This window comes from Lentzea sp. NPDC003310 (assembly GCF_040610935.1).
GTDB lineage: Bacteria > Actinomycetota > Actinomycetes > Mycobacteriales > Pseudonocardiaceae > Lentzea.
The window spans coordinates 1-55,938 of the sequence record NZ_JBEXNC010000018.1; the positions used below are offsets into that span (position 1 = coordinate 1).

Annotated in this window: 56 protein-coding genes, 2 pseudogenes and 1 riboswitch (1 of these 59 only partly in view); of the genes and pseudogenes, 25 read left to right on the forward strand and 33 right to left on the reverse strand. The window is 69.3% G+C overall.

What is annotated here, in order from left to right:
* Positions 1–328: 328 nt before the first annotated feature.
* The gene (locus ABZX02_RS32645; protein WP_355303982.1) at positions 329–1,225 is read right to left on the reverse strand and encodes a hypothetical protein; all 897 of its coding nucleotides are present in this window, start codon (positions 1,223–1,225) and stop codon (positions 329–331) included.
* A 10-nt stretch (positions 1,226–1,235) separates the two neighbouring features.
* Between ABZX02_RS32645 and ABZX02_RS32650 the strand changes: the two genes are divergently transcribed.
* Positions 1,236–1,472 carry a hypothetical protein gene (locus tag ABZX02_RS32650; protein WP_355303984.1) on the forward strand — a complete coding sequence of 79 codons (237 nt, stop codon included), beginning with the start codon at positions 1,236–1,238 and terminating at the stop codon, positions 1,470–1,472.
* 227 nt (positions 1,473–1,699) lie between these two features.
* Here the strand turns inward: ABZX02_RS32650 and ABZX02_RS32655 are convergent, their stop codons facing one another.
* Positions 1,700–2,467, reverse strand: a complete 768-nt coding sequence (locus ABZX02_RS32655) for an enoyl-CoA hydratase/isomerase family protein (protein ID WP_355303986.1) — start codon at positions 2,465–2,467, stop codon at positions 1,700–1,702.
* Positions 2,468–2,474: 7 nt separating this feature from the next.
* Positions 2,475–3,431: a magnesium transporter CorA family protein gene (locus tag ABZX02_RS32660; protein ID WP_355303988.1), complete on the reverse strand. Its 957-nt coding sequence runs from the start codon at positions 3,429–3,431 to the stop codon at positions 2,475–2,477.
* Between the two features lie 69 nt (positions 3,432–3,500).
* On the opposite strand from ABZX02_RS32660, the gene ABZX02_RS32665 reads away from it, so the two are divergent.
* Positions 3,501–4,826, forward strand: coding sequence for a serine/threonine-protein kinase (locus tag ABZX02_RS32665; protein ID WP_355303990.1), 1,326 nt, complete (start codon positions 3,501–3,503; stop codon positions 4,824–4,826).
* Here the strand turns inward: ABZX02_RS32665 and ABZX02_RS32670 are convergent.
* Both ABZX02_RS32670 and ABZX02_RS32675 read right to left on the reverse strand, forming a co-directional pair.
* Positions 4,811–5,674, reverse strand: coding sequence for a hypothetical protein (locus tag ABZX02_RS32670; RefSeq protein ID WP_355303992.1), 864 nt, complete (start codon positions 5,672–5,674; stop codon positions 4,811–4,813). The two genes, ABZX02_RS32665 and ABZX02_RS32670, sit on opposite strands and share 16 nt — an antisense overlap.
* On the reverse strand, positions 5,667–6,158 hold the full coding sequence (locus tag ABZX02_RS32675) for a sigma-70 family RNA polymerase sigma factor (protein ID WP_355304384.1): 492 nt from the start codon (positions 6,156–6,158) through the stop codon (positions 5,667–5,669). Before ABZX02_RS32675 ends, ABZX02_RS32670 begins: the two co-directional genes overlap by 8 nt.
* Positions 6,159–6,237: 79 nt before the next feature.
* Between ABZX02_RS32675 and ABZX02_RS32680 the strand changes: the two genes are divergently transcribed.
* Both ABZX02_RS32680 and ABZX02_RS32685 read left to right on the forward strand, forming a co-directional pair.
* Positions 6,238–6,723 (forward strand): GNAT family N-acetyltransferase, encoded by a 486-nt coding sequence (locus ABZX02_RS32680; protein ID WP_355303994.1) that lies wholly within the window; start codon positions 6,238–6,240, stop codon positions 6,721–6,723.
* A 39-nt stretch (positions 6,724–6,762) separates the two neighbouring features.
* Entirely contained in the window at positions 6,763–8,058 is a 1,296-nt protein-coding gene (locus ABZX02_RS32685; protein ID WP_355303996.1) for a beta-propeller fold lactonase family protein, read from the forward strand.
* Between the two features lie 5 nt (positions 8,059–8,063).
* Here ABZX02_RS32685 and ABZX02_RS32690 read toward each other — a convergent pair whose 3' ends face one another.
* Positions 8,064–8,252, reverse strand: a complete 189-nt coding sequence (locus ABZX02_RS32690) for an MbtH family protein (RefSeq protein WP_355303998.1) — start codon at positions 8,250–8,252, stop codon at positions 8,064–8,066.
* A 114-nt stretch (positions 8,253–8,366) separates the two neighbouring features.
* Between ABZX02_RS32690 and idi the strand changes: the two genes are divergently transcribed.
* On the forward strand, positions 8,367–8,954 hold the full coding sequence (idi, locus tag ABZX02_RS32695) for an isopentenyl-diphosphate Delta-isomerase (protein ID WP_355304386.1): 588 nt from the start codon (positions 8,367–8,369) through the stop codon (positions 8,952–8,954).
* Here idi and ABZX02_RS32700 read toward each other — a convergent pair.
* From ABZX02_RS32700 to ABZX02_RS32710, 3 genes are all read right to left on the reverse strand, one after another.
* A complete protein-coding gene (locus tag ABZX02_RS32700) occupies positions 8,940–9,977 on the reverse strand; it encodes a ribonucleotide-diphosphate reductase subunit beta (protein ID WP_355304000.1) in 1,038 nt (345 codons plus the stop codon). The genes idi and ABZX02_RS32700 overlap by 15 nt on opposite strands.
* Positions 9,977–12,331, reverse strand: a complete 2,355-nt coding sequence (locus ABZX02_RS32705; protein WP_355304001.1) for a ribonucleoside-diphosphate reductase subunit alpha — start codon at positions 12,329–12,331, stop codon at positions 9,977–9,979. The genes ABZX02_RS32700 and ABZX02_RS32705 overlap by 1 nt, the downstream gene beginning before the upstream one ends.
* A 107-nt stretch (positions 12,332–12,438) precedes the next feature.
* A riboswitch (cobalamin riboswitch) is annotated at positions 12,439–12,641 on the reverse strand.
* A gap of 197 nt (positions 12,642–12,838) precedes the next feature.
* Positions 12,839–13,387: a LysE family transporter gene (locus ABZX02_RS32710; protein ID WP_355304388.1), complete on the reverse strand. Its 549-nt coding sequence runs from the start codon at positions 13,385–13,387 to the stop codon at positions 12,839–12,841.
* Positions 13,388–13,486: 99 nt separating this feature from the next.
* On the opposite strand from ABZX02_RS32710, the gene ABZX02_RS32715 reads away from it, so the two are divergent.
* The 6 genes from ABZX02_RS32715 to ABZX02_RS32740 all read left to right on the forward strand — a co-directional run bounded on the left by ABZX02_RS32715 (position 13,487) and on the right by ABZX02_RS32740 (position 17,141).
* Positions 13,487–14,344 (forward strand): LysR family transcriptional regulator ArgP, encoded by an 858-nt coding sequence (locus ABZX02_RS32715; RefSeq protein ID WP_355304390.1) that lies wholly within the window; start codon positions 13,487–13,489, stop codon positions 14,342–14,344.
* Between the two features lie 17 nt (positions 14,345–14,361).
* Positions 14,362–15,102, forward strand: coding sequence for an SDR family oxidoreductase (locus tag ABZX02_RS32720; RefSeq protein ID WP_355304003.1), 741 nt, complete (start codon positions 14,362–14,364; stop codon positions 15,100–15,102).
* Positions 15,103–15,182: 80 nt separating this feature from the next.
* Complete coding sequence (locus tag ABZX02_RS32725; protein ID WP_355304005.1) at positions 15,183–15,890, forward strand: DUF998 domain-containing protein; 708 nt, start codon at positions 15,183–15,185, stop codon at positions 15,888–15,890.
* Positions 15,815–16,225 (forward strand): hypothetical protein, encoded by a 411-nt coding sequence (locus ABZX02_RS32730; protein WP_355304006.1) that lies wholly within the window; start codon positions 15,815–15,817, stop codon positions 16,223–16,225. The genes ABZX02_RS32725 and ABZX02_RS32730 overlap by 76 nt, the downstream gene beginning before the upstream one ends.
* Positions 16,225–16,791 carry a TIGR03086 family metal-binding protein gene (locus tag ABZX02_RS32735; protein ID WP_355304008.1) on the forward strand — a complete coding sequence of 189 codons (567 nt, stop codon included), beginning with the start codon at positions 16,225–16,227 and terminating at the stop codon, positions 16,789–16,791. Before ABZX02_RS32730 ends, ABZX02_RS32735 begins: the two co-directional genes overlap by 1 nt.
* An 11-nt stretch (positions 16,792–16,802) precedes the next feature.
* Entirely contained in the window at positions 16,803–17,141 is a 339-nt protein-coding gene (locus tag ABZX02_RS32740; protein ID WP_355304010.1) for a hypothetical protein, read from the forward strand.
* Here ABZX02_RS32740 and ABZX02_RS32745 read toward each other — a convergent pair.
* From ABZX02_RS32745 to ABZX02_RS32760, 4 genes are read right to left on the reverse strand one after another with little or no spacing between them, the layout of a single operon-like run.
* Positions 17,134–17,832: a class I SAM-dependent methyltransferase gene (locus ABZX02_RS32745; RefSeq protein ID WP_355304012.1), complete on the reverse strand. Its 699-nt coding sequence runs from the start codon at positions 17,830–17,832 to the stop codon at positions 17,134–17,136. The two genes, ABZX02_RS32740 and ABZX02_RS32745, sit on opposite strands and share 8 nt — an antisense overlap.
* On the reverse strand, positions 17,825–18,493 hold the full coding sequence (locus ABZX02_RS32750) for an NAD-dependent protein deacetylase of SIR2 family (protein ID WP_355304013.1): 669 nt from the start codon (positions 18,491–18,493) through the stop codon (positions 17,825–17,827). The genes ABZX02_RS32745 and ABZX02_RS32750 overlap by 8 nt, the downstream gene beginning before the upstream one ends.
* The gene (locus ABZX02_RS32755; protein ID WP_355304015.1) at positions 18,493–20,106 is read right to left on the reverse strand and encodes a hypothetical protein; all 1,614 of its coding nucleotides are present in this window, start codon (positions 20,104–20,106) and stop codon (positions 18,493–18,495) included. Before ABZX02_RS32755 ends, ABZX02_RS32750 begins: the two co-directional genes overlap by 1 nt.
* A complete protein-coding gene (locus tag ABZX02_RS32760) occupies positions 20,103–21,164 on the reverse strand; it encodes a MoxR family ATPase (RefSeq protein WP_355304017.1) in 1,062 nt (353 codons plus the stop codon). Before ABZX02_RS32760 ends, ABZX02_RS32755 begins: the two co-directional genes overlap by 4 nt.
* A gap of 150 nt (positions 21,165–21,314) precedes the next feature.
* Between ABZX02_RS32760 and ABZX02_RS32765 the strand changes: the two genes are divergently transcribed.
* Positions 21,315–23,012 (forward strand): cellulase family glycosylhydrolase, encoded by a 1,698-nt coding sequence (locus ABZX02_RS32765; RefSeq protein ID WP_355304019.1) that lies wholly within the window; start codon positions 21,315–21,317, stop codon positions 23,010–23,012.
* A gap of 43 nt (positions 23,013–23,055) precedes the next feature.
* Here ABZX02_RS32765 and ABZX02_RS32770 read toward each other — a convergent pair whose 3' ends face one another.
* The 3 genes from ABZX02_RS32770 to ABZX02_RS32780 form a co-directional block, all read right to left on the reverse strand.
* Positions 23,056–24,534, reverse strand: coding sequence for a glutamate--cysteine ligase (locus ABZX02_RS32770; RefSeq protein WP_355304021.1), 1,479 nt, complete (start codon positions 24,532–24,534; stop codon positions 23,056–23,058).
* An 83-nt stretch (positions 24,535–24,617) separates the two neighbouring features.
* Positions 24,618–25,271, reverse strand: a complete 654-nt coding sequence (locus ABZX02_RS32775) for a 4'-phosphopantetheinyl transferase superfamily protein (protein WP_355304023.1) — start codon at positions 25,269–25,271, stop codon at positions 24,618–24,620.
* 2 nt (positions 25,272–25,273) lie between these two features.
* Positions 25,274–26,092 carry a metallophosphoesterase gene (locus ABZX02_RS32780; protein WP_355304025.1) on the reverse strand — a complete coding sequence of 273 codons (819 nt, stop codon included), beginning with the start codon at positions 26,090–26,092 and terminating at the stop codon, positions 25,274–25,276.
* A gap of 680 nt (positions 26,093–26,772) precedes the next feature.
* Between ABZX02_RS32780 and ABZX02_RS32785 the strand changes: the two are divergent.
* A pseudogene (locus ABZX02_RS32785) lies at positions 26,773–27,120 on the forward strand (transposase); the annotation flags it as partial.
* Between the two features lie 447 nt (positions 27,121–27,567).
* Here the strand turns inward: ABZX02_RS32785 and ABZX02_RS32790 are convergent.
* From ABZX02_RS32790 to ABZX02_RS32820, 7 genes are all read right to left on the reverse strand, one after another.
* Positions 27,568–28,743 (reverse strand): histidine kinase, encoded by a 1,176-nt coding sequence (locus tag ABZX02_RS32790; RefSeq protein ID WP_355304027.1) that lies wholly within the window; start codon positions 28,741–28,743, stop codon positions 27,568–27,570.
* Positions 28,744–28,757: 14 nt separating this feature from the next.
* Positions 28,758–30,500, reverse strand: a complete 1,743-nt coding sequence (locus ABZX02_RS32795) for a cation acetate symporter (RefSeq protein WP_355304029.1) — start codon at positions 30,498–30,500, stop codon at positions 28,758–28,760.
* Complete coding sequence (locus tag ABZX02_RS32800) at positions 30,497–30,898, reverse strand: hypothetical protein (RefSeq protein ID WP_355304031.1); 402 nt, start codon at positions 30,896–30,898, stop codon at positions 30,497–30,499. Before ABZX02_RS32800 ends, ABZX02_RS32795 begins: the two co-directional genes overlap by 4 nt.
* Complete coding sequence (locus ABZX02_RS32805) at positions 30,895–31,788, reverse strand: LytTR family DNA-binding domain-containing protein (protein WP_355304033.1); 894 nt, start codon at positions 31,786–31,788, stop codon at positions 30,895–30,897. The genes ABZX02_RS32800 and ABZX02_RS32805 overlap by 4 nt, the downstream gene beginning before the upstream one ends.
* A gap of 365 nt (positions 31,789–32,153) precedes the next feature.
* A complete protein-coding gene (locus tag ABZX02_RS32810; protein WP_355304035.1) occupies positions 32,154–32,441 on the reverse strand; it encodes a hypothetical protein in 288 nt (95 codons plus the stop codon).
* 406 nt (positions 32,442–32,847) lie between these two features.
* A complete protein-coding gene (locus tag ABZX02_RS32815; RefSeq protein ID WP_355304037.1) occupies positions 32,848–35,334 on the reverse strand; it encodes a DUF3516 domain-containing protein in 2,487 nt (828 codons plus the stop codon).
* A gap of 10 nt (positions 35,335–35,344) precedes the next feature.
* Positions 35,345–36,679 (reverse strand): glutamine synthetase family protein, encoded by a 1,335-nt coding sequence (locus tag ABZX02_RS32820; protein ID WP_355304039.1) that lies wholly within the window; start codon positions 36,677–36,679, stop codon positions 35,345–35,347.
* 377 nt (positions 36,680–37,056) lie between these two features.
* Here ABZX02_RS32820 and ABZX02_RS32825 point away from each other — a divergent pair, with 377 nt between their 5' ends.
* Positions 37,057–37,572: a MarR family transcriptional regulator gene (locus ABZX02_RS32825; RefSeq protein ID WP_236219911.1), complete on the forward strand. Its 516-nt coding sequence runs from the start codon at positions 37,057–37,059 to the stop codon at positions 37,570–37,572.
* Between the two features lie 446 nt (positions 37,573–38,018).
* On the opposite strand, the gene ABZX02_RS32830 is transcribed toward ABZX02_RS32825, so the two are convergent.
* Positions 38,019–39,368, reverse strand: coding sequence for an aminotransferase class V-fold PLP-dependent enzyme (locus ABZX02_RS32830; protein WP_355304042.1), 1,350 nt, complete (start codon positions 39,366–39,368; stop codon positions 38,019–38,021).
* 39 nt (positions 39,369–39,407) lie between these two features.
* Positions 39,408–41,438, reverse strand: coding sequence for a glycoside hydrolase family 95-like protein (locus ABZX02_RS32835; RefSeq protein WP_355304043.1), 2,031 nt, complete (start codon positions 41,436–41,438; stop codon positions 39,408–39,410).
* Positions 41,439–41,811: 373 nt separating this feature from the next.
* Here ABZX02_RS32835 and ABZX02_RS32840 point away from each other — a divergent pair, with 373 nt between their 5' ends.
* The 4 genes and pseudogenes from ABZX02_RS32840 (at position 41,812) to ABZX02_RS32855 (ending at position 44,188) form a co-directional block, all read left to right on the forward strand.
* Positions 41,812–42,498, forward strand: coding sequence for an energy-coupling factor ABC transporter permease (locus ABZX02_RS32840; protein ID WP_355304045.1), 687 nt, complete (start codon positions 41,812–41,814; stop codon positions 42,496–42,498).
* Positions 42,495–42,779, forward strand: a complete 285-nt coding sequence (locus ABZX02_RS32845; protein WP_355304047.1) for a PDGLE domain-containing protein — start codon at positions 42,495–42,497, stop codon at positions 42,777–42,779. Before ABZX02_RS32840 ends, ABZX02_RS32845 begins: the two co-directional genes overlap by 4 nt.
* Before the next feature lie 89 nt (positions 42,780–42,868).
* Positions 42,869–43,366, forward strand: a pseudogene (locus ABZX02_RS32850) (energy-coupling factor transporter transmembrane component T); the annotation flags it as partial.
* Positions 43,367–43,402: 36 nt separating this feature from the next.
* Positions 43,403–44,188 carry an ATP-binding cassette domain-containing protein gene (locus ABZX02_RS32855; RefSeq protein ID WP_355304392.1) on the forward strand — a complete coding sequence of 262 codons (786 nt, stop codon included), beginning with the start codon at positions 43,403–43,405 and terminating at the stop codon, positions 44,186–44,188.
* On the opposite strand, the gene ABZX02_RS32860 is transcribed toward ABZX02_RS32855, so the two are convergent.
* Positions 44,170–44,679 (reverse strand): helix-turn-helix domain-containing protein, encoded by a 510-nt coding sequence (locus ABZX02_RS32860; RefSeq protein ID WP_355304049.1) that lies wholly within the window; start codon positions 44,677–44,679, stop codon positions 44,170–44,172. The two genes, ABZX02_RS32855 and ABZX02_RS32860, sit on opposite strands and share 19 nt — an antisense overlap.
* Before the next feature lie 73 nt (positions 44,680–44,752).
* Between ABZX02_RS32860 and ABZX02_RS32865 the strand changes: the two genes are divergently transcribed.
* The 6 genes from ABZX02_RS32865 (at position 44,753) to ABZX02_RS32890 (ending at position 49,115) form a co-directional block, all read left to right on the forward strand.
* A complete protein-coding gene (locus ABZX02_RS32865; RefSeq protein ID WP_355304051.1) occupies positions 44,753–45,169 on the forward strand; it encodes a nuclear transport factor 2 family protein in 417 nt (138 codons plus the stop codon).
* Positions 45,166–45,384, forward strand: a complete 219-nt coding sequence (locus ABZX02_RS32870; protein WP_355304053.1) for a hypothetical protein — start codon at positions 45,166–45,168, stop codon at positions 45,382–45,384. The genes ABZX02_RS32865 and ABZX02_RS32870 overlap by 4 nt, the downstream gene beginning before the upstream one ends.
* 8 nt (positions 45,385–45,392) lie before the next feature.
* Complete coding sequence (locus ABZX02_RS32875) at positions 45,393–46,070, forward strand: hypothetical protein (RefSeq protein WP_355304054.1); 678 nt, start codon at positions 45,393–45,395, stop codon at positions 46,068–46,070.
* Positions 46,071–46,364: 294 nt separating this feature from the next.
* Positions 46,365–47,837 (forward strand): hypothetical protein, encoded by a 1,473-nt coding sequence (locus tag ABZX02_RS32880; protein WP_355304056.1) that lies wholly within the window; start codon positions 46,365–46,367, stop codon positions 47,835–47,837.
* 556 nt (positions 47,838–48,393) lie between these two features.
* Complete coding sequence (locus ABZX02_RS32885; RefSeq protein WP_355304058.1) at positions 48,394–48,609, forward strand: hypothetical protein; 216 nt, start codon at positions 48,394–48,396, stop codon at positions 48,607–48,609.
* Between the two features lie 74 nt (positions 48,610–48,683).
* A complete protein-coding gene (locus ABZX02_RS32890) occupies positions 48,684–49,115 on the forward strand; it encodes a helix-turn-helix transcriptional regulator (protein ID WP_355304060.1) in 432 nt (143 codons plus the stop codon).
* A gap of 58 nt (positions 49,116–49,173) precedes the next feature.
* Here ABZX02_RS32890 and ABZX02_RS32895 read toward each other — a convergent pair whose 3' ends face one another.
* Complete coding sequence (locus ABZX02_RS32895) at positions 49,174–49,905, reverse strand: RDD family protein (RefSeq protein WP_355304062.1); 732 nt, start codon at positions 49,903–49,905, stop codon at positions 49,174–49,176.
* A 19-nt stretch (positions 49,906–49,924) separates the two neighbouring features.
* On the opposite strand from ABZX02_RS32895, the gene ABZX02_RS32900 reads away from it, so the two are divergent.
* Positions 49,925–50,932: a stage II sporulation protein M gene (locus ABZX02_RS32900; protein WP_355304064.1), complete on the forward strand. Its 1,008-nt coding sequence runs from the start codon at positions 49,925–49,927 to the stop codon at positions 50,930–50,932.
* Here the strand turns inward: ABZX02_RS32900 and ABZX02_RS32905 are convergent.
* The 6 genes from ABZX02_RS32905 to ABZX02_RS32930 all read right to left on the reverse strand — a co-directional run.
* Positions 50,929–52,218, reverse strand: coding sequence for a DUF58 domain-containing protein (locus tag ABZX02_RS32905; RefSeq protein WP_355304066.1), 1,290 nt, complete (start codon positions 52,216–52,218; stop codon positions 50,929–50,931). The two genes, ABZX02_RS32900 and ABZX02_RS32905, sit on opposite strands and share 4 nt — an antisense overlap.
* A 1-nt stretch (position 52,219) precedes the next feature.
* Positions 52,220–53,182 carry a MoxR family ATPase gene (locus ABZX02_RS32910; RefSeq protein ID WP_355304067.1) on the reverse strand — a complete coding sequence of 321 codons (963 nt, stop codon included), beginning with the start codon at positions 53,180–53,182 and terminating at the stop codon, positions 52,220–52,222.
* Positions 53,179–54,210, reverse strand: a complete 1,032-nt coding sequence (locus ABZX02_RS32915) for a DUF4350 domain-containing protein (RefSeq protein ID WP_355304069.1) — start codon at positions 54,208–54,210, stop codon at positions 53,179–53,181. The genes ABZX02_RS32910 and ABZX02_RS32915 overlap by 4 nt, the downstream gene beginning before the upstream one ends.
* A complete protein-coding gene (locus ABZX02_RS32920) occupies positions 54,207–54,806 on the reverse strand; it encodes a DUF4129 domain-containing protein (protein WP_355304070.1) in 600 nt (199 codons plus the stop codon). The genes ABZX02_RS32915 and ABZX02_RS32920 overlap by 4 nt, the downstream gene beginning before the upstream one ends.
* A complete protein-coding gene (locus ABZX02_RS32925) occupies positions 54,793–55,842 on the reverse strand; it encodes a hypothetical protein (protein ID WP_355304072.1) in 1,050 nt (349 codons plus the stop codon). The genes ABZX02_RS32920 and ABZX02_RS32925 overlap by 14 nt, the downstream gene beginning before the upstream one ends.
* Positions 55,843–55,912: 70 nt before the next feature.
* Positions 55,913–55,938: the 3' end of a uridine kinase gene (locus ABZX02_RS32930; protein ID WP_355304074.1), read on the reverse strand. It continues 553 nt past the right edge of the window; the window shows 26 of its 579 coding nt (coding positions 554–579); its start codon lies beyond the right edge, outside the window — the gene reads right to left on this strand; it ends in the stop codon at positions 55,913–55,915.

Here is a 55,938-nt window from a genome sequence, read left to right on the forward strand (position 1 = left end):
AAGCCCGGCCGAGTGGTCAAGTTTAAGGCCTCGCACCCAAAGTCAAGCCCCAATCGCCGTCGTGGTTGCGTCACCACCACTTGACCGACATCCAGTGCTCACACGCCTCGGCTTCGCCATTGCGCCATGCCCGGTTGACCGACGTCGAGTGCTCACACACCTCGGCTTCGCCATCGCGTGATGCCCAACGCCCACCAACCTCGGGCCGTTGCCCCCACGTCACCTCTCGCCCCACTCCACCCCCGAAATGCCGAACCGCCCCCGTCGCCGGCGGGGGCTCGGCAGCGGGGGCGGTCTGGGCTGAAGCGTGGGTCAGGCGGTCAGGCGGTCAGGGGGTTCCCGCCGGCTTGCCCTTGGCGTCGGGGGCGGAGGAGTCCAGCAGGTAGTTGTCCTGCCACACCGCCCACTTGTAGGTCGCGCCCTTCTGGCTCACGTAGGCCGCGCCCCACCCGGTGCCGGTGAAGCGGTTGTTGATGGACTTCATGTTGCGGCCGTACACGTTGCCGAAGCCCGATTCCAGGCCCAGCTGGTAGCCGCCGCCCTCCAGCAAGTTGCCCTCCACGGTGACGTTGTCGATGTCGCCGCCGTAGGTCTGGATGAACAGCGCGCCGGTGTCGTTGCCGGTCGAGCAGTCGATTCGGTTGTTGCGGAAGGTGAGGGTGCGGCCCGCGTTGCGGTCCAGCGGGAAGTCGCGGACGGTGGCGCCGTCGTTGTGCGACTCGCCCTCGGAGCGGAGGCCTCGGACGTAGTTGCCCTCGGCCAGGCCGCTGAGTGAGCTGCCGGTGTTGTAGAAGCAGATGCCGGAGCCCATGCCGCTGATGTAGTTGCGCTGCAGGGTGCCGACTCCGAGGAACGCGCAGGAACCCGCGATCGTCTTGGCCGGGAGGGCCGAGCCGTCGATGTTCGAGTCGCGGATGGTGACCGGGGCGCCGGTCACCTGGCAGGAGTCGCTGCCGCACGGGCCGTTGGTGGTGATGAGCGGCTGCGTCTCGCCGAGGCGGGTGGGGCGGACGCAGGACTTCTCGATCGTGATATTGCCGGCGAAGAGGGTCAGGGCCTGCTCGATGCGCTTGCCGGAGATCACGGTGCCGGCGGCGGGGGCGTCGGGGCCCGTGTAGCGCGGCAGGGAGTCGCAGTTCAGGCCGTGCGCGGCGAGGCCGGTGTTGGCCTGGGTGAGCTTCCAGCCCGGGGAGCCCGCGGGGGCCGGGGCGACCGGCGGCTTCACGGGGCCGTTCGTGGCGGACTTCGTGGTGGAGCTGCTCGGGGCCGCGGAGCTGCTGCTCGGGGCGGCCGAGCTACTGCTGGGGGTGCTGGTCGAGGTGGCGCTGGTGCTGTCGGCGATCGGTGTCGGCTGGGCCGCCTTGGTCGGGGAGCAGGCGGCCAACGCGATGACACCACCGGTCAGCAGTACGGCCAATCTCAGTCTCACGGCTGGTTCTACCTCCACGCGCGTTCACGACGGGGGACCGTGAACTCGCTAATTGTGTCGTCGGCCGTTGCGGAATGTGCACAGAACTCGTGCGACGGAGTTCGTACGGGGCCGTTGAACGGACTGCACACTGCACGGCGGGACGAGTGGAGTCAAGCCGATGTTGTTGTGCCGCAACATCATCTTCCGCTCGGTGAGGAATGCTCCATCCGTGTGAGCAGGTAGATCACGGTTTTATCACCGAGCCATATGATTCTTTGATGTGTGAGATCAGCGACCCGTGAAAGTGGCGCGGCCGGGACCGTCCGTGAGGAAGCTGTGCACAGCGCGTGGCAGGTCCTCGGACTCGAACAACGCGGACGCGATCGTCGTGACGTGGGCGTCGGCCTCCGGGACGCCGCCGTTCTCGAAATGCGCGAGGACCTGTTTGGTCGCAAAGTGTGCCTGCGTCGGACCGGTCGCCAAACCGAGCGCGAACTGTTCGGCCGCCAATGCGAAGCCCTCGTCGGGAAACACCCGGTTGACGACATTCCAGCGTTCGAGCGTCGCCGCGTCGTAAAGGTCGCCGGTCATCACGAACTCCTTCGCGCGACCCACGCCCGCCCGCGCCGCCAGCCGCTGCGTGCCGCCCATCGTCGGCGTCAGGCCGACCACCTTCTCGACCAGCCCGAAGCGCGCCGACGGCGTCGCCACGATCAGGTCGCACGCCACCGCCAGCTCGAACGCCCAGGTCAGGCACAGCGCGTGTGCGGCGAAGACGGTCGGGATCGGCAGTGCGGCGAGGCGCTGCGGCAGCACGAGCATGCGGTCGAACAGCTGCTGCGCCTCGTGGCGGTACTCCTGCGCGGCGAACAGCGCCACGTCCACGCCACCCGACACGACCTTGCCCGTCGCGTTGACCAGCAACGCCCGCGCGTCGCCCAGGTCGTCCAGGGCCTCGTGGAACTCCGCGTCGAGGTCCAGGGAGTAGAGGTTGAGCGGCGGTGCGTCGATCGTGATGATCGCGAGCTCGTCCCGGCGGGTCAGGTGGATCTTCAAAGCAGGCTCACAACCAATCGCGGCGCTTGAACATCACGTACAGGAAGTACGAGAGCCCGAAGATACCCAGCGTGGAGACCCAGAAGCCCCACTTCTGCTCGAAACCGGGGTACGGCACGTTCATGCCGTAGTACCCCGAGATCGCCGTCGGCACGGCGATGATCGCCGCCCAGCTGGTGACCTTCTTCATGATCGAGTTGAGCCGGTTGCCCTGCACGGCCACCTCCGCCTCGCGCAGGTTCGTGATCAGCTCCCGCATCGACTCGGTCAGCTCGGCCGTGAACAGCGCGTGGTCCTTCACGTCCAGGTAGTACGGCATCATCGCGTCGTCCACGAGCTCGTGCTCGCGGTGCAGCAACGACCCCAGCACCTCGCGCATCGGCAGCGCGACCCGCCGCAGCTGCACCAGCGCCCGGCGCAGCTGCAACGCCTTCCGCCCGACGTGCGGCTTCTCCTCGTAGATGCGGTCCTCGAGGGCCTCGATGTCGTCGTCGAGCGCCTGGGCCGCGGCGTAGTGGCCGTCCACGACGTCGTCGAGCAGGCCGTGCAGCAGGAACCCGACACCGGACGAGGCCAGCGTCGGCGCGCTGTCCCAGCGCCGCTGCACCCCGTCCAGCGCGTAGTCCTCGCTCTCGCGCACGGTCACGAGCACGTTCCGCGTCACGAACACGTCGACCTCGCACGTCTTGACCTCGTGCTGGTCGTAGCGGACCGCGTACACGCTGAGGAACAGGTGGGTCGGGTAGCGGTCCACCTTCGGGCGCTGCCGCTCGGAGAACGCGTCCTCGATCGCGAGCTCGTGCAGACCCAGTTCGTCGCGCAGCAGGCCGATCTCGTCCCCGGACGGCGCGCACAGGTCGAACCACACCACCGCGGAGTGATCTTGGAGACGCTCCGGCACCTCGGCGAGCGGGAAGTCCCTGTCCACGAGTTCGCCGTTGCGGTACAAGCGTGTCCGACCCATGGGTGACAAGCGTACGTAGATCTACTCAGATGTGAGGTTTGAGCCCGAGTTCCCGCTACCCTCGATCCGGTGAAGGTGGACCAGCCCCAACGCATAGGCGACTACCTGCTGCTCGGCAGGCTCGGTCGTGGTGCCATGGGAACGGTCTACCTGGGACAAGGCAGCGACGGACGCCAGGTCGCGGTCAAGGTCGCCCGTGCCGAGCTGGCCGACGACCCGCGCTTCCGGGAGCGGTTCCGCCGCGAGGTGCAGATGGCCCGGGCGGTCGGCAGCGCCGGCACCGCGGCGGTCGTCGACGCCGACACGCGGGCGCCCCGGCCCTGGATGGCCACCGAGTACGTGCCCGGCCCGACGCTGCAGGAGGCGATCGAGCGGCACGGCCCGTTGCCCGAGCACCATTTGAGACGACTCGCCGAGGGACTGGCCGAGGCGCTCACCGCGATCCACCGCGCCGGCCTCGTCCACCGCGACCTCAAGCCGTCGAACGTGCTCCTGGGCGCCGACGGCCCGCGTGTCATCGACTTCGGCATCTCGCGCGCGATGGAGCACACGGCGCTCACGGAGACCGGCATGGTCTTCGGCACCCCCGGCTTCCTCTCGCCCGAACAGATCACCGGCCAGGAGGTCGCGTCCCCGAGCGACGTCTTCGCGCTCGGCGCCGTGCTGGTCTACGCGGCCACGGGCAAGGGCCCGTTCGGCGAGGGGCCCACCGCCACGTTGCTCTACAAGGCTGCCCACGGCGAGCCGGACATCGACGGCGTGCCCAAGGCGCTGCGCCCGCTGGTGCAGAAGTGCATGCACCGCGATCCCGCCAAGCGCCCGGAGCCGGCCGAGGTGACGCGCCTGCTCTCGCAGGTCGTCACACCGAAGGCGCCGACGAACAAGCTGCCCGCCCCGATGACGCCCGCCGCCGCGACGTTCTCCACGTCGCGGTTCGTGCCGATGGCGTGGGGCGGGCTGAACCTCGCCGTGGCCCTGCTCGCCGCCGCGATCGCCGACCCGGCCGCGCAGGCCAACGGTGCCACGCAGCTCCTCGCGCTCGCCGCGTTCTGCGTGCTCCTGGTGCGCGCGGTGCGGTACTTCAGCGCCGCCGCGCGCCGCAGGGTCGTCATCGAGATCAGTCGCGAGGGCATCGCCACGACGCGCAACGGCAAGTTCCACCAGTACTGGTGGTACGAGCTCGCACGGGTGCGGGTCGTGCCGCACAAGAAACGGCCGTGGGTCGTCGTCTGGCTGAAGGACCCGGCGCCGCGCCGCTTCTTCGGCGCGCACCACGGCGGGGTGCGGGTGTTCCCGATCGCCCACGAGCGCACCAGGAGGCGGCGCGAGCGCGACGTCGCCGAGCTGCGCGCCGCCCTGGCCTGGTACCTGCCCCGCAGCTACGACGGCCGCTGATCGGACCACTCCCAGCTGACGGACACCGACAGCTGGGGGACACCGCCCAGGCTGTTCCTGTTCGCCTGCTGCTGGACGAACTCGACCACCTGTCCGGTCGTCGGGTCGATCCGGAACGAGAACACCCCGCCCGCGTCGGTCACCGTCCCGTTGTCCCAGTGGACGCCGGGGGAGTCGGCGAGCTCTCGGTACGTGGCCGCTTTCTGCTCGTTGGTCGTGTACGGCGACAACACACGCGCCGAGGCGCCTTCGAGCTTGCGCGCGGGATCCACCGGTAGCGGCAAGGAGAGCGACGACTCCGTGCACGGCGTGACCGCGCACCACGTGCTCCACAGCTTCGGCATCTCCGAGTCGGCGAACTCGACCTCCGGTTCGAGCGGCGGATATCCCGCGAGGGGCTGCCGCTGGCCGGTGGCCCGGCGGAAGATGTTGATCAGCTCGCCCCCGGCGGTCGGCACCCAGGCGTCGATCTCGAACTCGACCACCGAGCCCCGGTCCGCCCTGTCGTCGTGGTCGTGCACGATCGTCTGCCAGATCGTGTACTTCACGTGCCGGTACTTCGCGGCCGGCTTCTCCGCCGTCTCGAGCAGCGTCGCGGCCTCGGCCAGCGACTCGGCGGGCTTCACCGGCAACGTCGCCGGCGCGTCCCGGGACTCCGGCCGCAGCAGCACCACGAGCCCGGTGATCATCACCACCGCCAGCGCGGCCGCCGCCGCGCCCACCCAGCGGCGGGAGCGGCGCACGGGCGCCTCGGCGAACAGCTGCTCGCGCAACCGGGCCAGCCGCACGTCGTCGGCACCGCGCACCGCGTACAGCTCGGCGAGGTCGTCGTCCAGCGCGTCACGCATGTTCCACTTCCTTCAGCTTCGCGCGCAGGCGGTGCAGGCGCGACCGTGCGGTGCCGGGGTTGAGGTCGAGGGCTTCCGCGGCCTCCTGGACGGACAGGCCGGCCAGGGACACGAGCAGCACCAGGTCGCGGTCGGCGTCCGCCATCCGCGCCAGCTCGCGAGCGATCCGGCGCAGGTGCGACCGGGAGTCGACGCGGGCGATCACCGTGTGCTCCAACGACTCGGCCACGCCTAGGTCGACGCCGTACCGCTCGGCGGTGCGCAGCAGCCGGGCCTCGCGCTTCGCGTGACCGCGCAACAGGTTCGTCGCGATCCCGTACAGCCAGCCGACGACGCTGCCCCGTTCGGGGTCGTAGCTCCGCTCACCGCGCATCGCCGCGAGGAAGGTCTCGCTGACCAGGTCGTCGGCCACGTCGACGCCCACCCGCCGGGCCAGGTACCGGTGCAGCGGGTGGGCGTGCTCGTCGAACAGCTCCGCGAACATCACGCCCCCAGTTGGCTTCTCGCGGCACCGGTGTTGCAGTGACCTGAATCACAGTTGATGGGCTTTCGATGATGATCCCATGACGAACTGGACCGTCGCGGTCGCCGACGCCGCGCGTTCGCCCCTCAACCGCGAGTACAACGCGGAGATGATCAGCCGCTACTGGGGCCGGCCGGCGAACGACGCCGAGATCGACGCCTACGAGCGCGACGAGCAGGACCACGACGTCCCGGTGTTCCTCGTCGCCTCCCGTGATGGCAACGATGTCGGCTGTCTGGGCATGCGCTTCCTCGACAACGGTGTCGGTGAGCTGACGCGGATGTTCGTCCGCGTCCCGCATCGGGGACAGGGCGCCGCCTCGGCGTTGCTCGCGGCGATGGAGGAAGAGGCGAAAGCCCGCGGCATCACGACGTTGCGGCTCGACACCAGGAAAGATCTCGTGGAGGCGCGGAGTCTGTACGCCAAGCACGGCTACGTCGAGATTGCTCCGTACAACGCAGCCGAGTACTCCGACCACTGGTTCGAGAAGAGGCTAACGGTCGCACGCCCCGCCGCGATGTCCTGAAAAGGTCGGGATGACGCGCGCCAGGAGGCTTGAACAATCATGCGGTTGCGTCCTTTGGTGATGGCGGTCGCCGTCACCTCGGCACTGGTGGTGACCCCGGCCCAGGCGGCAGCACCTGCCGGCCGGGTCCTCGGTTACGTCGCCAACAACGGCGGCGGGGTGTCGGTCATCGACACGGCCACGAACGCGGTGTCCACGACGATCTCCGACAGCGGCAGCAACTCGCCGTACATGGCGGCGGTCGCGTTCGACGGGACCCGCGGCTACGTGACCAACTCCCAGCAGAACACGCTCACGGTCATCGACACGCCGACCAACACGGTCGACAGGTCCATTCCCGTCGGGACCCACCCGGCGGGCGTGGCGGTGGCACCCGGTGGCGGCTTCGCCTACGTCACCAACTACCTCGACGGCACGGTGTCCGTGGTCGACACGGCCACGCTGACGGTCACCGCCACCGTCTCCGTCGGCTCCAACGCCGACGGCGTCGTCGTGACCAGGGACGGTTCCGCCGTCTACGTCACGCACGACGTCCCCGGACCGGGCAAGGTCTCGGTCATCGACACGACGGCCAACGCCGTCGTCGCCACCATCCCGGTCGGCAACGCGGCGACGGCCATCGCCGCCTCCGCCGACGGCACGCGGATGTACGTGGTGAACAAGGGTTCGGACAGCGTCTCCGCCATCGACGTGGCCTCGCGCACCGTCGTCGGCACCGCGGCCGTCGGCTTCACACCGCACGGCATCGCGTTGACGCCCAACGGAACCCGCGCGTATGTGACCAACAGCGAGTTCGACTCGGTGTCGGTCGTGGACCTCACGACCATGACCGAGCTGCAGAAGATCGTCGTCGGCGACCGCCCGATCAGCGTGGCCCTCACGCCGGACGGCGCCTCCGCCTACGTCACGAACTTCAACAGCAACACGGTGTCGATCATCGACACGGCGTCCAACACGGTCACCGGCTCCATCGCCGTCGGCCAGCGCCCGGTGGGCATCGCGATCAACTTCGTGCCGCCCGCCGCGTCGAAGCTCGTGTCCGGCACGGCGCTGCTGCAGCTGCGGCTCCTCGGCTTCACGGTCCGCGGCCTCAACGCCACGCTGACCGACAAGCACACCGGGGTGCCGGTCGCCGGTCAGAAGGTCGTCTTCCGCACGGTGAAGGGCAACCCGCTCTGCACCGCGACGACCAACTCGTCCGGCAAGGCGACCTGTGACTCGAACGTGTCACTGCTGGTCGGCCTGTCCACTCTGCTGCAGGGCTTCACGGCCTCGTACGCGGGCAACAACGAGCACGGCGGCGCGTCGTCGCACGGGTACATCACCCTGCTGTAGTCGTTCTAGGCGGCGAGCGGCAGGTCGTCGCGGAGCGCTTGCACGTAGTCCAGGCAGGACTGGCGGCAGGCGACTCCGTGGACGACCTGCCAGCCGGCGGGCACCTGCAGCACCGCCGGCCAGATCGAGTACTGGCCCGTTGGGCTGACCAGCACCAGGAACATGGTGTGAGCCTGAGCGAACGGGGATGTCATGTCCCCAGGGTGACCTGCGCCACCTATGGTCCGGCTATCCCCGCGCTCAAGCTCCCTCACCCGACCGCGTGGTTCCCGATCATGCCCGCGTGTGATTACGTGGTGCCCGTGACTGTGGAACAGGTGGTCCTCCTGGCGGAGGACGGTTCGGCCATCGGCGTCGAGGACAAGGCGGTGGTGCACCACGCGGACACCCCGCTGCACCTCGCGTTCTCCAGCTACGTCTTCGACTCCGCCGGGAACACCGTGCTCACCCGGCGCGCGTTGCACAAGAAGACGTTCCCCGGCCTGTGGACCAACACCTGCTGCGGCCACCCGGCACCCGGCGAGGACATGGAACAGGCCGTCCTGCGCCGGCTGCGCGACGAGCTCGGCATGAAGGTCTCCTCCGCCGAGCTCCTGCTGCCCGCCTTCCGCTACCGCGCGGTCATGGACGGCGTCGTCGAGAACGAGATGTGCCCGGTGTTCCGCGTGCTCACCGACGACGAGCCGGTGCCGAACCCCGACGAGGTCGACTCGACCGAACGCGTCCCGTGGGCAGAGTTCGCCGCGTCCGCGCTCGACGGCACGCGGGAGATCTCGCCGTGGTCGAGGTTGCAGATCGCCGAGCTCGTGGAGCTCGGGCCCGATCCGCTGGCGTGGCCTGTCGCGGACCGGGCCGGGCTCCCTAAAGCCGTGGTGCTCGGGTCACCACTCCAGTGAGCCACCGTTCTGGTACTCGATGACGCGGGTCTCGAAGAAGTTCTTCTCCTTCTTGAGATCCATCATCTCCGACATCCACGGGAACGGGTTCTCCGTCTGCTCCCACACCGGCTCCAGGCCGAGCTGTGCGCACCGGCGGTTCGTGATGAACCGCATGTACTGCTCGCACAGCTCGGCGTTGATCCCCAGGATGCCGTTCGGCATCGTGTCGCGGCCGTAGGCGATCTCCAGCTCGCAGCCCTCCGCGAGCATGGTCCGCACCTCCTTCTGGAACACGTCGTTCCACAGGTGCGGGTTCTCGATCTTGATCTGGTTGATCGCGTCGATGCCGAAGTTCAGGTGGATCGACTCGTCGCGCAGGATGTACTGGTACTGCTCGGCGATGCCCACCATCTTGTTGCGGCGGCCCAGCGACAGGATCTGCGCGAACCCCGTGTAGAACCACATGCCCTCGAACACCACGTAGAACGCGACGAGGTCCTTGAGGAACGCCTGGTCCCGGTCCGGCGTGCCCGTCCGGAACTCCGGGTCCTCCAGGTGCTGCGTGAACTGCAGCGCCCACGCCGCCTTGTCCGTGATGGACGGGATCTCCCGGTACATGTTGAACAGCTCGCCGTCGTCGAGACCGAGCGACTCGCAGATGTACTGGAACGTGTGCGTGTGCACGGCCTCCTCGAACGCCTGCCGCAGCAGGTACTGGCGGCACTCCGGGTTCGTCAGGTGCCGGTACACCGCGAGCACGATGTTGTTGGCCACCAACGACTCGCTCGTCGCGAAGAACCCGAGGTTGCGCTTGATCATCAGGCGCTCGTCGTCGGTCAGGCCGTCCTTCGACTTCCACAGCCCGATGTCGGCCTGCATGGACACCTCGGTCGGCATCCACGCGTTGTTGCAGCCGGCCAGGTACTTCTCCCACGCCCAGTGGTACTTGAGCGGCAGCAGCTGGTTGACGTCGGCACGACAGTTGATCATCGCCTTGTCGTCGACGCTCACGCGCGCGGCGCCTGCTTCGATGTTACTCATTACTGGCACGCCTCGCAGTCGGGGTCGGTGATGGAGCAGTTGGGGTCCACGGCGACGGGGGAGACGGCGTTGAGCTTGCCGTCCGTCCCTTGCAGCGTGGACTTCTCCACGTGCGTCGCGCTCTGCGTGCGCAGGTAGTACGTGGTCTTCAGCCCGCGCAACCACGCCAGCTGGTACAGCTCGTCGAGCTTGCGGCCACTGGGCTGGGAGAGGTACAGGTTCAGCGACTGAGCCTGGTCGATCCACTTCTGCCGGCGGCTGCCCGCCTCGATCAGCCACGAGCTGTCGACCTCGAACGCCGTGGCGTACAACGCCTTCAGGTAAGGCGGCACCCGGTCGATCGCGCCGAGGCTGCCGTCGTGCAGCTTGAGGTCCGAGATCATCCGCTCGTCCCACAGCTTGCGCTGCTTGAGCGCCCGCACCAGGTCGGGGTTGATGACCGTGAAGTCACCGGACATGTTCGACTTCACGTACAGGTTGCGGTACAGCGGCTCGATCGACTGGGTGACGCCGGTGATGTTCGCGATGGTCGCGGTCGGCGCGATCGCCATGACGTTCGAGTTCCGCATGCCGCGCCGGGCCTTCTCCCGGACCGGCGCCCAGTCCAGCGTGGACTCGCGGTTCTGCTCCAGCTCGCCCTCGCCGCGCGTCCGCGCGAGGATCTCGACCGAGTCGATCGGCAGGATTCCCTGGCTCCACAACGACCCGTCGAAGGACTGGTAGGCACCGCGCTCCTGCGCGAGGTCCGCGGACGCCTCGATGGCGTAGTAGCTGATCTCCTCCATGGACCGGTCCGCGAACTCGACGGCCTCCTGGGACGCCATCGGCGTACCGAGCGTGAACAGCGCGTCCTGGAAACCCATCAGCCCCAAGCCGACCGGCCGGTGCTTGAGGTTGGAGTTCTTCGCTTCCGGGATCGTGTAGTAGTTCACGTCGATCACGTTGTCGAGCATCCGCACCGCCGTGCGAACGGTCTTCGCGAGCCGCGCGTGGTCGATGCCCTGGTCCGTGACGTGCTGCGCGAGGTTGACGCTGCCGAGGTTGCAGACCGCGACCTCGTCGACCGCGGTGTTCAGGGTGATCTCGGTGCACAGGTTCGAGGAGTGCACGACACCGCTGTGCTGCTGTGGCGACCGCAGGTTGCACGGGTCCTTGAACGTGATCCACGGGTGACCGGTCTCGAACAGCATGGTCAGCATGCGCCGCCACAGGTCGACGGCCGGCAACCGGCGGAAGACCTTGATCTCGCCGTTGTCCGCCTTCTGCTCGTAGGCGCGGTACTTGTCGGCGAACTCGGTGCCGAACGCGTCATGCAGGTCCGGGACCTCGTCGGGGGAGAAGAGCGTCCACTGGCCGTTGGCGCGGACGCGGCGGAGGAACTCGTCCGGGACCCAGTTCGCGGTGTTCATGTCGTGGGTGCGGCGGCGTTCGTCGCCGGTGTTCTTGCGCAGGTCGAGGAACTCCTCGACGTCGATGTGCCAGGTCTCGAGGTACGCGCAGACCGCGCCCTTGCGTTTTCCTCCCTGGTTCACGGCCACCGCCGTGTCGTTCGCGATCTTCAAGAACGGCACCACGCCCTGCGACTTGCCGTTCGTCCCCTTGATGTGCGCGCCGATCCCGCGCACGGGTGTCCAGTCGTTGCCGAGCCCACCCGCGAACTTCGACAGCAGCGCGTTGTTGCTGATGCCGTGGAAGATCCCCGCGAGGTCGTCATCGACGGTGGTCAGGAAGCACGACGAGAGCTGCGGGCGCGTGGTGCCCGAGTTGAACAACGTCGGGGTCGAGCACATGAAGTCGAACGACGACAGCAGCTCGTAGAACTCGATGGCGCGGGCGTCGCGGTCGTCCTCCTCCAGCGCGAGGCCAATGGCGACGCGCATGAAGAACGCCTGCGGCAGCTCGTAGCGGCGGCCGTCGTGGTGCAGGAAGTAGCGGTCGTACAGGGTCTGCATGCCCAGGAACTGGAAGTTCAGGTCCCGTGACGCGTTCAGGGCGTCGCCCAGGCGGGCCAGGTCGAACGACTCCAGGCGCGGGTCGAGCTGGCCGAACTCGATGCCGGAACGCACGAACGACGCGAAGTACGCCGGGTAGCGCTCGGTCATCTCGGCGTGCGACAGGGGTTCTCCGCAGGCCTCGGCACGCAGCTTGTCCAGCAGCAACCGGGCGCTGACGTAGGAGTAGGCCGGGTCGTGCTCGACCATCGTGCGGGCGGCCATGATCGGCGCGAGCGCGAGCTCGTCGTCGGTGATGCCGTGGTAGAGGTTGCGCTTGGTCTCGGCCAGAACCGCCTCGGCCGACGCGGTGGGCAGGTCGGCGCAGGCTTCGTCGATGACCACTGAAAGGCGGTCGGGCACGCTCTCTCCTCGCGAGCAGGCCGAGGGTGAACGCGTGCGCGCGCCGGCGGCCGACGCCACCGGTGCACACAGCCGCCCTCCCTCGGGGCACCGTGTCGTGCGCGCAGGCTTGCGCGCACACCAGTGGCAGGTCTTCGGACTCGTGGGCGCACTTCCAACGCCTACCGGCCGTCGCTTCCCAGGTCGGCTGACCCAGTGCTTGGTTGACGGCTTTCGTTCCCACTCACCGCTGCGGGGCAGTCCCGGGTTCGCACCGGGTTCCCTCTTGCCTCACCGAACGGGTCGGTGAACCACCAGCGCGGCAGATACTACATGTGGTGGTGGGGTCTGGATCACCACCCAACATGCGCGTGTCGTGGGTTAGGGTCGGAAACGTGGGTGATCTTCGGCCTCGGGTCGTCTTCGGTGCACTGGTCAGCGCGGGGCTCGCTTCGGCGTCCCTTTTCGTCGGGACGGCGGCGCCCGTGACGTGTGGCGCCCTGGCCGTCGCGGCGGTGCTCGTGATGATCACCAGCCGGCGATCAGGGTCACCCCGAGAGTGATCATCACGGCGGCGATCAGGCCGTCGAGGACGCGCCACGAGCGTGGCTTCGCGAACAGCGGGCTGAGCAGCCGCGCGCCGAAGCCGAGGGCGACGAACCAGGTGATGCTCGCCGTCACCGCGCCGATCCCGAAGAGCCAGCGACCGGCCGCGATCGACCCGAGCAGCAGCACCGTGTCGAGGTAGACGTGCGGGTTGAGCCACGTGAGCGCGAGCGCGGTCAGCACGGGCCGGCCGCTGGGCTCGGAGCCGGTGTGCAGCGCGGACGGCCGCAGCGCGCGGCGCGCGGCCAGGAACCCGTACCCCAGCAGGAAGATCCCGCCCACGACGGCGGCGATCGTGATCGCCTGCGGGACCGCGCGGACGAGTGCTCCGAACCCGGCGATGCCGACGGCGACCAGGATCGCGTCCGACAGCGCGCACACGGCGACGACCTTGGCGACCGCCTGGCGTCGAAGTCCTTGGCGCAGCACGAAAGCGTTCTGCGCGCCGATCGCGACTATCAGGGTCATCATGGTGCCGAAGCCGAGCAGCAGGTCAGTCACCCGGCCCACGGTATTGACGCCGTCTTGATGAGACCAGCTAAAGATTCTTACGTAGCATTAGCGCTCGTGATGGACCTGGACCTGGTGCGGACGCTGCTCGCGGTCGTCGACGCGGGCACGTTCGATGCCGCCGCGACGGCGCTGCACGTCACCCCTTCCGCTGTCTCGCAACGCATCAAGGCGCTCGAACAGCGAACCGGGCGCGTGCTGCTGGTGCGCGCCCGGCCGGTTCGGCTTACGCCGTCCGGCGAGGTGCTGGTCCGCTATGGTCGGCAACTGCTCGCGCTGGACCAGGACCTCGACGCGGCCCTGGGCGAGGACGCCGTGGTGCGGGTCCCGATCGCGGTCAACGCCGACTCGCTCGCCACGTGGTTCCTGCCCGCCCTGCAACGGGTCTCGCCGGAGCTGCGGATCTCGTTCGACCTGCACCGCGAGGACCAGGACCACACGACGGCGTTGCTGCGGCAGGGCCTGGTGATGGCCGCGGTGACGTCCTCGCGCGAGCCGGTGGCGGGCTGCTCGGTGAGCAAGCTCGGCGAGATCCGTTACGCCGCAATGGCTCCCGCGTCCTTTGTGGAGCGACATGCGCGAGGCCCGCTCAAGTCGTGGCTGCCGGACGCGCCCGTCGTCGTGTTCGACCGCAACGACGACCTGCAGGACCGGTTCGTGCGCACGCTGACGCGCGGGCGGGGCGCGTCGGAGCACCGCCACTACGTGCCGTCGTCGGAGGTGTACGTGCGGGCGATCGTGGCGGGCCTCGGGTGGGGAATGGTGCCGCCGCAACAGCTCCAGGAGGGCCTGGTCGACCTCGCGCCGGGCCGCACCATCTCCGTGCCGCTGTACTGGCAGCAGTGGAAGCTCGACTCGCCGGCGCTGACGGCCGTCGCGGAGGCGGTGGCGGCGGAAGCGAGCGAGGCGTTGCGCTAGCGGTTAGCCTGCCTGGCATGACCGGCGAACCGATGAACCTCGACGGGAAGATCGCAGTCATCTACGGCGCGGGCACGATCGGCGGTGCCATCGCGAAGGCGTTCAGCGCGGCGGGCGCCGAGGTCCACCTGGCCGCGCGCACCGAGGCGCCGCTCAAGGCCAAGGCCGAGGAGCTGGGCGTCCGCTACGCCGTGGTCGACGCCCTGGACGAACGCGGCGTGGACGAGCACGCGGCCACGCTCGACCGCATCGACATCTCGGTCAACGTCATCTCCGACAACGACGTCCAGGGCACGGCGCTGCACGAGATGAGCGTCGACGACTACCTGAGCCCGGTCGTCACGAACGTCCGCTCGAAGTTCCTCACCGCCCGCGCCGCCGCCCGGCACATGATCCGGCAGAAGGACGGCGTGATCCTGTTCTTCGGCGGCACGAGCGACGGCCAGGTGCACCGGCGCTGGCAGCTCGGCGGCCTGGTCACGGCGTTCGACGCGGTCGAGGCGATGCGCCGGCAGCTCGCCGCCGAGCTCGGGCCGCACGGCGTCCGCGCGGTGACGCTGCAGACCGGCGGCATCCCCGAGTCGATCCCGGGGGAGTTCCGCGACCAGGTCGAACCCGACATCGTCGGGCAGACCGCGCTCGGCAGGGCGGCGACCCTCGACGACGTGGGCCGGGCCGCCGTGTTCGCGGCCTCGGACTGGGGCCGCACCCTGACGGGAACCCAGGTGAACATCACGTGCGGCGCGATCCTGAGCTGAGGCTGTCGACTTCCTGGGCCGAACCTGTCGGGTTCCTGAATCGCGGAACCCCTGCCGCCGACCAGGGCGTTGTCCGTTATGTGCTGATACCTCGCCTCGCCGCCGCCGGCGGTTCGCTCGCCGTCGTCGTCACGATCGCCCTGGTCGGGACGTTGGACCTGACCGTCGGGCCGTTGCGCCGCACGATCAGCGAGTACGCGCTGGGGGACTACCGGCCGGTCTTCGACGTGGCCGTCGTGCTGCTCGCGGCCGGGTCGCTCGCGATCCTCGGCGTGCTGGTCCACAAGGGCGTGGCGCGGTGGCGGTCGGTCGGCGCGGTGGCGCTGGCCCTGTGGTCGTTCGGCCTGGTCCTCGTGGTGATCTTCCCCAAGACGAACTGGGCGATGGGCACCAACGAGCTCAGCGGCAGCATCCACCGGTTCGGCAGCATGGTCGCGTTCGTGAGCCTGCCGATCGCGATCATCGCGCTCGCCCGGCCGTGGCTGAGGCACCACGTGTGGGGGCGACACGCGCGGTGGACGATGGTGTCCGGTTTGTTGAGCGTTGTCGCATTCATGCCGCTGCTCTACGCCATTGCGCTAAGCATGGTCTCGGACGTTCGGTGGTGGCGCGTGTTCCCGTTGGGGTACATCGAGAGGATCTTGCTCGCGGCCGAGGTGCTCGCCGTGCTCGTCGTCGGGCTGTGGGCCATCGCGGCCAGTAGGGTTGCGCCATGGCGAGTTGGGGAGACCTCGCGGATTACGTCCGCGCCGAGTACGACGTCATCCACGACGAGGACGAGGAGCTGAGGATCCTCTTCACGTTCGGGGACGTCGAAGAGGACGAGGACGACCGCACGCAGGTCGTGATCATCGTCCGGGAAGTGCTCGACAAGATGCACGAGTGGGTGCAGATCGCCTCCCCGTGCGGGCTGGCGTCGCAGGTGAACCTGCACGACGTCCTGGCGGAGGTGGGCAACTCCACCGTCGCCTGCGGCCTCGCGATCATGGGGGACCACGTCGTGGTGCGGCACTCGCTGCCGCTCAAGGACCTCGACATCCACGAGTTCACCGACCCCCTCCAGCTGCTCGCCGGCACCGCGGACACGTTGGAAGAGCAGTTCTGGGGAGGAGACGGCTACTGATGTTCGACCTGACCCCCGCGGCCGACAGGCTGGCGGGCTTGGTGCGCACCGTGACGGACGGCGACCTGAAGGCGCCGACCCCGTGCCCCGACTACACCGTGGGCGACCTGCTGGACCACGTGAACGGCCTGTCGGTCGCGTTCACCATGGCGGCGCGCAAGACGCCGCTGGAGGGCACGGCGTCCGGCGACGCGGCCCGGCTGCCGCTCGACTTCCGCGAGTCGGTGCCGGCCCGGCTGGCCGAGCTGGCGCAGGCCTGGCAGGTACCGGCGGCGTGGGAGGGCATGACCCGCGCGGGCGGTGTCGACCTGCCCGGCGAGGTCGCGGCCGCCGTGGCCCTGGACGAGATCGTGCTGCACGGCTGGGACCTCGCGAAGGCCACCGGTCAGCCGTTCGAGGTCGAGGAGGGCCTGCTCCAGGTCGTGCACGGCTTCGTGTCGTCGATCGGCCCGGACGACCGCGACGGCTCGCTCTTCGGCGCCGCGGTGGAGGTCGACGCGAACGCTCCTCTGCTCGACCGTGTCCTGGGACTCAGTGGACGGGATCCCGCCTGGAGCCTCGATTAGGGTCACCTGACGTGAGAGCCATTACGGTGCAGGTCCGGGCCGGGCTGGGCGTCGGACGCCTGGCCACCGCCATGGAGTCCCTGGTGCAGCTGCACCCGGAACTGCGCCGCAGCGGTTTCGCGCACCACGAGGTCGCCGATCCCGCCGCCACCACCACCGCGGCCCTCGCGGAGGCGGAGGCGGGACTCGACCTCCAGGCCGGCGTCCTGATGCACGTGGTGTGGCTCGACGCCGGGCCGGAGCGGTCCGGCCGGCTGGTGCTCGTGCTGCACGACGTCGTGGCCGACCGGCTGCCGCGGATCCTGCCGTGGCTCGTGCGGGCGTGGAAGCAGCCGGCGCTCGTCAGCTGACCCGCCGGGCCAGGAACACGTGCTCGCGGCCCGGCCGCTCCGGGGCGTCGCGCACGTCCACGACGGCGAACCCGCACGTCACCAGGCTGTCCTCGACCTCGGCGCGGGAACGGAACCGCAGCGTCGAGTCCGAGGCGATCTCCGTGCCGTCCGGGAACCGGTAGGTGTGCCGGAACGACACGAACGGCAGGTCCACGCCGAGCATCTCCCGCACCTCCTCGACGCCGCCGACGACCCGGTGCGTGGTCTCCGCCCAGCCCTCCCACGCCTTCGCCTCCGGACGCCGCGTCTCGAACACGAGGTGTCCGCCGGGCCGCAGCGCGTCGTGCACGCCGCGGAGCGTCTCTTCCCAGTCGTCACCGAGGAACACCTGTGCCACGTTGCCGGTCATCGTGGCGAGGTCGACCTGCAACGGCGGCAACGTCGTCGCGTCCCCGTGCAGCCACGTGACCCGGGAGTCCTTGGCGCGCGCCAGGTCCAGCGAGGCGAGCGCCGGGTCCACGCCCACGACGGCGAGGCCCGCGTCCGCCAGCAGCACGCCCAGGCAGCCGGTGCCGCAGCCGACGTCCAGCACGCTCGCCGCACCGAGCTCGGCGGCGATCCCCGTGTACAGGGCCAGGTCGTCGCGCGGCCCGTCGAACGCGTCGTAGAGCCGGGCCAGCCGGGCATCGGCGAAGAGCGCGTCAGGCATGCCACATCCTCGGTCCGACGACGAACGGCATCAGCAACTCGATCACCTCTCGGTCAGGTTTCCCGTGCAGCTCCTCCTCGGCGACCCGGCGCGCGATCCCGGCCAGGAAGTCCGCCACCTGCACGCGTGCGTCGTACTGCGAGTCCACCAGCGTCAGGCTCCGCAACCGCGGCGCCAGCTCCTTGAGCCGCTGGATCCTGCCGTCGGTCAGCGACAGCTGCTGGTCGTGCACGATCGACACCGGGCCCTCCCACTGCGCCACGGCCCGCAGGATCGCCGGGAACAGCGGGTCGAGGTCCCCGCGCGGACCGCGGGCGCGCAGCAGGTCGTTGTACAGCTCCAACGGCCCGGTGACCGAACCGAACTCCGCCCGCACCCGTGAGGCGAGGAACCGCCGCTTGTCCACGAGTTGCACGCGGGCGCGACCGGCCAGCGGGCCGTCCGGGCCGAGGAACCACAGCAGCACCCAGCGGTTCTTCGCCCGCAGCAGGTGGTTCGCCTTGTACTCCTGGGCCGGGGACTTGATCATCTCGCGCAGCGCCTCGACGCAGTCCGCAGCCTCCGCCGCCGACAGCGCGACGCCGGCGTGCGCGAAGACCGCCGTGACGCCGCCGACGAGCTTCTCGCCCTCGGACCCCGACTCGTCGCAGGCGATCTCCATCACGACATCCGGAACACGGGGCCGCGGGCGCGGAACGGCAGGTGCGCGCCCGCCGGGATCAGGAACGCGTGCTCGCGCCGGATCCGCAGCACGTCGCACGCGCCGTCGGTGATGACGAGCAGCGGTCCGGCGGAGGGGAAGTCGTCGGCGCGTTCGAGCAGGTCGATGCCGGGCTGCAGCACCGTGCCGCCGCGCCCGCGCACTCTCACCCGGCCGGCGATGTCCTCCACAGGCACGTACCCGGCGTCATATGCCATCGCATCACAGAAAACCACGCGTGCGGCGGGCACGTCACGTGCCGCGGCGTAGGACGCGATCGCGCCGAGGGCCTTGCCCAGCAGCTTGGGGTCCATCGAGCCGGACGTGTCGAGCACGACGCCGAACGTCGGCCGCGCCTCCAGCGACTCGGGCCGCACCCACGCGGGACGCGGAATGTCCGGAGTGGACGCCTGCCTCCGCGAGGCACGGGCGTAGCTGCGCCGTTTCTCCGCCGACGGCACGAACTCCTCGAACCACCGCGCCAGCTGGGCGTCCCACGACAGCGGCGGGTGCTCCAGCGCCCGGATCTCCTCGACCAGTCCCGCGGGCAGCAGTCCGCGCGCGGACGTGTGGTGGCTCAGGCCCGTCAGCAGCGCACGCCGGTAGAACTCGTCCAGGCCGGTGATGTCGGCCGGGCCGCGCAGGGGTTCGCCCAGCAGGTCGCCCTGGTGGTTCCCCCGCAACGTCAACAGCTTCCGGTAGCGCCGCAGGTCCACGGCGATCCGGTCGTACACCGACTCCGCCGACAGGCCGCGCAGTTCGGGGTCGTGCAGCACCCCGGACGGCGCGGTGCCCACGCCCATCTCGACCAGCCAGCCGTTCACCACGAAGTCCGCGGCGATGTTCCACAGGTACGGGTCGCGCCCGCCGACGCGGTCGCAGTGGCGCAGCGCGGCGTGCAGCATCTCGTGCGCGAGCACGAACCGCCACTCCGGCTTCGTCAAGCCCGCCAACGGGTTCACGTAGATCTCGGCCGAGGAGGTCGAGACCGCCGCGATCGAGATGTCCCAGCCGCGCGCCAGCTCCGCGTCGGCGACGATCGTCATCGTCGACGCGAGTGCGCCCAGCAGTGGGTAGTTCGACACGAACCAGCCGAGAGCCAGTTCCCACTCGGTCTTCCGCGGCCGCGAGTCGGTCAGCGACGACCGGGCGCCGCCGGCCACGTCGATGGCGGCGACGGCGGCGTTGGAGAGCCCCGCGGCGAACCGTTCCGCCCACACCGCGGGGTCGGTGGCCGGTCCGCCGCGCACGCACCGGCCCGGGTCCCACGACGACGGGCGGGACCCCAGCCGGATCGCCGGCTGGAAGTCCAGCACGTCGTCGCACGACGCCGTGCCGAAACCCAGGTGCAGCAGGCAGTGCGCGAACACCCACACCCACTCGGCCTCGCCGGCCTTGCGGGTCGGGTGCACGCGCATCGACCCGTCCAGCGAGATGTCCGCCCACGGGTGGTCGGAGTTCCTGGTCTCGTAGCCGCTCAACGGTGCGAACAGCGGGTGTGCGCGGATCTTCGTGCGGGCGGCCTCGTAGTCCAGTGCCGCCTGGTCGACGAAGACCTTGCGCCGCCTGCTCATGCGCGTGCGGCGACCAGGCGCGGCAGGTCGCGCGTGACCTCGACCAGGAACCACGCGGGCAGCACGGGGTTGCCGTCGTCGTCGGCCGCGATCACCATCTGCGCGATCTCCAGCGACAGCTCGGCCAGCTCCAGCAGCAGCCCCTTGCCCCGGTGCGCCAGCTGCTTGCCCGCAGGCGACGCGTACGCCTTGTCGTGCGGCAGCTCCTTCACCAGCCGCGCGCGGAACGCCTCGGCCAGGAAGTACAGCAGGTCGCGGTCCTGGGGAGCCGACGGCCAGCGGGTGTCGCCGCGCAGCACGGCCTCCAGCCCGTAGGCGTGGCGCACGGTCTTCACGTACGCCTTGAACATCGACGCGTGGTTCGCCGTGACCGTGCCGAACGCCAGCACGCCGAGGAGGTCGTCGGAGATGTCCTCGCCGAACGAGTGCAGCGCGTCGGACAGCATGTGCCAGCCGCGCGGCGTGGAGAACGTCTCCTCGACCTTCGGCGCCGCGCTCCACAGGTGGTCCGGGCGCTGCGCCAGGTACTCGAGCACCCACGGGTGGATGTTGCTCTCCCGCGCCCACGTGAGCCAGTCGCGCGCGGACGCCGTGAGGTGCACGTGGATCATGCGGTTCACGAGTGCGGACGCCATCGGGCGAGCCAGGGCGTTGTCGACCGCCCGGTTGCCGGCGCCGATCACGATGGACCCCTTCGGCAGCTCGTACGAGCCGATCCGGCGGTCGAGGATCAGCGAGTAGAACGCCTTCTGCACCTCGGGGGAGCTCGCGTTGAGCTCGTCGAGGAACAGGCAGTACGGGTCGTGCCGCGCGATGGACTCCGGTGGGGCGAAACGACTCCGGCCACCGACGAGTTCCGGGACTCCGATGAGGTCCTCGGGCGCGAGCTGCGTGCCCAGCAGCGTCACGCACTCCAGCCCGAGCTCGGCGGCGAACTTGCGGACGAGCGAGGACTTGCCGATACCCGGTGCTCCCCAGAGGAAGACCGGTCGGACGACGGCGACGTGCAGCAGCACCTCCGGGAGCTGTGCTGGTGTCACGGTGACTGTGGATCTCATCAGGGCACGAGGGTCTCAGATCCGACTTGTTCCGGTCGCCCGAATTTGTTGACACGGGTAGTGGTCTGGTGTTGTCATTCAACCGTTAGGAAACCTTCTTAACTAAATCGCCGCCGCGCCCTGCTGTTCCCCTTACACAGGAGGCACCCTGTGGCCAGACCTCTGTTGCTGGTAGTCCCAGCGGCACTAGCCCTCGCCGTCGTCCCGGCCGTTCCGACCGCCGCGAACGCCGCCGTGGTCGAGTACCAGGCCGAGAACGCGACGATCACCAACGGCGTCGTCGAGTCGAACCACGCGGGCCACACCGGCTCCGGGTTCGTGAACTACGACAACGCGGTCGGCAGTGCCGTCGAGTTCACGATCAACTCGCCGACCACCGCGGCGGCGAAGCTGACGTTCCGGTACGCGAACGGGACGACGACCGCGCGTCCCATGGACATCTTCCTGAACGGCGCGCTGAAGCAGAGCGCCTGGTCGTTCCCCGCCACGGGCGCCTGGACGACGTGGGCGACCAAGACCATCACGCTCACCCTCCAGGCGGGCTCGAACACGGTCAGGACGGTCTCGACGTCGTCCAACGGCGGCCCGAACCTGGACCGCCTCGACGTCGACGCTCCCGGCGGTGGCACGCCGGACGCCGAGGCCCCGTCGGTGCCCGGCAACCTGCGCTCGACCGGCTCCACCGCGTCCTCGGTGTCGTTGGCGTGGAACGCTTCCACGGACAACGTGGGCGTGACGGCGTACGTGCTGTCCAACGGCCAGACGGTGTCCGGCACCACCCACACCGTCTCCGGCCTCACGCCGGACACGGCGTACACCTTCACCGTGCGGGCGCGCGACGCGGCGGGCAACCTGTCCGGCGCCTCGAACTCCCTCTCGGTGCGCACCCAGCCGGGCACGCCCGGCGGCACCAGGCCGCACGACATCAACGGCCTGCTGCGCGTGTGCGGCGTGCAGCTCTGCAACCAGTACGGCAAGCCGATCCAGCTGCGCGGCATGAGCACGCACGGCATCCAGTGGTACCACCAGTGCTCCAAGTCCCAGTGGTGGGACGCTCTGGTGAACGACTGGAACGCGGACTTCATCCGCGTGGCCATGTACATCCAGGAGGACGGGTACGAGACCGACCCCCGCAGGTTCACCGACCTGATGCACGGCTACATCGAGGAGGCCACGCGCCGCGGCATCTACGTCCTCGTGGACTGGCACCAGCTCTCGCCCGGTGACCCGAACTACAACCTGGCGCGCGCCAAGACGTTCTTCACCGAGATCGCCCAGCGCCACAAGGACAAGACGAACATCATCTACGACATCGCCAACGAGCCGAACGGCACGTCGTGGGCCAGCGTCAAGTCCTACGCCGAGCAGATGATCCCGGTCATCCGCACCATCGACCCGGACAGCCTCATCGTCTCGGGCACGAACGGCTGGTCGACGTTCGGCCACTCCGACGGCCAGAGCCCGTCGCAGGTGCTGAACAACAAGGTCAACGCGACCAACTTCATGTACTCGTTCCACTTCTACGCCCAGGCGCACAAGGACGCGTACCTGAGCGTGCTGGACCAGGTGTCGAGCCAGGTCCCCGTGTTCGTCACCGAGTTCGGCACGCAGGCCGCGTCCGGTGGCGGGACGAACGACTTCACCATGTCGCAGAAGTACATCGACCTGATGGACCGCAAGAAGATCTCGTGGGCCAACTGGAACTTCTCCGACGACGGGCTGACCGGTGCGGTGTTCAAGACCGGCACGTGCTCGGGGACGACGTTCGCGGGCACCGGCGTGCTGAAGCCGGCCGGAGTGTGGGTGCGCGAGCGCATCCGGACGCCGGACAACTTCCCGACGTCCTGATCTGACCGAGGGGGTGGCCGCTTTCCCGGCCACCCCCTCGTTCTCACGTCAGCGGCCAGGTGTGCACGGGTTCGTTGGCGTGCATCAGGTCCACATAGGTCCGCAGCATCGTGCGCAACGCGTCCGCCCGGTCCATGTGCGAGTGGTCGTAGTGCCGGTGGAACTCGCGGGCCTGCCACGTCGCGCCGTTCACGCCGCTCAGGCACCGCTGTTCGATGACGCCCAGTAAACGATCGCGCTCCGCCGAGTCGACGCCCCACCGGATCAGGCCCTCGTGGGCGAGCGGGAGCAGCCGGCGCAGCACCAGTTCCACGACCGGCACCGTGCCGACGCCCGGCCAGTACATCTGCGCGTCCATGCCGTTGCGCGAGGCGGCGTTGAAGTTCTCCTCGGCCGCCTGGAAGCTCATCTGCGACCACAGTGGACGTTCGTCCTCGGCCAGCGCGCGCACCAGCCCGAAGTACAGCGCCGCGTTCGCGAGGGTGTCCACGACGGTCGGTCCGGCGGGCAGCACGCGGTTCTCGACGCGCAGGTGCGGCCGGTCGCGGACCACGTCGTACACCGGCCTGTTCCAGCGGTAGATGGTGCCGTTGTGCAGCTTCAGCTCGCTCAGCGACGGCGTGTCGCCCTTGTCGAGGACCGCCAGCGGGTCCTCGTCGTCGGTGATCGGCAGCAGCGCGGGGAAGTAGCGGACGTTCTCCTCGAACAGGTCGAAGATCGAGTTGATCCACCGCTCCCCGAACCACACGCGCGGCCGCACGCCCTGCGCCTTCAGCTCGTCGCCGCGGGTGTCGGTGGCCTGCTGGAACAACGCGATGCGCGTCTCCCGCCACAGCTCCTTGCCCAGGAAGAACGGCGAGTTCGCGCCGACCGCGACCTGCACGCCCGCGATGGCCTGCGCCGCGTTCCAGTAGGCGGGGAACTGCTCCGGCGACACCTGCAGGTGCAGCTGCGTGCTCGTGCAGGCGGCCTCGGGGACGATCGAGCTCGACGTGAGGTGCAGCCGTTCGACGCCGTCGATGGCGATCTGCAGGTCCTCGCCCCGCGCCGCCAGCACCTGCTCGTTCAGCAGCGCGTAGCGCGGGTTGCTCGACAGCAGGTTCGGCGAGATGTCGCTCGAGCGCAGCGTCGGCAGGATGCCGTTGATCACCATGTGCGCGCCGACCTCGCGCGCCTTCTGCTCGGCGTCGTTGAGGCTGCGGCGCACCGTCTCCTCGAACGCCGTGATGCCGCCGCCCGCGAGCCGGCGCGGGGCGACGTTGATCTCGATGTTCCACTGGCCGAGCTCGGTCACGAAGTCCGGGTCGTCGATGACCTGCAGCGCCTCGTGGTTCTTCATCGCCGGATCGGCGTTCTCGTCGATCAGGTTGATCTCGATCTCGAGACCGGTCATCGGCCTCTCGAAGTCGAAGCGCGCCTCACGCAGCATCCGCGCGAACACGTCGAGGCACCGGCGCACCTTGGTGCGGTACCGCGTGCGGTCCTCGCGCGTGAACTCGTGCTTCGCGACGTCCTCGCCCATGGTGGCCTCCCGGCGGTCGAGGGTTCACCCCACCACTGTGCACCATGATTGATCAAGCCGACAGTCGTGTGTCTTGTCCGGAACTAACCGGACAGGCCTCCCGCGGGCACGGCGATCGCCGTGACGAGCAGGTCGCCCTGCACGAGCCAGCGGCCGTCGAACCCGGCGATCGGGGTGTCCGGCAGCAGGACCCGGCTGTGGAACGTGCCGTCGGCGTTCAGCGTGATGTCCGCGTCCTCGAAGCCGAGCCACCGCTTGGTGACCGGGAACCAGGCCTTGTAGGTGCTCTCCTTGGCGCTGAACAGCAACCGGTCCCAGCAGATCTTCGGGTCGTCGGCCGTCAGCCCCGGCATCCGGTCGAGCTCGGCCGGGATCGCGATCGCGCCGAGCACCCCGTCCGGTGCCGGGGCGTGCGGCTCCGCGTCGATGCCGATGGTCTCGAAGTCGGTCTTGAGCGCCAGCGCGGCCGCCCGGTAGCCCAGGCAGTGCGTGAGGCTGCCGACGACGTTCTCCGGCCACAGCGGCTCGCGCTTCGGGCCGGGCAGGATGGCCGCGGGGGCGACGTCCAGCGCCTTCATGGCCTCGCGGGCGCACGCGCGGACCGTGCCGAACTCGAACCGGCGCTTGGGCACGGCCTTGCCGAGCTGCGCCTCCTCCTCGGGGAAGAGCTCGACAGGTTCGTCGTCGTCGTACCGCTCCGCCACCGCGACGGGGGAGGGGAGAAGCTGCTCCAGCACCTCTACGACTCCCGCAACACGTCGTGCAGCTTCACCCTGGTGGTGCCGCGTGGTTTCCACTCGCGCGGGTAGCCGAGCGAGACCTCGTCGAAGCGCACGCCGTCGTGGACCGTCGTGCGCGGGATGTGCAGGTGGCCGTAGACCATCTCGACCGCGTTGAACCGCAGGTGCCAGTCGGCGGTCGCGGTCGTGCCGCACCAGAGCGCGAACTCGGGGTAGTGCAGCACGAACGTGGGGTCGCGGACCAGCGGGTAGTGGTTGATCAGCACGGTCGGGCCCTCGATCTCGGCCAGCCTGGCGGCCGTCTCCTCGACCCGCGCCGCGCACCACGCCTCGCGCGACGGGTAGGGGTCGGGGTGCAGGAAGTACTCGTCCGTGCAGACCACACCGGCCGCTTTCGCGATCGCCAGGGCGGACTCCACGTCCGTGGCACCCGGTGTCCTGAACGAGTAGTCGTACCCCAGGAACAGTGGACACACGGTGACCGGACCTCGTGGCCCGTCGAACGTGACGTACGGGTCCTCGGGCGTGATCACGTCGAGGCTGCGGCAGAGCTCCACGAGCTGCTTGTAGCGCATCTCGCCACGCGACTGGTTGGCGTCGTCCTTGGTGGTCCAGAGCTCGTGGTTGCCCGGCGACCAGATCACCTTCGCGAACTTCGGGCGCAGCGTCCGCAACGTCCACTCGATGGACTCGAACTTCTCCGCGACGTCCCCGGCGATGACGAGCCAGTCATCCGGGTCGGGAGGCGCGATCGCCGCCACGACGTCACGGTTGTCCTGGTAGGAGACGTGCAGGTCGCTGGTGGCCAAGAGCTTCACACCCCGACGGTAGCCCGACCGTCAACGTCCCGATCACCGGGCGCGCGGCGAGCGGCACCACCACCCGATCGTGAGAGCGGTACCACGACCGGTTATCCGTTCGTCGCAGACAGTGCGCCACTCGTCTCAACAGGACGAGCCGTGCATCGCCGCCCCCGGGCCGCTCATCGCCTTTCACGGCCTACCTACTTACCTGTTTCCGACCCGCGTTCTTACTGTGAGCGCTGTCACCTGACGGAAAAGTCCTGGCGGAGGACCACACCATGACCGACTCACAGTTCGCTCGCACCCCGGACCCGCGGCTCGCGCGGCAGGTGCCACCCCGTCAGGTGCCGGGCCGCGTTCCCCCGCGACAGGGCCAGGTGCCGCTCCCGCCCCGCACCGCCGCCGCGCCGGGCCAGGTCCGCTACGGCCAGCCGGTCGACCCGCGCCTCGCGGCCAACCCGTCGTTCCGCCGCACGGTGAGCGCGGAGATCGCCCGCCACGCCCAGCAGCAGGCCTACGCCGTCCCGCAGCGCCGGACCACGGCCGAGGACACCGCCCTGGCCACGCTCCTGCGGTCCCGTCAGCGCGCCGAGTCCGCCCGCCAGGACCCGCGGCCCGCAGACCTGGCCCCGCATCCGGAGTCGTGGATGCGCTCGTCCTGGCCCGGTGCCTCCGAGGAGCCCGGCCGGGGTGACGTGATCGAGCAGCTGTCGTCCCGGCTCGTGTCGGCGGACCTGTGGGCGGTCGTCGAGCCGCTGATCCCGCCGGCCAAGGTCCGGCGCCAGGGTGGTGGGCGTGGGCGGGTGTGCAACCGGTCGGTGTTCACCGCCATCGTGTTCGTGTTGTCTTCCGGGTGTGCTTGGCGGCACCTGCCGGCTTCGTTCGGGGTGACTGTGCCGACTGTGCACCGGCGGTTCCAGGAGTGGACCGATCTGGGGCTTTGGGTTCGGTTGCGGCGGGCCGCGGCTGAGGGGGCCTGTGGGGCGGAGGAGCTCGACTGGGTTCGGGCCGTGTTGGACGCCGCTGATCGGCGGGCTGCCAAGGCTGCCAGCTGAGGTTGGGTTTTACCGAGGCTGAGCTTGGCCGAGGGGTGGGGGTTTCGCCGGGGTCGTCCTGAGGAAGGGCGGCCCCGGCGGGTTTTTGCCGTTTGTCCCACGACAGAGTGGTTCGCCTTTGCGTCGTGGTTGCTCAGGCCGTCACGAGCCGGGTCGTTTCATCGCCGCTGACGCGTCGATAGCGATTGGGGCTTGACTTCGGGGCCCTTGCGAGACGCTGGTCGGCCTTTCAAAAGCCGGGCTGAAAAGAGCCCGGCCGATCCGTGCGAGGGTAGCGTCTCGCACCCAAAGTCAAGCCCCAATCGCCATCGTGCGTGGTTGCGTTGGCGGGGCACGTCACCGTTACCGCTGACGAGGGCGGCAGAGGTTCCTACGCCTCGCCTTCGGCATTGCGTTGGAGCGGGGTGGCTCGCCTCCGGCCTCGCCTGGCGCGGCTCACATGCCGTTGATTCCCGCGTGGTACTTCGGCACCCGCACGGTGATCTTCGTGCCCAAGCCGCACGCCGTCTCCACCACCAGGCCGTACTCGTCGCCGTACACGCGGCGCAGCCGTTCGTCGATGTTGCCCAGGCCGATGCCCGCGGACTCGTCCACCTGCCCGGCCAGCGTGCGGCGGAGCTTCTCGGGGTCCATGCCGATGCCGTCGTCCTCGATCGTGATGTGCGCTTCGGCGCCGCCGTCGTTCGCGTAGATCTGGATGTGGCCCGGTTCCACCTTGCCCTCCATGCCGTGGCGGACGGCGTTCTCCACCAGGGGTTGGAGGCACAGGAAGGGAACGGTCACGGGCAGGACCTCTGGTGCCACCTGGAGGGTGACCTTCAGGCGTTCGCCGAAGCGGGCGCGTTCGAGGGCGAGGTACTGGTCGATCGAGCGGAGTTCCTCGGCGAGGGTGGTGAAGTCGCCGTGGCGGCGGAAGGAGTAGCGGGTGAAGTCCGCGAAGTCCAGGAGGAGGGTGCGGGCGCGCTCCGGGTTGGTGCGGACGTAGGAGGCGATGGCCGAGAGCGAGTTGTAGATGAAGTGCGGGGAGATCTGGGCTCGCAGTGCGCGCACCTCGGCTTCGACGAGGCGGGTGCGGGAGCGGTCCAGTTCGGCCAGCTCCAGTTGGCCCGCTGCCCAGCGGGCCACCTGGTTGGTGGCGCGGACCAGGCCCGCCGAGGCTTCCCTCGAGTACGCGGCCAGGGTGCCGACGACTCGGCCCTCGACGGTCAGCGGGGCGACGACCGCGCAGTTGATCGGGCAGTTCGGTTCGGTGCAGCCTATGTCGAAGGCTTGGGTGCGGCCGGTCAGGAAGACGTCCTCGGCCTGGGTCATGGCGTCGGCCGCGTGGTGGTCGGAGACGCCTTCCCAGGCGACCACCTCGGTTTCGTCGGTCAGGGCCAGGGCCGGGGTGTCGAGCAGGGTGCGGAGGTGTCGGGCCGACTTCTTCGCGGCGTCCGGGACCAGGCCCGCGCGCAGCGGGGGTGCGGCGGACCAGGCCGTGTGGAGGGTTTCGTAGGTGACGCGCTGGGCCTCGGTCGAGAGCGACTGCCTGGTGCGCGTGCCCTTCCACAGCACGAGGACGGCCGCTCCGCCCACGATCAGGATCGCCGCGGCGGTGAGGAAGTCTTGCATTCGCGCGTCACCTTCTAGCTTCGCTCGTCGTGCGACGAGGAGGAGCCGGAGCCGTCCAGCCCCAGGTTCTCGGGGGCGTGGAGCTTGACCATCGTGCGCTGGACGCCGGACGGCAGGTGCCGCGGGGTGAGCAACGAGACGACGTACATGACCGAGAAGCCGAGCGGGACCGTCCACGCGGCGGGGCGGGAGAGCAGGATCTCGTACCAGGCGTCGCCCGTGTCGGTGAACATCGTGACGAGGCCCGCGGTCAGGGCCGGGACGCCGCCCGCGAGCATGCCCGCGATCGCGCCGGGCGTGGTGATCCGCGAGGACCAGATGCCCAGCATCAGCAACGGGCACAACGACGACGCGGCCACGGCGAATGCCAGGCCCACCATGTCCGCGACGGGCATTCCCGTCGACACGAACGTCATCGCGAGCGGCACCAGGCCGGCGAGCACCGTGGAGATCCGGAAGCCGCGCACGCCGCCGAGGCGCAGCACGTCCTGCGAGAGCACGCCCGCGAGCGACACGACGAGGCCCGAGGACGTCGAGAGGAACGCCGCGAACGCGCCGCCCGCCACCAGGGCGCCGAGCAGCTCGCCGCCGATGCCGTCGATCATCCTCGTCGGCAGCACCAGCACGACGGCGTCGGTCTGGCCCGTCATCAGCAGCTCGGGCGTGTACAGGCGGCCGAGCGCGCCGTACATCGGGGGCATCAGGTAGAAGACCGACAGCAGGCCCAGCACGATCAACGTCGTGCGGCGCGCGGCCGTGCCGTTCGGGTTGGTGTAGAAGCGCACGATCACGTGCGGCAGGCCCATCGTGCCCAGGAACGTCGCGATGATGAGCGAGTACGCGCCGTACAGCGGGAAGTCCTGGCCGCTCGACATCGGCAGCGACCACATCTCGTTGGTGTTGTGCTCCATTGTGGACAGATGCGGGACCGGCGCGTCCTTCGGGAACGTGAACTCCGAGCCCTGCCCGATGCGGTGGTAGCCCTCGGTCAGCGTGAAGTCCTCGTCCACGCGCACGCCGTCGACCTCGCCGGTGCCCTTCACCAGCACGGGCTGCTCGGCGTGGATCATCGTGGAGCGCTGGAACGAGACCTCGGTGTCCTGCCGGAAGACCGGGTAGTCGGGCCTCGTCAGCGACTCGGCGCCGTGCACCTGCCACACCACGATCAGGAACACGATCGGCACCGTGATCGCGGTCAGCTTGAGCCAGTACTGGAACGCCTGCACGAACGTGATCGACCGCATCCCGCCGGACATCACGTTCGCCGTCACGACCGCCGTGACGATCAGCGCACCCACCCAGTCCGGCGCACCCGTCACGGTGTTCAGTGTCAGGCCCGCGCCTTCGAGCTGCGGCAACAGGTACAGCCAGCCGATCGCCAGCGCCAGGACCGACGCGACCGCGCGCACGCCCCGCGAGCGGAAGCGGGCCTCGGCGAAGTCCGGCAGCGTGTAGGCACCGGACCGCCGCAGCGGCGCCGCGACCATCGTCAGCAGCACCAGGTACCCGGCGGTGTAGCCGACCGGGAACCACAGCATGTCCGGCCCGTAGGCGAAGATCAGGCCCGCGATGCCGACGAACGACGCCGCGGAGAGGTACTCGCCGCCGATGGCCGAGGCGTTCCACCACGGCGAGACGGTGCGCGACGCGACGTAGAAGTCCGACGTCGTGCGGGAGACCCGCAAGCCGTAGGTGCCGACCAGGATCGTGCCGAGCGCCACGACCACCACGGCCACGATGGCGTAACCACTCGTCATGGACGTTCGACCAGCTCCGCGAACTCGCGTTCACTGCGCTCGGCCTGCCGCACGTAGAACCAGCCGGCCAGCAGCAGCATCGGGCAGGTCGCCACGCACAGCAGGAACCACGGCAGCCCGAGCCCGAGGATCCGGAACTTGCCGAGCTCCGGCTCGATCGCGAACAGCAGAGGCAGCAGGGCGAGCGCCCCGGTCGCCACCAGGCAGACCGACAGGCCCAGCCGCAGTTGCGCCCGGATCAGCGTGCGCATGTAGACGGCGCCGAGCTCGCTCTGCTCGTTGATCTCGCGCGTGCCCGAGTACGGGCGGCGCGCACGGGGTGCCCGCGTGCGCGGGCTCGTCACCACCACGCGCTGGGTCGGCTTGGGGTCCGGCCTGGGAGGTGGTGGCGTCGTCACGACCCGAGCCCGTTCCGGGGTTGCGCGCCACCCGCGACGGGGGTGGGCCGGGCGCGGCGGACGAGCAGCTGCCGCAGGTGCCGGGCGTGTCTGCGGCTGACCGGCAGCACAGCGCCGCCGATCGTGACGCTCAGGTGCCCGTCCTCCAGGCGCAGTTCGTCGATGTGGCCGAGCGACACCAGGTGGCTGCGGTGGATGCGGACGAAGCCCGCGCTGCGCCAGCGCTCCTCGAGACCGTTCAACGCCGCGCGCACGAGGCCGCTGCCGGTCGTGGTGTGCAGGCGGGCGTAGTCGCCGTGCGCCTCCACGTACCGGATGTCGGCGAGGCGGATGAACCGCGTGACGCCACCGAGCTCGACGGGGATGACCTCGTCACCGACCTCCGGCGGCGTGGCGTTCGCGGGCTGCGGGGGCGTCTGCGCGGTGGGTTCGGCCGGCGTCTTCGAGTCCCAGACCTCGTGCACGATGCGGTGCACGGACTCCGCGAGCCGTTCGGGCCGCACGGGCTTGAGCAGGTAGTCGAGCGCCTTGAGCTCGAACGCCTCGACGGCGGGCTGCTGGTGCGCCGTCACGAACACGACGGGCGGCGGCTGCGCGAAGCGGGAGAGCACGCGGGCGAGGTCGAGACCGTCGAGCCCGGGCATCCGGATGTCGAGGAACACCGCGTCCAACGGCTGACCGGCGTCCATCGCGCGGTGCAGCACCCGCAACGCCTTGGTGGCGTCGGTGACCGCTTCCACGTGGGCGATGCGCGGATCGGAGCGCAACAGGTACACGAGGTCTTCCAGGGCGGGCGCCTCGTCGTCCACGGCGAGCACCCGCAGCGAGCGCTCGAGGCTGCCACGTCGATCCGGCCCCTCGCAGACGGGGCAGGGCAGACCTGAGGTCATTCGAGATCGAGTCCAAACTGTGTACGGCCGATCCTCACGTGGCTGCGATTGGACCACGCTCGGTCATCGCGCGCCTGGTGAGCCGAGGGCGTCGGATACGAGATCATGCCCTCTCACGGAGGGTGACCCGTAGCGGGGGTCCGGTTGCACAGCGTGTGCACGACGAGAACCCCCTCCCACCCTGGAAACCCCGAACGGCCGCATCATCCGCCAGCGGGAGGACGTGCGGAAACCCTCCGATCGGGTGCGACTCGGCGGGCTGTCCGAAGGTCCTATCACGCAGCGTGCAGGTTTCCTGGTCAGGCTCGCCGCAGCTATTCCACCGGGCACGCGACGGCCTGGCGTCGACAGGTGATCGACAGGTGCTACGGCTGCCGGAGCACGCGGGGCTGGGCCGCCAGCGCGTCACCGAGCGTGATCTCCAGCTCGATGAACGACTCCTCGGCGCGGCGCGCGGCCACGCTCACCGACGCGGCGGCGGCCGGGCCGATCAGTCTGCGGGTGGGGGCGCGGAGCGCCTGGATCGCCTCGGACCACTGGTTCGACAGCTTCGCGAGGCCGCTCAGGGTGTCCACGAGCTCCTCGGTGCTGTCCGGCGGTGACGCGACGATCTCCGCCAGCCGGTCGCGCAAGGCGTCCAGTGCCGGGTCCACTTCAGTCCTCCAGAGGGCTGCGCCAGACAATTCTTCCCACTGGCATCACCATATCCCGACCGCTGCGGTCCTGGGCAATGATGTTGCCCCGGCGGGACCGCCCGGTCAATCGCACGCGCATTCCGTCTCAACAGGCTCTCGTCTCAACTGGCCTGCGCTTATGTCATCGGGACGAAATGTGTGTGATTTCAACCATGGAGCCTGTTCTGCGACGTCAGGCCGGTTCACTGCAGCTGGTGCGAGAGAAGGCGAACCGGCGTCACCGCGGACTGTTCGGTGTGCGAATTAACTCTTTTGCCACACCGCTGCGCCGTTTGTGCCGACGATCGCGTGCGATGTTCAGTCGTTCGGGTTCAGCGGACAATCGAGCGGATATGAACGAACTGCGCCGTCGTTCACGAACAGCTCAGAGCCGGCCGACGTCCGTGATCGTCACGACCGCCTCGCCGACCTCGTCCGACGCCGCCAGGTCGACCTCGGCGTTGAAGCCCCAGTCCTTGTCCCCGGCCGGGTCCTCGAAGATCTGCCGGCACACCCAGCGCTCGCGCTCCACGTTGATGATCAGGAACGCCGGGCCGCGCGCGTTCGGGCCCGCGCCGATGTGCGAGTGCTCCTCGAAGTACGGCTCCAGCGCGTCCATCCACTCCTTGGCCGTCCAGCCCGACTCGTGGTCGAGTTCGCCCAGGGAGTACCAGTCGCGCTTGGCGGCCAGCTCGACGCGGCGGAACAGCGCGTTGCGGACCAGCACGCGGAACGCCCGGACGTTGCGGGTGACCGCCGGCGGCAGGTCCACGCGGACCTCCTCGACGGGTGCGTCCGGGTTCGTGAGCTTCTCCCACTCGTCGATCAGCGACGAGTCGACCTGGCGCACGAGCTCGCCGAGCCACGAGATCAGGTCGTTGAGCTCCTCGGTCTTCGCCTCGTCCGGCACCGTCTGCGACAGCGCCTTGTAGGCGTCGGCGAGGTACCGCAGCACGAGCCCTTCGGAGCGTGCGAGACCGTAGAACGCCACGTACTCCGAGAACGTCATCGCGCGCTCGTACATGTCGCGCACGACGGCCTTGGGGGACAGGTGGTAGTCGCCGACCCACGGGTGGCCGCGGCGGTAGGTGAAGAACGCGGCCTCCAGCAGCTCGTTGAGCGGCTTCGGGTACGTGACCTCCTCCAGCAGCTCCATCCGCTGGTCGTACTCGATGCCGTCGGCCTTCATCGCGCCGATGGCCTCGCCGCGCGCCTTGTGCTCCTGCGCGCCCAGGATCTGCCTCGGATCGTCCAAAATGGACTCGATCACCGACAGCACGTCGAGCTCGTAGCCCGGCGCCTCGCGGTCGAGCAGCTCGATCGCGGCCAGCGCGAACGGCGACAGCGGCTGGTTCAACGCGAAGTTGAACTGCAGGTCCATCGTGAGGCGGAAGTCGTCGCCGTCGCGTTCCACGACGCCCGCGGCGACCAGCGCCCGGTACATCGCCAAGGCGCGCTTGATGTGCCTGAGCTGCTTCGGGCGGTCCTCGTGGTTGTCCTCCAGGAGGTGGCGCATGGCCTGGAACGCGCCGCCGCCGGGGCGGCCGATCACGTTCAGCAGCATGGCGTGCGAGACCTGGAACGACGACGTGAGCGGCTCCGGTTCGGCGCCGACGAGCCGTTCGAACGTCGAGTCGCTCCACGACACGAACCCGTCCGGAGCCTTCTTGCGCACGACCTTGCGGCGCTTCTTCGGGTCGTCGCCGGCCTTCGCCAGCGCCTTGATGTTCTCGACCTCGTGCTCGGGCGCCTGCACGACGACCGTGCCGACGGTGTCGTAGCCCGCGCGGCCCGCCCGTCCGGCGATCTGGTGGAACTCACGGGCCTTGAGGATGCGTGTGCGCGTGCCGTCGTACTTCGAGAGAGCCGTGAACACGACCGTGCGGATCGGCACGTTGATGCCGACGCCCAGGGTGTCGGTGCCGCAGATGACCTTGAGCAGACCGGCCTGCGCGAGCTGCTCGACCAGCCGGCGGTACTTGGGCAGCATGCCGGCGTGGTGCACGCCGATGCCGTGCCGCACGAGTCGCGACAGGGTCTTGCCGAAGCCGGAGGAGAAGCGGAAGTTGCCGATCGTCGAGGCGATCTCCTCCTTCTCGGCCTTCGTCGCGACGTTGACGCTCATCAGCGACTGCGCCCGCTCCAGCGCCGCGGCCTGCGTGAAGTGCACGACGTAGATCGGCGCCTCACGGCCGTGCAGCAGGTCCTCGATCGTCTCGTGCAACGGCGTGGTGACGTACTGGAAGTTGAGCGGCACCGGGCGTTGCGCCGAACGGACCACCGCCGTCGGCCTGCCGGTGCGCCGCGTCAGGTCCTTCTCGAAGAACGAGACGTCGCCGAGCGTCGCCGACATCAGCAGGAACTGCGCCTGCGGCAGCTCGACGATCGGCACCTGCCAGGCCCAGCCGCGGTCGGGCTCGCTGTAGAAGTGGAACTCGTCCATGACGACCTGGCCGACGTCGGCGTCGGCACCGTCGCGCAGCGCGATGTTCGCGAGGATCTCCGCGGTGCAGCAGATGATGGGCGCCTGGTCGTTGACGCTCGCGTCGCCGGTCATCATGCCGACGTTCTCCGGGCCGAACACCTCGCACAGCGCGAAGAACTTCTCCGAGACCAGCGCCTTGATCGGCGCGGTGTAGAAGCTGCGCTGGTTGCCCGCCATCGCGACCAGGTGGGCACCGATCGCCACCAGGCTCTTGCCCGACCCGGTGGGCGTGCTGAGGATGACGTTGGCGCCCGAGACCAGCTCGATGACCGCTTCCTCCTGCGCCGGGTACAGCGCTAGCCCGCGCTCGGTAGCCCAGTGGGAGAAGGCGTCGAACAGTTCGTCTTCGTCGGCGATCGAGGTGAGCCGGTCCGTGAGTGCAGTCATCGCAGGTGAACTATAGGTGGTACGCGTATTCGGTGAACTCCCAGTCGGTCACGAACCGCTGGAACCGGGCCACCTCCTCCCACTTGAAGTCCACATAGGACCGCACGAAGTCCTTGCCCAGCACGTCGACCATCGCCGTGTCCTCCTCCAGGTAGGCGAGGGCGTCCGGCAGGGTGGCGGGCAGCGTGGGGGCCTTCGACGGGTCGTAGCCGTAGCCGGCGGACGGCCGCGGCGGCTCGATCTGGTCGCGGATGCCCAGGTAGGTGGCCGCGATGAGGCCCGCGATGCCGAGGTACGGGTTCGCGCTCGCGTCGCCGAGGCGCAGCTCGAGCCGGGTGGTGTCGCCGCGCTCGGCCGGCACCCGGAGCATCGCGCTGCGGTTGTCGAGGCCCCAGTCGATCAGCCAGGGTGCGAGCGAGTCCGGCCCGAACCGCTTGTACGAGTTGACCGTGGGGTTGAGCAGCGCGGCCAGCGCCGGGGCGTGCTTGAGGATGCCGCCGATGGCCCAGCGCGCCTCGTCCGACAGGCCGCTCGTGGTGCCCGGCGCCTGGAACGCGTTGCGGCCGTCCTTCTCGTGGCACGACAGGTGCAGGTGGAAGCCGCTGCCGCCGCCGTCGTTGAACGGCTTGGCCATGAACGTGGCCATCCGGCCCTCCCGGCGGGCGAGCTCCTTGACGCTCGTCTTGAACCGGAACGCGCGGTCGGCGGCGTCCATCGCGGGGGAGTGGACGAGGTTGATCTCGAACTGCCCGCCGGCGTACTCGTGGTTGCCGCCGGTCGTCTGGAGCCCCGCGCTGGACAGCGTGCGAAGAGTTCTCAACAGATGACCGTCTGAATCGCCCCGGCGGCCCGTCGCGTAGACGTTGCCCGGCTCATCGCAGTAGGGCCGCCACCCGTTCGGGCGATCTTCGTCAGGTTCGCACAGAAAATATTCCAACTCGGGCCCGACCACCGGGCTCAGTCCTGTGGTCTCGAATATTTCCAGCGCCCTGCGCAGCACCTGCCGGGGCGATTCGTCCACGGGTCTTTCGTCGGCCGGGCTCACGGCGTCGCCGATGCACCACGCCACCCCCGGCTCCCAGGGGATCGGCAGCAGGGTGTCGAGGTCCGGGACCACGATCACGTCGGGCAGCCCGGCGTCGAGCACACCCCCGTTCTCGGTGGTCTTGCCGCCCGGGGTGGTGCTGTAGACGGCCCGGCAGAACGACAGTCCGCGTTGGATAACCGCAGGTAGATGCTCCACCAGGACGTCACGGCCCCGGTCGGTGCCGAGCAGGTCTGGGAAGACGACGCGCACCACGTCGATCCCGTCCTCGCCGAGTCTTGCCGCGAGTTCCCGTGTCACCTGTTCACCGACCACGTCGAACTACCTTTCCGGCACAGTGTGCTGCTGGTCCGGAGGGGATAACGTTGAGGGGCAAACGCTATCGACCCGTCCGTGGAGCAAAGACCGCCATTGGTCCCCGTCGGGTGCTCCACACTCATCGTCCACCACGGGGCAACAGTCCGTAACTGGACGGGTGACGACCGTCACGAGATCATGCACGATGTGGGATCGTGATCAAAGTGGTTGCGGACCGACTCGCACCACATCACAGACATAGTTCGGAACCGCAAGTATTGTGCCGGGAACACCTGAGCTCGAGCACGGGAGACTTTGAGTTGTCTGGTCACCACACGATTGCCGAGACCGAGAAAGCCGTCCAGGCCAAACTCGGTGCGGTGCCGCTGCATCGCGAGCAGATGGCGGCGGTGTCGAACATCCACCGCGCCGCCACCGCGATCCGCCAGCACCTCGAGAACTCGGTGCTGCGCACCAGCGATCTGACCTGGACCGGCTTCGTCGTGCTCTGGGTCGTGTGGATCTGGGGCGAGATGGAGACGCGCTACGTGGCCGAGGAGGCCGGGATCTCCAAGGGCACCCTGACGGGCGTCGCCAAGACGCTGCAGTCGCGGGGCCTGCTGGAACGTCTCGGGCACCCGACCGACGGGCGCCTGGCCGTCCTGCGGCTCACCCCTGAGGGTGAAGAGCTGATGGCCGACCTCTTCCCCAAGTTCAACGAGGAGGAGGTGTTCGTCTCCGACCCGCTGGAGTCGTCCGAGGCGCAGTCGCTCGCCGAGATGTTGCGGCGGATGGTGACGCACCTGGAGGCCAACGGGGAGCAGCGCCGGTTGGACCTGCGCGGGGACACGCCGTTGCCGCCTCGTCGGTCTGGGCGGCGGGCCAAGCACGGTTGATGGCTTTTGGTGGAGGGCGACTCACTCCGGGGTGAGTCGCCCAATTTGGCGTTTTCTTTGGGTCTGGGTGGGCAGAGGGTAGTGGGCTGACCTGCGTATTTGGGTCACCTTGCGAGGGTGGTCGCCTTCACCGTGCGTCCCGTCGCCTTCCAGCGTGGTCACCTTTGCTCGTACCGAGCCGGTGCCGGACATCGCCGCTTCGCGACGATCGCGATTGGGGCTTGACTTCGGGGCCCTTGCGAGGCCTTCCTCGGCCTAGAAAAGCCGGGTCTGTACAGCCCGGCCGAGGGTCAAGTTTAAGGCCTCGCACCCAAAGTCAAGCCCCAATCGCCGTCGTGGTTGCGTCATCACCGCTGATCAGAGGCTTGCAGCTCCCACGCCTCGGCTTCGCCTTTGCGTGGGGTGGGCTTTGGGGTGGCTCGCCCTGTGTTCTGTGTTGGCCCTGGTCAGAGCAGGCTGAGCACCCTTGCGTGCAGCGTGTCGAGGTAGTCCTCGGACTCCGGCTTCATCAGGACGCTGCGCAGCACCCGTGCGCCGTCCGCATCGGCCTCCACTTCGGGGTGCCTGGCTGCGAACGCCGTCTTCGATGCCCGTGCCACGCTCAGGAAGATCGGGTCGACGGCGGCGTTCATGCCCGTGTCCATCACACGGTGCGAGGCCTCGTCCACGGCTGAGAGGGTCAGCGGGGTCGTGCGCGGGAAGTACGCGACGATGTCCAGTTCGGGCTCCTGGTAGAGCTCCAGGGCCTCGGACTCGCGGATGATCGACGCCCACCGCACGGCTGCGCGGCGTCCGGCTGCGAGGACCTCGCCCAGGCCCTCACGGGTCAGGGGCAGGAGGCGGAGGGTCAGCCAGAGGCCTGCTGCCGCCGCGCCGGCTCGGGAGCACTCCAGGCTGATCTCGCCCAGGTGCAGTTCGTCGGACGTGAAGTACGTGTACGGGGAGTCGTGCAGGTAGAAGCGGCCTACGGACGGGTCGCGGAACAGGACTGCTCCGCAGCCGTAGGGCTGCAGGCCGTGCTTGTGCGGGTCTACGACCACGGAGTCGCACTGGGCGATGGCTTGCCACGGTTCGGGGGCCAGGTCTGTGCCTGCGAGGAGCGTGAAGAAGCCGCCGTACGCTCCGTCCACGTGCACCCGTGCGTCGTAGCGGCGTGCTACGTCCAGCACGAGGTGCACCGGTTCGATGGCGCCCAAAGCGGTGGTTCCTGGGGTGACGACGACTGTGCCGACCTTGCCGGTCTTCAGGAGGTCCTCTAGCGCGTCGAGGTCCATGCGGCCGTGGTTGTCCGCGGGGACAGGGTGGCCCTCGATGCCCAGGACGCCGCACATGCGTGAGTGGGTGTAGTGCGCCTCTGAGGAGTAGGCGATGCCTTTGCCCGGGTGCAGGGAGCGGGCTACGAAGAGGGCTTCCAGGTTCGCGATCGTGCCGCTGGAGGTCAGGTGGCCGAGGTGTTCGGGGCCGTAACCGAACATGTCGGCCAGGCCCGCGACGACCTCGCGTTCCATGGTGGCTGTCGCGGGGCCGCCGTCCAGGGCGTGGTTGTTCGGGTTGATCAGCATCGCGGACAGGTAGCCGACCACGGCCGCGGGGTGCGGGGGCTTGAGCATCTGGCCCGCGTAGCGCGGGTGGAAGAACGGGTAGTTGTCGCGCAGGCGGTCCTGGAGTTCCGCGAGGGCCGAGCCGAAGACCGCCGGGTCGACCTGGAGGGACGAGTGGGGTGTGAAGGAGCCGTACTCCGCCGTCCACTTCTCGTGGTTGGCCAGCGCCTCGTTGAGCCAGTGCTGAAGATCCACCGCACACCCCACTCGTCCACCGTTGTTCGAATTTGTACGTTACGGCAGACCCCAGCGCGAAGACGAGCCGTTGGCTTTCACATCACGCGCCGAGGTGTCGGGGCGGGTGCCCTTGCGGGTGACGACGGCGCTCTGACCTCGGCGGAGTGGGATCTCGATGGCGGTGCCGCGGGTCTTGTGGTCGAGGCGGCGGCCCCACGTGTCGCGGACGTCGATGTCGCCTGTGATCCCGTGTTCCAGCAACAAAGGTGAGCCCGCCTCGGAGTGCACCTTGACCCAGTCGGTGCGTCCGCCGGAGCGGGAAGCGTCCACCAGGAACGCGCCTTGTGTGCGCAACGACGAGATGGACGCATCGGCCCAAGTGGACGACACGGACGGGAAGACGCGCACGACGTTGTTGTGCGACTGGACCATCATCTCCAGCACGGCCTGGGCGGACATGAGCGGCGACTCGATCGCGAGGTTGCCGCCCTCGCGGTAGAAGGTGTTCTCGGTCAGCACGGCGTTCGAGCCCACCTGCTTGCGGTCGAGGAAGTAGCGCAGGAACGACAGCGCCTCCTCCGGGCGGCCCATCGCCGACGCCATCGCGGACGCGGCGCCGTAGCTGTAGCCGGCCCACGCCTCGCGGCGGGAGACCCAGTGGTCGAACGTCCTGTCGATCAAGGCGCGGTGTTCGGGCATGTCGTAGGTGAGTTCGCGCAGCGGGTAGAACCACAGCATGTGCGAGAAGTGGCGGTGCGACGCGTCGAGCGACACGTCCTTGCCGATCAGCACACCGTTCTCGCCCCGTGCGTAGGGCACGAGTCGGGTGGCGATGTCGCGCCAGCGCGGGTTCTCCTCGATGGACAGCAGCGTGCGCACGCCCCAGCGGATCAACGAGAGGTCGTACGTCGTGTCCGTGGCGTTCGCGTACTCCGGTGAGCGGGTCTCGGGCAGGTGGAGCTTCCCGTCCGCTCCCTCGACGAGGAACCGCGCGTAGTAGTTGACGGCCTTCGTCAGGATCGGGAAGAGGACGTCCTTGAGGATCTTCTTGTCCAACGTGTGGCGGTAACCCAGCCAGACGTTGTGACAGGCCCACAGAAGATTGCCCGTATGGTCGTTCGGCGCGACGCCGGGAACGCCGCAGTAGCGCGGTCCGGAGCGCAGCGTGCGGTCGCCGGGGTGGCAGATCGCGTACGACTTCCCGTCGCGGTAGGCGGGGTTCACGTTCAGTTCGAGGTTGTGCTCGAACCTCTTCAACGTCGTCGTCACCGCGTCGAGCTCGTGGTGGTTCGAGCCGTTGACCAGCGGATACGAGATCTGGACGTTGAGGTTCCACCACACGGCCGTCCAGCTGTTGCCCTGCTCGGGGAACCACGGACCCCACTCGGAGATGACCGGCGCGTCCGCACGGGTCGCCGAGGCCATCTTGTAGAGCTGCAGCCAGTAGAAGCGCTGCACGAGCTTGTCCGGCACGGAGACGAGAGACTTCTCGTAGTAGGCGTTCCACCAGCGGCGATGCTGCAGCGTCAGCACCTCGAACGGGATCGCGAGCGCCTGACGCACCTCGCGGATCGCGTCAGAGGTGTGCGTGTTCGCAGGGTGTGTGTACGCGACGTGGGCAGCGAACCGGCCGTTGCGGGTCTGCCAGGCCGTTGTGTAGCCACCGCCCGCGAGCAGCGGTTGTGCGGCGTAGGAGACGCCGTTGGCCGTGCCGAGGGTGGGCGCGGGGTTGGCGGTGTAGTCCGCCGGCCTGCGGATCTGACGCGTCGTCGACGACTCCAGCGGCTGGAATCCCCAGGTCACGTCGCCGCGGACGGAGGCGAGGAACGTGCTGCGGGCGTTGTGCACGAGCATCGTGAACGTGGCGCTGCCCTGCGTGGTCGTCACCGAGCCGGTGAGCTCGGCGTTCCACAGGTCGAGGGTCCAGTCGACGGCGGTGATCGCGCCGGCGAACTTCAGCGTCAGGTAGCCGATGGGCAGCCGGGACAGCCCGACCGCGGCTTCCCAGTGCGCGCGCTGGTCCTGCACCTCGGAGTGGCTGAGCATGAGCTTCAGCTCGTCCGGGGTGCGGCCCGCGTAGACCTGCACGCCGAGGAAACCGTTGGCCAGAAAGGGACTATCACCCCAATTCGCCGGTACCCGCCTCCACTCCATCCGAGCATCCCGGACCACGTCCCGGTGCACGTTGTGACCCGATGTTTCGGGGATCGTCGGTGCTGCGACCGAGGTGCCCGTCCCCAGTGCGGAGGCCCCCACGGCCGCGCCCGTCCCGTACAAAAAGGTTCTACGCGACAGCTCTGTCACTGTTCGTCCCTCCGTGCCGTGGCGGCGGCGGAACGGATCTAACCGCAGAAGTCATCCGATGACTAGCGATGCTGTGACGATCGCCGCGTTGTTGCCCTGCAATCGTTGTTGCACAGTCCTAGCCATAACCGAGGTCCGGCAATTAGCGTCTCGGCTCATGTCACCTGTTGCCATGCACATGAGCGACGGTCTGCTGAACGCGCCGGTGTCGGTCGCGTTCCTCGTGATCGCGGCGCTGGGCGTCGGGTTCGCGTTGGTCAAGGCCCGTGCCGACCTCGACGACCGCACGGCGCCGATGGCGGGCCTGGTGGCCACGTTCATCTTCGCCGTCCAGATGATCAACTTCCCGATCCTGCCCGGCGCCTCCGGCCACCTGCTCGGCGGCGCGCTCGCGGCGATCCTGGTCGGCCCGTACGTCGGCGCGCTGTGCGTGACGATCGTGCTCGTGGTGCAGGCGCTGCTGTTCGCGGACGGCGGCCTCACCGCGCTCGGCGCCAACGTCACGAACATGGCGCTGATCGGTACCGCGACCGGCTTCCTCGTCGCCGTGGCGCTGCGCAAGGTCGCCGAGAAGGGCAAGGGCGGGCTCGCGGTCGTCGCGTTCGTCTCGGCGTTCGTGAACACGCTGTTCGCCGCCACCGGCTTCGTCGTGGAGTACGCGATCGGCGGCGCGGGTGGCGTGGAGATCGGCAAGGTCGCGCTGCTGATGTGGGGCCTGCACGCGCTGATCGGCATCGGCGAGGGCCTGATCACCGCCGTCACCGTCACGTCGGTCGCGTCGATCCGCCCTGATCTCGTCCACCTGCTGAAGGGCAGCCGCAAGCCGCTGGAGGTGCGGTCGTGAAGAAGTTCTTCATCGGGTTCGCGTTCGTGTCACTGCTGATCGCGGGGGTGCTGTCGTACTTCGCGTCCGGCGACCCGGACGGCCTGGACAAGACCGTCGAGGACACCGGGATCGCCGAGCACGCGCAGGAGCACCCGTTCTCCGGCAGCACGTTCGCCGACTACGCGCTGGGCGGCGACGACAAGTTCACCGGCTTCGCGGGCGTGCTCGGCGTGGTCGTGGTGCTGGCGTTGTCGTTCGGCCTGTTCTGGGTGCTGCGCAAGAAGTCCGACGCGCGGTGAGCGGCGCCCACGACGTCCTGCACCACGCCGGCGACTCGCCGGTGCACCGCCTCGCGCCCCACGTGAAGATCCTCGTGGCGTTCGGGGCGGTGCTGGGCGTCGTGGCGACCCCGCGCACGCTGTTCCCGCTCTTCGGCCTGTACCTGCTGGTGGTCGTCGCGGTGTGGTTCGTGGCGCGCGTTCCCGCGCTGTGGTTCGTCAAGCGCGCGGTGATCGAGGTGCCGTTCGTGGTGCTGGCGTTCCTGCTGCCGATCTTCGGCACGGACCCGCGCACGGACTTCCTCGGCCTCTCGGTGTCGGTCGAGGGGTCCCTGGCGGGCTGGAACATCCTGGTCAAGGGCACGCTGGGCGTGCTGATCAGCCTGACCCTGGCCGCGACGACGGCGCCGGGGGAGCTGCTGCGCGGACTGCAGACGCTGCGCGTGCCCGCACCGTTGATCATGATCGCCACGCTGATGCTGCGCTACGGCGAAGTCGTTGTCGGAGAAGCGAAGCGCATGCGCGTGGCCCGCGTCTCCCGCGGCGACGACCCGCGGTTCCTGTGGCAGGCGGGCGCGCTGGCCCGGTCGGTCGGCACGTTGTTCATCCGGTCCTACGAACGCGGAGAGAGGGTGCACCTCGCGATGGTGTCGCGCGGCTGGACGGGCAGGCCGGGAGGCTCGGCGACGATCGTTCCCGAGGTCGCCGCGGCGCCGGCCCTGGAGGTCTCGAAGCTCGCGTTCGCCTACCCGGACGGCCATCAGGCGCTGTTCGGCGTCGACCTGCGCGTGGAGCGCGGCGAACGGGTCGCGGTGCTCGGCCCGAACGGCGCCGGCAAGACCACGTTCGCGTTGCACCTCAACGGAGTTCTCTCCGGCGGCTCCGGCTCCATCTCGGTCGCGGGGCTGGAGGTCTCGAAGCACACCCTGCGCGAGATCCGGCGCCGGGTCGGGCTCGTCTTCCAGGACCCCGACGACCAGCTGTTCAGCGCCACGGTCGCGGAGGACGTGGCGTTCGGCCCGCGCAACTTCGGCCTGTCCGACGTGGACGCGCGGGTGGCGAAAGCGCTGGGCGCCGTGGGCATGGAGTCCGTCGCGGACCGCTCGCCGCTGCACCTGTCCGGAGGCCAGCGCCGCCGCGTCGCCCTGGCGACCGTGCTGGCCTGCGAGCCGGAGGTCCTCGTGCTGGACGAGCCGTCGGCGAACCTCGAACCGGTGGCCCGCCGCGAGCTCGCCGAACTGCTGCTCTCGTTGGCGCCCACAATGCTCATGGTCACGCACGACCTGCCGTTCGCGCTGCAGATCTGCCCGCGCAGCGTGCTGATCGACGACGGCGTGGTGGTGGCGGACGGCCCGACCCGCGAGATCCTCGCGGACACCGAGCTGCTGGCCCGCCACCGCCTCGAACTGCCCTACGGCTTCCGGCTCTGAAGGCCCTGCAGCACGATCTCCAGCAACACCTGGGGGTTCGCCCCCTCGTGCATGCTCTGCAGCATGCCCTTCATCAACGACACCAGGTCTTGGGTGACGATGTCGGCGCGCACCGCCCCGGCCTCCTGAGCCCGCGCGAGCAACCCGCCCAGCGTGGCGTGCAGGCTGTCGCGCAGCTCTGACGGCACCGCGATCGCGTCGGACATGTCCCTCTTCGCGGCGGCCTCGCCCGCCATCTTCCGCAGGAACGCGAAGAGGTCCGCGCCGGGGTCCCCCGACGACCCGGCGGACGCGATCATGGCCGAGACCCGCGCCTCCGTGACGGCCTGGAAGAGCGCCTGCTTGGTCGGGAAGTGCCGGTAGACCGTGCCCGGCCCGACACCGGCCTTCGCCGCGATCTCGTCCAGCGGCACGTCGAAGCCCTGTTCCGCGAACAGCTCCCGCGCCGCGTCGAGCACCTTCGCGCGGTTGCGCGCGGCGTCGGCCCTCATCGTTGCCAACCGGGGCGCGCGTTCCGTATGTTGTTAACCGGGGTCACCGTTCCGATTCTACGAGGGGCACGCGATGACACGCACACCAGCACAGATCGTGGAACACGTCCGTCGCCAGGTGGCGGGGGAGCAGTCGCACGACTCGTTCGCCGACATGTTCACCGAGGACGGCGTGATGGCCTACCGCTTCCCGGCGCCGTTCCAGGAGCCGGAGATCAAGGGCCGCGACGCCATCCGCGCGTACTTCGACAGGATGAGAGGCGCCCGCGTCCGGGAGAAGCTCGAGATCCAGCACGTCGAGGCCATCACCAGGCTCACCGACGACCCGGACGTGGTCGTCGCCGAGATCACCCACCGCGGCTGGTCGAAGGTGAAGCAGGACTACTACACGTTCACCGCCGTCGCGATCATCCACTTGCGCGACGGCGAGATCGTCCGCTACGACGACTACATGAACCCGTTGCTGCTGCAGGAACTCCTCGGCGCATGACGTTCGACCTGTCCACCTGGTGCACGTCGACGCTGGGCAGCGCCTCGTCGTCGGTGTTCTACTCGCGCGAGTCGATCTCCTCGGTCTTCGGCGTGCACCTGGTGGACGGGCGTTCCGTGTACGTGAAGGCGCGGCCGGACGACGGACGCGCGGCCTCCTGCCTTGCGGCGCAGTCGTTCCTGGCTTCGCGGGGTTTCCGTGTCCCCGGCCGCTGACGCCGGTCGTGGCGGTCGACGGGCTGGCCGTGCACGCCGAGGAACCGTTGCCCGGTGGCGAGATGCTGCTGGGTGCTTCTACGGCGGTCGCCGTGCGCTATGCGGAGGTGTTTGCGCTCTCGATGTCACTGCTGGCGGAGGTCTCCGTGCCGCCGCCGGTGCCTGCGCCCCGGTGGGCTCGGTGGGACCACACCGATCCCGGCTTGTGGCCCGCCATCGACTTCCTGGACGCGCGGGACCAGAGCGTGGTGCCGTCGTACGTCGTGGAGGTCGCTTCTCGGGTTCGTGCGCGGTTATCGGGCTGTGCGCTGCCGTGTGTGTTGGGACATGCGGACTTCGAGGCGCAGAACCTGCGGTGGCGCGGTGGTTCCGTGCTGGCGGTGCACGACTGGGACAGCCTGGCGTGGCAGCCTGAGGCGGCGTTGGTGGGGGCTGCTGCCGGGGCGTTCGCCAACGCGTCACCGCCTGGGCTCGTGCCGGTGGAGAGTTCGGCGGCGTTCATCGAGGCTTATCAGGCTGCGCGCGGCCGTGCGTTCTCCTCGGAGGAGGTGGAGGTCGCTTGGGCTGCGAGCTTATGGACCGCCGTGCACAACGCACGGTGGGAGGTGCTGCACGGGGATCCCACGGTGTCGGGGGATGCGGTGCGGGAGCAGGCGGCGGAACGGCTCCGGCTGGCGAACGCCTGACGCTCCGTCCGCTTCCAGGGCGTCACGAATGTCAACGGCGCGATCCCGAACTGTCCGGCTTTTGTCCTGTTGCTTCCTTGGTGTGTGGCCGGACTGTTGCTCATCTTGTTCCACAGCAGTGTCAAAACGTCTCACGACGTGTCTGCCGGTTGCCGCTCGGATCGAGGATCGCCTAGCTTCCGGGGTACTCGGAATCGCACGAGTCCGAGCCTCGCCCACACCGGGGCGACGCAGCCGCATGGGGCGTGCGGCCCGAGGTGATGCAGGCCGATGTGGAACGGAGGTAGGACCGCCATGCCCGCTGTGTTCGTCAGTCACGCCGTTGACGTGGTTCCTTACCGCCGTCGTGCGCGGACCTCCGGCGTAGACCTGGCGAGCGAGTTGCGGAAGCTGCGGTCGAGGATGAAGCGGCGGGCGGAAAGCCTGCTGGCCGACGCCGCGCTGGCGGAAGAGTGGGGCGAGACGGAACTCGCCGAGGCGCTGTTGTCCGCTGCTGTTCTGGCGGAGTCCGCCGGCCGGTCTGCGCGCGTCACCGCGGAGCGCAAGCCTCGCGAGCAGCTGGGTCCCGAGGTGGGACCGCCTGAGGCGGCACTGCCCGCGCGCCCGGCGCCGGAGAAGGCCGCGGCGCGCGCTCATGCCGAGTGGAGCGCGTTTCCCCGCAGCATCATTCGAGGTGCGCTCTGGCTGATCACGCGGCCGACTGCACGTCCTGACTTCTCGCCTGGGCGGTGGGGTGCCGAACCGTCCGAATTGTGGTTCGGTCGCTCGCTGGAAGGCCTTTCTCGAATCTTGACTCCCGTTCGTGTGAGCTTGATCGGAGCCGCGGCTGCTGGAAAGTCCGCGCTGTTGCATTCGCTCATCAATGACGGCGATGCCGACTTTGGCTCGCAGTCGCTCTTGTGCTGCCGCGATTCGTCGTCGTGGCCGAGTGGTTGGTTGCGACTCGCGACGGACGAGCAGCCGACCGGGCCCCGTTTCATCCCTGACCCGTGGTCGCTGTGGCGAACGATGCGAAGCCTTTCGCTGTATCCCGGCGAAGGCCATCTTCCTGGCTGGTTCTCGCCGTCGGTGCAGTTCGTTGACGTGCCCGGCCTGGGCGCTCGCCTCGATTACGGGACAGAGGGTCTTCGTGCAGTAGCGTATGACACCGGTCCGTGGGTTCCGCATCAACTGCCCTCTTGTGTGCAGTTCGTGTACGCAGACATCGGTAAGTCCGAGCTGGGCCGAGTCGGTGCCGCGTCAAGGGTCGGCCTGCCGCGCTCAGAGTTCGTGCTGCCGGCTTCCTGGAGGCCGGGGCTCAAGCCGCTGCGTGGTCCTGCCGAAGAGGTGCGCACGGGTGGACGCCGCGACGCCGACCCTCGGCTCCGAGCGGGTCCGTCGTCGGGTGGTGACTCTCTGACGGCGCTCGGAGCGGGTATGCACTGCCGCAGGCCGACTGGTGCGGCTTTGTTCGCGGTCGAGCTGCTCCGGTCAGGGGTGGACGGCGAAGTGGCCCGCGTTGAGGGCCCTGCTGATCTGCGCTCACGCGTCGCGCGGCTGTTCACGCGGCGATCAGCCACCGTGCTCGGCGTGTGCTCACTGGTTGTGCGGACCGGCTTCGGCGTTGCGGAGACCTGTGCTCGCCTCGGTGGTGCGCGATCTCGACGCGCGACGCTCCCGGCGCCGCATCGCGGAAGTCCCGCGCCGAAGCGGTCGGGACCCGGCCGGCGAGCTGTGGTGAAAGTGCGAGGCGGCCACGACCGCAGGTCGCTACCCTTCGAGGTCTAGCGCTGGCGAAGACGACTGGCCGGCCCACCAACTCCATGCTTCCGCAGCAGCGATGCTGCGGAAACCCGATCGCATTCGTTCTGTTGGCGCAGGCGGGCTTTCGGGAAAGGATCAGAGATGGTGACGTCTCTCGATCGCGGGAACAAACCCGCTCAAGAAACCAGTAGGCCTCCCGCTGCAACGGGAGGCCTACTGCTTTTTGGCCACTTTCTGTCCAATGTTTGAACCGGAACATCGTTTTCATCCCATGTCTTCTCCTTGATCTCCAAGCGTCGACGAGTTGGTTCTTGGCGAGGATCGAAGGTGGCGCGTTGATCAGAAACAGTGCTCGGCGATTCGAATTTTCTATATCTTCGCGAAGTGGAATATAAAATTCGGGCGGCATGTCGTCGCGCGTTGTTTGCGCGGGCACTTTACGTCTGGTATCTCTGTGTGGTCGCACTCGTGTTTCGTGTCGTGCGACCGCCAAGATCATCTGATCTGGGCGAGTCACAACAGACGGTCGACAAGACCCGCCTGCGCCAACCAGAACAACTCCATAGAGATCGGGTGAGACATGAACCAGAAGAATTCGGCGGCGACGCTGATTCTGCTCGGAGTCCTCTCCTTCCTGGTGGCCCTGCTGCACATGGGCCACCCCCTCAGCACCGCGCTGCTCGCGGCAGGTGCCGGGGGCGTGATCGCGGCGGAGATCGCTTACCGGCTGCTCGGTGGTCCGGAAGCTCCTCCGCCCCCGCCGGGCCTCCCGGTGAGGCTGCGGCCGCTCACGTAGGACGACCGGTCGGCTCCGGTACGCGCTTTGCAGAGCGCGTACCGGAGCCGTTCCGCCTGACCAAGGAGAACGACATGAGCGACTTCGACGTCGTTGCCCAGAAGATCAGCGGCCTGGTCCACGACCTCCGCCGTGCACACAGGACGGACGGAGAACCGTCCTTCGACGTCATGGCCCGCCGAGCCGGCTATTCCAAGGCCACCCTGCACCGAGTGCTGAAGGGCAGGGACCTTCCGAAGTGGGACGTGCTCCACGCGTTCTTGACGGCCTGCCGGGTTGCCGAGGACGAGATGTCGCCGTGGAAGGCGCGCTGGATCGAGATCAAGAACTTGATCGACCCGATTCCCGCGTCGACGACGACCGGCGTGCCCGGCGTGACCGCGGACGACTCGTGTGACCGATGTGGACTGCGCATCGGGAACCCGGACGTCCACGCCGCATGGCACGAGCAGTTCGTGCCGCGGACCGACACGGCTCGCCGTGCTCTGACCTCGGTACCTGCTTAGGAATTGGGCGAAGGGCCCGTCGGGGGATCGACATCCCTCGACGGGCCCTTCCGCGTGTCTAGCCCGCCGCCCGGCGCCGCCGTTCGGCCAGCACCGCCGACAGGTACGGGTGCGGGTGCGTGTTCTCCACCCGAGGCGACCTGATCGCCACCCCGACGTCGTGCGACAGCCGCGCCCCCAGGTCCCACCGGGCCTGCTCGCTCAACTCCGCGTACCGCAACAGGTACTGCCGCACCGCCAGCGCCAGCTCTTCCGGCAGTTGCGACAGGTCGAGCCCGGCGGCCCACGACGCGAGCTGCGGCGGCATGGTCGCGAGCTCCGCCTCCTGGCGCGGCAGGCGGGTGCGGATCACGACCGTGCCGGCCAGGTGGTCGCCGACCCGCTTGCCCTGCTTCGAGAACAGCGAGACGAACAGCGCGATCGAGCCCGCCAGGCCGAGGACCCAGAAGTCCACGACGAAGCCGGTGAGCGAGCGGACCAGGGCGTGGCGGAAGCGGATGGCGCCGCCGTCGTCGCGCACCACGCGCAGGCCCATGGCCATCTTGCCGAACGAACGGCCTCGCGTGACCGTCTCGATCGCGGTCGGGAAGCCGACCATCACGCAGACCACCAACGCCAGCGCGAGCGCGTCCTGCAGGGCGTTGTCGACGTCGACGGGCGTGATCAGGAACAGCAGCACGAGCAGGCCGAACTGCACGGCCAGGTCGAGCGCGTACGCGACCGCCCTGCTGGCGAGCTGTGCGACCCGCAGGTCCAGAACTACCGCTTCACCGGTGACGAGGTCCCCCACGCGGATAGTGTGACTCATCGTGGATCTGGACGTGTTCATCGATCGCCACCGCGCGTCGTGGCAGCGCCTCGACGAGCTGACCGGGCGCGCCGGCAAGCTCAGCGGGGGCGAGGCCGACGAGCTGATCGAGCTCTACCAGCAGGTGACGACGCACCTGTCGGTCGTGCGCAGTCAGATGCCGGACCCGGCGACGGTGGAACGGTTGTCGGCGTTGGTGGCGCGGTCGCGGTCGGTGCTCACGGGCACGCACACGCCCGCGTGGCGGACGTTCACGCGCTTCTTCTCGCACCGGCTGCCCGCCGCGATCTACCTCGGCTGGCGCTGGTGGGTACCGGCCGGCATCGCGTTCTACCTGGTCACCGGCATCATCGCGGCGTGGATCGCGTCCAACCCGGACGTCACGGCGTCCATCGCGGCGCCGGAGGAGATCCGCGAGATGACGCGCGTCGGCGGCAGCTACGAGTCGTACTACTCGAGCAACCCCGCCGGGTCGTTCGCGGCCAAGGTGTGGACCAACAACGCGTGGATCGCCGCCGCCTGCCTGCTGCTCGGGGTGCTGTTCGCGATTCCGCCGATCTACCTGCTCTTCACCAACGCGCTCAACGTCGGCGTCGGCATCGGGCTCATGTTCGGTGCGGGACGCGGAGAGCTGTTCCTCGGGCTGTTGGCGCCGCACGGGCTGTTGGAGCTCACGGCCGTGTTCGTGGCCGCGGGGATCGGCATGCGGCTGGGCTGGCAGGTGATCGACCCCGGCAAGCGCACCCGGTCGCAGGCTCTCGCCGCCGAAGGCCGGTCGGTCGTCGCGGTGGCGCTCGGACTGGTCGTGGTGCTGCTCGTGGCCGGTGTGCTCGAAGGGTTCGTGACGCCGTCCGGGCTGCCGACCTGGGCCCGCATCGGCATCGGCGCGGCGGCTGAGGTGCTGTTCCTGCTCTACGTCTTCGTGATCGGACGACGGGCCGCGCGGCAGGGCGAGACCGGCGACGTGGACGCGCGCGAACGAGAGGACGTCGCGCCCGTCGCCGTCTAGAGCTTTCCTGCGGCCTTCAACGACAAGTAGCGGTCCGCGAGAGCGCGTGGCAGGTCATCGGGCAGTGCGTCGACCACGTCGACTCCGTGACGTGCGAGCAAAGCGGTGAGACGGCGGCGTTCGGCCAGAGTGCGTTCCGCCGCCGCTGCCGAGTACACAGCCTCCAGGTCGCCACGTCCGGCGGCCATCGCGTGCACGGCCGGGTCGGACACCGACGCGATCAGCAGGCGGTGCCGCGCGGCCAGCGCCGGCAGCAGCGGCAGCAGGCCGTGCTCGATCGACGGCTCCAGCGACGTCAGCAGCACGACCAGCGAGCGGCGACCGGCCCGGCGCAGCACCTCGGCGACCGCGCCGCGGGCGTCGAACTCGACCAGTTCGGCCTCCAGCGGCGCCATCGCCTGCACCAGCACGGGCAGCGTCGCCCGCGGCACCGAGGCGCGCACCTTGGTGCTGAACGCGACGAAGTCGACCTGGTCGCGGGCCTGCGAGGCCAGCGCGGACAGTAGCAACGCGGCGTCCATCGACGTGTCCAGGCGCGGCAGGCCGCCCAGGGCACCGTCCACGCGTCCGGCCGAGGTGCGGGCGGTGTCGAGCACGATCGTCACCTGGCGGTCGCGTTCCGGGCGCCAGGTGCGCACCACCACGTCCGACGACCGCGCCGACGCACGCCAGTCGATGGACCTCACGTCGTCACCGATCACGTACGTGCGCAGCGAGTCGAACTCCGTGCCGGCCCCACGGATCAACGACGCACGACGACCATCCAGTTCGCGCAGCCGTTCCAGCAGAGGCGGCAGGTGGCGGCGGCTGTGGAACGGCGGCAGCGCGCGCACGGTCCACGGCACGACGTGCGAGCCCTGCCGTGCCGCGATCCCCAACGGGCCAAGCGAACGCACGGTCACACGGTCCGCCACGCGGTCGCCGCGACGCACGGGCCGTAGCTCGAACGACAGCACACGCGACCCACCAGCGGGCACATCCACGTCCACCCGGTCAGCGACCACACCGGCAGAAGGCGCCCATGCGTCCCGAAGAACGCCACGGAGCCGACGGCCGGGGTTGTGCACCGTCAGCTGAACGGTACAAAGCTCGCCCGTGCGCACAGAGGTGGCCCCCGCGCGCGAGAACGTCAACGGCCGCACGCTCGCCGCCAACAACAAGTCGACGGCCACGCACAACGCCAGCAGGCCGAGCAGGAGGAGAACCCCCTGCCACGACGGCAAAATCAGCCCGACGACGAGAACCCCGATGAGCGCGAGCAGTCCCGCGCGGCCCGTGATCGCCACGTCAGCGCGGCACCTGGACCGTGCCGAGCACCCCGTCCAGCACGCCGTCCGCCGTCACGCCCTCCAGTTCGGCCTCCGGGCGCAACTCCAGCCGGTGCCGCAACGCGGGCCGTGCGAGCGACTTCACGTCATCCGGCGTCACGTAGTCACGGCCCGAGAGCCACGCCCACGCGCGTGCGGCGGCAAGCAGAGCCGTTGCGCCACGGGGAGAAACACCCAGACGCACAGCCGGAGACTCACGCGTCGCACGGCACACGTCCACGACGTACGCGATCACCTCGGGAGCCACCACCAGAGAACGCACCGCGGCCGCACCGGCGTCCAGGTGCGCCGCACCGGCCACCGGCGACAACGTCGACAGGTCACGCGGGTCGAACCCGGAGGCGTGCCGCGTCAGCACGTCGATCTCGTGCTCCCGCGCGGGGATCGGCATCGTGACCTTCAGCAGGAACCGGTCGAGCTGCGCCTCGGGCAACGGGTAGGTGCCCTCGTACTCCACCGGGTTCTGCGTCGCCACGACGATGAACGGCGACGGCAGCGGCCGCGTCGTGCCGTCGGCCGACACCTGCCGTTCCTCCATCGCCTCCAGCAGCGCGGCCTGCGTCTTCGGCGGCGTCCGGTTGATCTCGTCGGCGAGCAGCAGGTTCGTGAACACCGGCCCTTCGCGGAACGAGAACGCGGCGTTGTGCGTGTCGTAGACCAACGACCCCGTCAGGTCGCCGGGCATCAGGTCCGGCGTGAACTGCACACGCGTTGTAGAGAGGTCCAACGCGCGCGCAAGAGCACGCACGAGCAACGTCTTCGCGACGCCGGGAACACCCTCCAACAGCACGTGTCCCTTGCACAGCAACGCGAGGATCAACGACGTCACGGCGGCGTCGTTGCCCACCACGGCCTTGCCGATCTCCGCGCGCAACGCCACCAGCGCCGTGCGGGCTTCCTCGGTGGTGACCACAGCCGTCATGCTTTGCGCACCTCGTTCTCCACAGCGTCCAGTTCAGCAGCCAGCGCGACCAGCCCCCGGTCGTCCACCGGCCCGTCGTCGTCGAGCAGCGCCCGCACCGCGGCGGTGGGACGCGACGTCCTGCGGGCGATCTCCTCGGACGGGTCCCCGCCCCGCGGCACGCCCAGCAGCGGCCCCAGCCGGTCGCGCGTCGCCTGCCGCAGCACCGACGCCGCGTGCGTGGCGGCGTGCGAGCGGCGGTACAGCCGCGCCCTGCCCTCCACGGTCTCGGCCGCGCGCACCACGACCGGCAGCGGCTCGGGCACCACGCGGCCCAGCCGGCGCGCCCGCCACAACGCGATCAGCACGGCCGCGACGCCCAGCTGCAGGGCGGCGAACTTCCAGCCGTCCGGGATCAGGTCCGTCAGCGACTTCTGCCGCGACAGGTCGGCCGCCGACGGCAGGTACCAGACCAGCCGTTCGTGCTGGCCCAGCAACGACAACGCGAGCGCCGCGTTGCCCTCGTCGTCGATGTCGCGGTTGGTGAAGATCGCGCCGTAGCCGATCGTCGTCACCGTGCCGGTGCGCACCAACGTCGAGTCGTAGCAGGTCTGTTCGCCCTCGTAGGTGAACCCGCCCATGGTCGCGGCACCGGCCTTGGCGGCGAGCGGGCACCCCGGCTGCCGCGTCTCGGGCTCCAGGCGCGCGGCCGGGGCGGCGGGCGCGAGCAGCACGGTCGCGGCGGCCCGGCGGCTCAGGTCCGCGAGCCGGTCGGGGTCGACCAGGTCCGGCCGCGTCACGAACAGCGTCGCGCCGTCCACGGAGACCGCGTTGTCGGTGAGGTCGACCCGCACGCCGTTCTGCTCCAGCAAGGTCGCGACCGCGTGGCTGCCCTGCGGCTGGAACGAGCGCGGGTCGAGCGCGCCGCCGTCACCGGTGCCGCGCAGCAGCGTGATCACGACCGCCGCGAAGACGATGATCACGCCGATCAGCACGGGACCGCGCGCGGCCGTCCAGAGCCGCCGGGCGTCGGGGGACACCGCCGTCATCCGCGCACCCTGCCGTCCACGGAGACCAGCAACCGGTAGCCCTCCGCCGTCGCGGTCCTGCCGCCGTACCAGACGTCGTCGAACTGCACCGCCGCGCCGCGCAGGTCGTCGGCGAGCGCCGGAAGGGCCTGTCCCGCTTCGAGAGCGACCTCGTCGACGGTGCGTCCGGCCCGTGCGTCGAGCACGCCCCGTTGCTCCAGTTCGCGCACCACGGCGCGGAAGCGTTCACGGATGGCCTCGGCCAGGTCGCCGGCGGCCGCGGCCTTCTCGGCGGCGGCCCGGTGCTGCGCCGCGGTCAGCACGGTCGAGCCGAACACCCCACCGCCCGAACGCAGCGCACGGCTCGTGCGGCCCGCACGGAGCCGGATGACGATCACGATCAGCACCACCACGGCCACGACGATCGTGGTCGCGGTGATGCCGTTCATGCCGCCCACCCCGGCGAACAGCTCGTCGAGGCGGTCCAGCACCCAGTTGAACGCGCGCTGGACCAGGCTCGGGTCGTCGGAGACGTACGCCGGGTCGCGGAGCTCCCGGACGGCCGCCTCCCGCGCGTCGTCGCGGCCGAGGTCTACCGGTACGTCAGCTACCGCCATGCCCCGCGGCCCGCTGGAGTTCGATGTCCATGCCCTCGGCGCGCATCCGGCGGTCGACGTAGACCAGCACGGTCACCGCGGAGCTGAACGGGAGGGTGATCGTCGAGGCGATGATCGCGCCGATCGTGACCAGGACGAGGTAGATCACGTTCAGCGTGGCGGCGGGATCGGTGCTGAAGCCGGTGGCCGCCATGCCCATGAGCTGGAACGGCACGACGACGATCGAGTTGATCACGCCGGTGATCAGGGCGGCGACCAGGAGGATGCCGAAGGTGCGCCACCACGCGCCGTTCACGAGCTTGCGCGAGCGGCCGAACGCGGTGCCGACGCCGCAGCGCTCCAGCACCAGCGCGGGCGTGACCAGCGAGAACACCACCCACAGGCCGATGGCGATCACGACGCCCGCGATGGTCGCGAGGATGAACACGGGGACGGACTGCGACACCACGGCGAGCGCGACGAACGCGAAGATGACGACGCCGATCATCAGGCCGTAGAGCAGCGTCGCGCCGAGCAGCGGGAGCAGCCGCGGCTTGAACTCCTCCCACGCCTGGGCGAACGTCACCGGCCGGCCGAGCACGGCGTGGCCCGCCACGACCGTGATGAAGCCCGACAGGAAGACGGTGCCGAGCAGCACGAGGAGGGCCTCGACGCCCGTGCCGACGATGGCGCTGGGCACGGTGGCGGCGAACTGGTCGAGCACCTGCTCGGGCGTCGCCGTGTTCGGGTCGATCGCCGCGACGTCGGTGAGGGCGCTGAGGAACGGCAGCTGCACCACCAGGCTGACGATCTGCGTGATCGCGGCGACGACCGCGGCACCGCCGATGAGGATCTTCGGGTGGCGGCGCATCGTCGTGATGGCGCCGTCGATGATCTCGCCCAGACCCAGCGGCCGCAGCGGGATCACGCCGGGCTTGATGGTCGGCGGCGGCGGAGGCATGGTGTAGCCGTACTGCGGACCGTGCTGCGGCTGCTGCTGCGGCGGTGGCTGGTTCGATGGCTGGTCTGGCGACGACCAGCCGGGCGTCTCGGACATCGCGGCTACCCCCGGTTGTGGTGTGAGCGGCATCCTGCCAGACCAGTGCGGGCGGAACCGGGCAAAGCGATCACGAAACGAGTTCGGTCCGCGCCC

Bases quoted from the DNA above. Each gene is read 5' to 3' on its own strand.
- ABZX02_RS32660 (WP_355303988.1), bottom strand. From the start codon at position 3,431: ATGGGTCGGACACGCTTGTACCGCAACGGCGAACTCGTGGACAGGGAC.
- ABZX02_RS32670 (WP_355303992.1), bottom strand. From the start codon at position 5,674: ATGCGTGACGCGCTGGACGACGACCTCGCCGAGCTGTACGCGGTGCGC.
- ABZX02_RS32675 (WP_355304384.1), bottom strand. From the start codon at position 6,158: ATGTTCGCGGAGCTGTTCGACGAGCACGCCCACCCGCTGCACCGGTAC.
- ABZX02_RS32680 (WP_355303994.1), top strand. From the start codon at position 6,238: ATGACGAACTGGACCGTCGCGGTCGCCGACGCCGCGCGTTCGCCCCTC.
- ABZX02_RS32685 (WP_355303996.1), top strand. From the start codon at position 6,763: ATGCGGTTGCGTCCTTTGGTGATGGCGGTCGCCGTCACCTCGGCACTG.
- ABZX02_RS32690 (WP_355303998.1), bottom strand. From the start codon at position 8,252: ATGACATCCCCGTTCGCTCAGGCTCACACCATGTTCCTGGTGCTGGTC.
- ABZX02_RS32700 (WP_355304000.1), bottom strand. From the start codon at position 9,977: ATGAGTAACATCGAAGCAGGCGCCGCGCGCGTGAGCGTCGACGACAAG.
- ABZX02_RS32710 (WP_355304388.1), bottom strand. From the start codon at position 13,387: ATGATGACCCTGATAGTCGCGATCGGCGCGCAGAACGCTTTCGTGCTG.
- ABZX02_RS32715 (WP_355304390.1), top strand. From the start codon at position 13,487: ATGGACCTGGACCTGGTGCGGACGCTGCTCGCGGTCGTCGACGCGGGC.
- ABZX02_RS32720 (WP_355304003.1), top strand. From the start codon at position 14,362: ATGACCGGCGAACCGATGAACCTCGACGGGAAGATCGCAGTCATCTAC.
- ABZX02_RS32730 (WP_355304006.1), top strand. From the start codon at position 15,815: ATGGCGAGTTGGGGAGACCTCGCGGATTACGTCCGCGCCGAGTACGAC.
- ABZX02_RS32735 (WP_355304008.1), top strand. From the start codon at position 16,225: ATGTTCGACCTGACCCCCGCGGCCGACAGGCTGGCGGGCTTGGTGCGC.
- ABZX02_RS32745 (WP_355304012.1), bottom strand. From the start codon at position 17,832: ATGCCTGACGCGCTCTTCGCCGATGCCCGGCTGGCCCGGCTCTACGAC.
- ABZX02_RS32750 (WP_355304013.1), bottom strand. From the start codon at position 18,493: ATGGAGATCGCCTGCGACGAGTCGGGGTCCGAGGGCGAGAAGCTCGTC.
- ABZX02_RS32755 (WP_355304015.1), bottom strand. From the start codon at position 20,106: ATGAGCAGGCGGCGCAAGGTCTTCGTCGACCAGGCGGCACTGGACTAC.
- ABZX02_RS32760 (WP_355304017.1), bottom strand. From the start codon at position 21,164: ATGAGATCCACAGTCACCGTGACACCAGCACAGCTCCCGGAGGTGCTG.
- ABZX02_RS32770 (WP_355304021.1), bottom strand. From the start codon at position 24,534: ATGGGCGAGGACGTCGCGAAGCACGAGTTCACGCGCGAGGACCGCACG.
- ABZX02_RS32790 (WP_355304027.1), bottom strand. From the start codon at position 28,743: ATGCAAGACTTCCTCACCGCCGCGGCGATCCTGATCGTGGGCGGAGCG.
- ABZX02_RS32795 (WP_355304029.1), bottom strand. From the start codon at position 30,500: ATGACGAGTGGTTACGCCATCGTGGCCGTGGTGGTCGTGGCGCTCGGC.
- ABZX02_RS32805 (WP_355304033.1), bottom strand. From the start codon at position 31,788: ATGACCTCAGGTCTGCCCTGCCCCGTCTGCGAGGGGCCGGATCGACGT.
- ABZX02_RS32815 (WP_355304037.1), bottom strand. From the start codon at position 35,334: ATGACTGCACTCACGGACCGGCTCACCTCGATCGCCGACGAAGACGAA.
- ABZX02_RS32840 (WP_355304045.1), top strand. From the start codon at position 41,812: ATGTCACCTGTTGCCATGCACATGAGCGACGGTCTGCTGAACGCGCCG.
- ABZX02_RS32855 (WP_355304392.1), top strand. From the start codon at position 43,403: ATGGTGTCGCGCGGCTGGACGGGCAGGCCGGGAGGCTCGGCGACGATC.
- ABZX02_RS32860 (WP_355304049.1), bottom strand. From the start codon at position 44,679: ATGAGGGCCGACGCCGCGCGCAACCGCGCGAAGGTGCTCGACGCGGCG.
- ABZX02_RS32865 (WP_355304051.1), top strand. From the start codon at position 44,753: ATGACACGCACACCAGCACAGATCGTGGAACACGTCCGTCGCCAGGTG.
- ABZX02_RS32870 (WP_355304053.1), top strand. From the start codon at position 45,166: ATGACGTTCGACCTGTCCACCTGGTGCACGTCGACGCTGGGCAGCGCC.
- ABZX02_RS32880 (WP_355304056.1), top strand. From the start codon at position 46,365: ATGCCCGCTGTGTTCGTCAGTCACGCCGTTGACGTGGTTCCTTACCGC.
- ABZX02_RS32885 (WP_355304058.1), top strand. From the start codon at position 48,394: ATGAACCAGAAGAATTCGGCGGCGACGCTGATTCTGCTCGGAGTCCTC.
- ABZX02_RS32890 (WP_355304060.1), top strand. From the start codon at position 48,684: ATGAGCGACTTCGACGTCGTTGCCCAGAAGATCAGCGGCCTGGTCCAC.
- ABZX02_RS32910 (WP_355304067.1), bottom strand. From the start codon at position 53,182: ATGACGGCTGTGGTCACCACCGAGGAAGCCCGCACGGCGCTGGTGGCG.
- ABZX02_RS32915 (WP_355304069.1), bottom strand. From the start codon at position 54,210: ATGACGGCGGTGTCCCCCGACGCCCGGCGGCTCTGGACGGCCGCGCGC.
- ABZX02_RS32920 (WP_355304070.1), bottom strand. From the start codon at position 54,806: ATGGCGGTAGCTGACGTACCGGTAGACCTCGGCCGCGACGACGCGCGG.
- ABZX02_RS32925 (WP_355304072.1), bottom strand. From the start codon at position 55,842: ATGTCCGAGACGCCCGGCTGGTCGTCGCCAGACCAGCCATCGAACCAG.